This window comes from Rhodococcus sp. 05-2256-B1, from assembly GCF_002258465.1.
Taxonomy (GTDB): domain Bacteria; phylum Actinomycetota; class Actinomycetes; order Mycobacteriales; family Mycobacteriaceae; genus Rhodococcoides; species Rhodococcoides fascians.
Map to the genome: position 1 here is coordinate 512,241 of NZ_NOZA01000011.1, position 47,712 is coordinate 559,952.

Genomic DNA, 47,712 nt, shown 5'->3' on the forward strand with positions numbered 1-47,712 from the left:
GACGTCTTCCAGTCGCCCTCGCCGCCGAAGCCGTAACCGTCGGCCATCAGTCGCTGCACCGCCAATCCTGGCAACTGACGCAGGCCGCCGAGGTCCTCGAAATTGGTGGTGAACGCCTTGAACCCGCCGTCGGTGAGGAACTGCCGCATTCCCGCTTCGACGCGTGCGCCGTAGCGGAGGGAGTCGTGACGATCCCCGTCCTTGTCGAGGCTCGGTGAGAGGTCGTAGAGCGACCGATACTCGTCGACTAGTTCCGAGACGTCCGACTCGCTGACGCTGTCGACAACGTCCACGAGATCATTGACGCCGTAGGTGTTCACGGAGACGCCGAAGCGCAGCTGTGCCTCCACCTTGTCGCCTTCGGTCACTGCGACGTCGCGCATGTTGTCGCCGAAGCGGGCCAGTTTCAGCGAACGCAATTCGGCCCGGCCGAGTGCCGCGCGCGCCCACTGTTCCGCCCGCGTCCGTACCGACGGATTGTCGACGTGGCCCGCGATGGTGGTGCGCAGTACGCCGACCCTGGACTCGATGTGCCCGAACTCGCGATCACCGTGCGCAGCCTGGTTCAGATTCATGAACTCCATGTCGATCGTGGACCAGGGCAACGACATTCCGGCCTGCGTGTGCAGGTGCAGCAGTGGAACATCGAGCGCGTCCAGGCCTGCGATCCACATCTTGGCCGGCGAGAAAGTGTGCATCCAGGTGACGACGCCGATGCAGTCCTCGGCGGCGTTGGCCTCCCGCATGCACCGCAGGATCGCGGACGCGTCGAGCAGCACCGGCTTCCAGACGACGGATACCGGTAGTGCGCCGTCGAGTTTGTCTGCGATCTCCCGTGACTGGACTGCTACCTGCTCGAGCGTCTCGGGACCATAGAGGCCTTGGCTGCCGGTGAGAAACCATACTTCGGACATGGAGATGTACCTTCCGTGGAAAAATGTGGCGCTGATCAGCGCTGGCCGTAGACGTTCTGGTAGCGGTCGTAGAGTGCGTCGACCGACGCGCGGGGGATGGGAAGCGGTTGTCCCAGTTGATATGACAGGTGCACCGATCGGGCCACGTCCTCGCACATGACCGCAGCCTTAACCGCAGATCGGGCCGACGGGCCAACCGCGAAGACACCGTGGTTCTGCATGAGTATTGCCGGAGAGCGGCTGTCTGCGAGGGTGTCGACGATGCCGCGCCCGATCGAGTCGTCGCCGATCACGGCGAACGGACCCACCGGAATGTCGCCGCCGAATTCGTCGGCGCACATCGTGGTCACGACCGGAATGGGTTCTCCTCGTGCGGCCCACGCCACCGCGTAGGGCGAATGAGTGTGCACCACACCGTTGATATGGTCGAGGTGCCGATAGACGTATGCCTGCGCCTCGGTGTCCGAGGACGGCGCGTGGTCTCCTTCGACCACTCGGCCGTGCAGATCGCACACCACCATGTTGCCCGGTGTCAGGTCGTCGTAGGAGACGCCGCTCGGCTTGATGACCATGAGGTCTCGACCGGGAACGCGCGCGGACACGTTGCCCGCCGTCCACACGACCAGTCCGTAGCGCACCAGTTCCGCATGCAGTGCGCACACGTCCTTGCGAATCTCCTCGACGACCTCGCGAACATCGTCGACAACTGTCATTTCGCTTCCAGCTTCCTCGTCAGGGCTGCGCGACGCAGTGATCGCAGCCGGCGCATCGTCGGTACGTCCCGACCGAAGCGATCGTGCAGTTCCAGGTAGATCTCGTACAGCGAGTCGTATGCCTCCGAGCGGGACTCGTCCGGAACGAATGCACCGCGGCGGACCTTGCCCATCGACTTCGACGCCACCGGCACGTCCGGGTAGCAGCCTGCGGCCACTGCCGCGTGGATGGCGGAGCCCAAGGCGGGGCCCTGCGCGGACGCGATGACGGACAACGGCATTCGTAGCACGTCGGCGTAGATCTGCATCAGCAGTGGGTTGCGGGCCAGCCCTCCCGCCACGACGAATTCGTCGACGGGAACGCCGCTGTCGCGGAACGTCTCGACGATGACGCGGGTGCCGAATGCCGTGGCCTCGAGCAGTGCGCGGTACGTGTCCTCGGGCCGCGTCGCAAGCGTCGATCCGATGACCAGACCGGACAGTTCGTGATCGACCAGGATCGACCGATTGCCGCTGTGCCAGTCGAGCGCGACCAGACCGTGCTCGCCCACCTCTTGGGCCGACGCGAGCCGCGTCAGGTATTCGTGCACGGACTCGCCTGCGGCAGTTGCCGCTTCACTGTAGGACGCGGGAACTCCGGTGCGGGTGAACCACCCGAAGATGTCGCCGACCCCGCTCTGGCCCGCCTCGTACCCGTACGACCCCGCGACGATGCCGCCGTCGACGACGCCGCACATACCCGGAACGTCGTTCAACACGGTCGAACTCATGACGTGGCAGGTGGATGTTCCCATGATGGCGACCATGCGGCCCGATTCGACGGCACCCGCAGCCGGGGCCGTGACGTGCGCATCCACGTTTCCGACCGCGACGGCTATGCCCTCGGGCAATCCCGTCCATGCCGCGGCCTCGGCGGTCAACGTGCCTGCACGCGAGCCCAATTCGCCCAGTGGTTGGTCGAGCTTCTCGGCTACGAACCCACCGAACCCGGGCGCGAGCTCGGTGAGGAAATCGACGGAAGGGTACTTGCCGTCCTGATAGATGCCCTTGTATCCCGCGGTGCAGGCATTACGCACGTAGTTTCCGCACAGTTGCCAGACGATCCAGTCGGCCGCCTCGACCCACCGGTCCATGGCCTCGTAGATCTCGGCGTCCTCCTCGTGAATCTGCAGCGCCTTGGCGAATTCCCATTCCGAGGAGATCAAGCCGCCGTAGCGGGGGAGCCAGCTCTCACCGCGACGGGCGGCCAGTTCGTTGATCCGGTCGGCCTGTCCCTGCGCCGCATGGTGTTTCCACAGCTTGACGTATGCGTGTGGGCGATCGACGAACCGCGGGTCTTCGCTGAGCGGCGTGCCGTCCGCGTAGGTCGGCACCATGGTGCATGCGGTGAAGTCGGTCCCGATGCCCACCACCTGCTCCGGCGCGATGCCCGCGGCGGCCATCGCAGCGGGGACGGCGCGGCGTAGGACGTCGCGATAGTCGTCCGGCACCTGCAGAGCCCACGCGTCGGGAAGTCGCACGGTACTGCCGGGCAGGGTCTCCTCGAGTACGGCGTGGCTGTATTCGTGTACGGCAGATGCAATTTCGGCACCATCGGACACACGGACGACTACGGCACGGCCGGAGAGAGTGCCGTAGTCCACTCCTACCGTGTAGCGGTCATTGGACATGCGATTCTCCTTGTTGCGGTGCAACGGTTGTGGACGGTTTCGGTGCAGTGGTGCTGGACGATCGAACGACGAGTTCAGGATCGATGGACGCCTCGGGTGCGGCAGTGTTGTCCAGTGCCGCGCGCAGGACGTCGATTGCGCGTCTGCCGACTTCGGTGAAGTCCTGGCGGACCGTCGTCAGTGGTGGGATCAGGAAAGCAGCCTCGGGGATGTCGTCGAATCCGACGACGGCGAAGTCCTCGGGCACACGGCGGCCGCTCTCGTGGAAGGCGCGCAGCAAGCCGAGGGCCATCTGGTCGTTGGCGCAGAACGCGGCCGTGACGGTGTGGTCCTCGGCGAGGCGGAGCCCGTTCTCGTAGCCGCTGCGTGCGGACCAGTCGCCGCGCAGGACCGGTGTCCACGCCAGCCCGGCCTCGTCGAGCGCATCCTGCCACCCTTGTTCACGGCCGCGAGATTCGGTCCATCCCTGCGGGCCGGACAGATGCACGATGCGTTGGTGACCTGCCTCGATCAGGTGTCGGGTGGCCAACCGAGCGCCGCCGATCTGATCGATGCCCACGGTCCAGGTCGAGGTGGAGGGGTCACCTTCGACTACCACGACGGGAACGACGGACTCCTCGGATCGAGCCGCTGCCACAGCGTCGTCGGTGGCGGCGATCAACACGATGCCCTCGACGCCCTGGTCGTGCAGGTGATGCAGTGCGCCGACGAGTTCGTCGTGTGTCAGCGTTGCGAGACTGACTGCGCTGACGGAGAATCCGGCATCACGTGCCGCGCTCTGCACGGTGCGATGCGTGGTGCTCGGCCCCCAGAACCCGCCTTTGGAGCCGATGATTCCGATCGACGCGGAGCGTTTGGTGACCAGTGCCCTGGCGGCACGATTGGGACGATAGCCCAGTTGGTCGATGGCATTCTGTACCCGGTCGCGGGTTTCGGGGCGTAAGTTGTTCTGGCCGTTGATGACCCGCGAGACCGTCTGATGGGATACCCCGGCCAATCGGGCGACGTCGGTCATGACCGGTGCCTTACCGTCGATCCCTGTGTTGGTCACCTCTTCCTCGCCGTCAGCAGACGTTGGGCGAGAACGAACACCAGGAGCAGCACTCCGATCGTGATCCGCGTCCACCACGAGCTCAGGGTTCCGTCGAAGGCGATGAAAGTCTGTATGGCACCGAGGATCAGGACCCCCACCAGCGAGCCGAGGACGTACCCGCGCCCACCGGTGAGCAACGTTCCGCCGATCACCACCGCAGCGATGGCGTCGAGCTCCATGCCCACGGCGTTGAGGCTGTAGCCCGACAGTGCGTAGAAGGAGAACAGTAGGCCGGCGAGCGCCGCGCAGAATCCGCTGATCGTGTAGACGCCGACTTTCACGGCCGCCACCTTGAGCCCCATCAGCAGCGCGGACGCCTCGTTGCCGCCGATGCCGTAGACCGAACGTCCGAAACGAGTGCAGGCCAACACGTATGCAGCAATCGCCACTGTGGTCAGCGCGATCACCACGCTCCAGGTGATGGTGTAGCCGCCGGGAAGTTCGATGACGGCGAATGCGATCGAGGAGAACGTGTCGTCGGTGATCGGGATCGACTCGACACCGATCATGTAGCACAGGCCCCGGGCGAGGAACATCCCCGCGAGTGTGGCGACGAACGGCTGAATCTGCAGATAGTGGATGAGGGCACCCATGACGGTGCCGAGCGCGGCGCCGCACAGCAACACCACGGCCATGACCAGCAGCGGTGGCCAGCCCAATTGCAGTGTGCGCGCGGCGATCATCGTCGACAGTGCGACGACGGACCCGACGGAGAGATCGATTCCGCCGGTGAGGATGACGAAGGTCATCCCTACCGCGAGGACGATGAGGAACGAGTTGTCGATCAGCAGTGACAGGAACACCTGTGGATCGGCGAAGCCGCTGTAGCGGAATTCGCCGAGTCCGAACAGACCGACGAACAGCGCGAACGTGGCGATGACCGGCAGAAATCGAGACGGTGGGGAGTACCGCTTCACGCGGTCCCAGGTCGAGGGCGCGGTGCTCGGTGCTGCCGCGGTAGTCGTGGGGGGAGCAGTCATGAGGTCGCTCACGGTCGTACCGCCTTGGTGGAGTCGGTGCGGAACCACGTCCGCAGTGATGCGCGGGCTCGTGGTGATTGCAACAGGCAGACCACGATGATGACGACCGCTTTGAACAGGTAGTTGGCCTCGGAGGGGATACCGACATTGGTGATGGTGCGCGTGAGTGTGCCGATGAGCAGGGCACCGACGACGGTGCCGGCGATGGAGAATCGACCACCGGTCAGAGCAGTACCGCCGATGACGACAGCGAGGATGGCGTCGAGCTCGATCCACTGGCCCAGACTGTTCGCGTTCACCGAGTTGGTGTTCGCAGCGATGATCAGACCGGCCATTCCCGAGCACACCGCGGCGAACACGTAGACCGTCCAGACGATCGTCCGCGACTGGACGCCTGCCAATCTGCTTGCCTCCGGGTTGATTCCGACGGCTTCGACGAGCATCCCCAGTGCGGTCCGCCGGGTCAACAGTGCGGTTGCTGCCACGACCACGAGGGCGATGATCAGTGCCAGTGGAAGTTCGAGAAGCGTGCCCGACGCGAGCGTGCTGAAGGCCGGGTTGTTGACTGTCGTGATGTTTCCGTCGGTGATCAACATGGCCAGGCCACGTCCGGCGACCATCAGAATGAGCGTCGCGATGATGGGTTGAATCCCGAAGACCGACACCAGAAGGCCGTTCCACAGACCCAGCAGCAGACATACTCCCAGTGCCCAGACGACAGCCATGATCATCGTCGTGGTGGCACCCTCGTCCGATGCCGCGACGATGCGAGTACACGCAACGGCGGCAGCGATGACTGCCACTGCGCCCACGGAGAGGTCGATGCCGCGGGTTGCCACCACCAGCGTCATGCCGACGGCCACCAGAATGAGTGGCGCGGAGTTGCGTGCGATATCGACGATATTTCCGAACAGGCCACCGTTCTCGATTCGAATGTCGAGGAAATCCGGTGTCACAACGACATTGACGACGATCAGAGCTATCAGAGCCAGCAGCGGCCAGACGACCGGCTGGGCGAGGGCGGCACGTGCGCGAGCGGGCGCGCCGGCCGATGGTTCGAGGGTTTCGGTCATGATGCGACATTCCTGTCGGTGGTCGAAGTGGCGGCCGCGACGGGTTCGTCGGTGCGCACCCCGGCTGCGATGGTGGCGAGCACGTCGCCGACCGACACACCGTCGTTGATACGTTCGTCGATCTTGCGGTGATCTCGCATGACCACGATGCGGTCACTGAGGCGCAGGATCTCTTCGAGCTCGGCGGAGATGAACACCACCGACATTCCGCGCGCGGCCAGATCGGCCACCAGGGTTTGGATCTGCGCTTTGGCACCGATGTCGATTCCGCGTGTCGGTTCGTCCAGAATCAGAAGTTCGGGTTCGGTGATGAGCCAGCGGGCGAGGAGCACCTTCTGTTGGTTGCCGCCGGACAGGTTGCGCATCAACGCGTTCGGATCGGCGGGCCTGATGTCGAGTGCAGCGATGTACTCCTTGACGAGCTTGGTGCGGGTGGCACGGGGGATGGGACGAAGCCATCCACGCTTGGCCTGCAGAGCGAGCAGCATGTTGTCGGCCACCGTCAGATCGGCCACCACACCGTCGGCCTTGCGATCCTCGCTGGTGAGGGCGATGCGCTGATCGGCGGCCTGGCGTGGACTGCGAATGCGGTGCTTGGTCGCATGCACTTCGATCGATCCCGAGTCCGATCGATCGGCTCCACCGAGCAGGCGAGCAAGCTCGGTACGGCCGGACCCGAGCAGACCGGCGATGCCGACGACCTGTCCCGCATGCAGACGCAGATCGGTTGCTTCCAGTGCGCCCTTGCGTCCGATGCCCAACACTTCCACGACGGGCGTCTGTTCGTCGGAAACCATCACCGGCTCGCGGCTGTCGAGTTCGCGCAAGGTGTCCAGTTCCCGACCGATCATCAACTCGACCAACTCGAACTGCGGAGTGTCGGCGACCAGGCGCTCGGAGACGAGCTTTCCGTTGCGCAGGATCGTCATTCGGTCGGAGATCCGGTAGATCTGGTCGAGGAAGTGCGACACGAAGACGATCGAGGTTCCGTCTTCCCTCAGCCGTTCGATGACGGAGTACAGGGTTTCGACCTCGTCCTTGTCCAGGCTCGAGGTCGGCTCGTCCAGGATGAGGACGCGGGCGTCGACATCGACTGCACGGGCGATGGCGACGAGCTGTTGCACGGCGATCGGATGGTCCCCGAGGACCGACGACGGCTCGATGTCGAGGCCCAGCCGGTCGAGAGTCGTTCTGGCACGGCGGTTCATCGCTCGCGTGTCGATACCGCCGATGGCCCCCAACAGTTTTCCGGGTAGGCGTCGGGGCTCGCGGCCCAGGAGCATGTTCTCTGCGACAGTCAGATTCGGAAGTAGGTTCACTTCCTGGTAGACGGTGCTGATACCTGCAGCCTGGGCCGCGCTCGGCGTCGCGAACTCGTGTTCGGTTCCGTCGATCGTGACCGTTCCGCTGTCGATCGAGTAGACCCCGGTCAGTGCCTTGATCAACGTCGACTTACCGGCACCGTTCTCTCCCATCAGCGAATGCACCTCGCCGGGGAAGAGCCGCAACGACACCCCGTCGAGGGCTCGGACGGCACCGAAGGTGATCGAGATGTCTTTCATCTCCACGAGCGGAGTCGGCTCTGTGCTGGAGATCGGCTCCGCGGTGGGAACGGTGTCGGTATGCATGCGCCGACTTTCAGTACTGGCGGTCGGCGAGTACTGCTGCCGCCTGGTCGGGCGTGAAGGTGGTCTCCTCGGTGACGACCCTCTTGGGAACGTCCTCGCCCTTGACGACCTTGTCCGTGAGCTCCATCAGCTGCGGTCCGAGAAGTGGGTTGCACTCGACGATGAAGTCGATCTTCTTGTCCGCCAGTGCTTGCATTCCGTCCTTGACGGCGTCGACGGTGATGATCTTGATGTCTTTTCCGGGTACCAGCCCGGCTGCTTCGATGGCTTGGATTGCGCCCAGGCCCATGTCGTCGTTCTGGGCGAAGACGACGTCGATCTGGCCTCGATTGGAGTTGAGGAACGACTCCATCACCTGCTTGCCGCCGTCACGGGTGAAATCGCCGGTCTGTGACGCGGTGATCGCGATGTTCGACTGGCCGCCGATGGCGTCGCGGAATCCCTCGGCCCGGTCGATGGCGGGAGCAGCTCCGGTGGTTCCCTGCAGCTCGACCACGTTGATCTTGCCGTCGCCGGTGGTGTCCGCAGTGGCGCTGTTCTGCACCAGCCAATCGCCTGCCTTCTTGCCCTCCTCGACGAAATCGGAGCCGAGGAACGTGGCATACAGCGAATCGTCGGTGGTGTCGACGGAGCGGTCGGTGAGGATCACCGGGATGTTCGCGCGCTTGGCTTCCTGGAGGACCGGCTCCCATCCCGTCTCGACGACGGGGCTGAAAGCGATGACGTCGACCTTCTGCTGGATGTAGGTGCGAATCGCCTTGATCTGGTTTTCCTGCTTCTGCTGCGCGTCGGAGAACTTCAACTCCATGCCGGCTGCGCTGGCTGCGTCCTGGATGGAGGTGGTGTTGGCCGTGCGCCATCCGCTCTCGGCACCGACCTGGGAAAAACCCAATACCGTTGCGCCGTCACCGCCGCCGGAGGTGTCGCCGCCGCCTCCACTACTGCACGCACTCAGGACGATCGCACCACTCAGAATGAGCGCGCTCGCCGCAAAAATTGTCTTCGACGCCATGGTGATCTCCTCAATGTCGCCACTCCACTGTGACGTGTGCAACACAGTGTGAGCGTTAACATCGGGCTGCGTCAAGACTTGAAACGTTTAATTTCCAAAATTTTGTGAGCGCTCACTCAAGCGTGAAGTGCAGAAAATCTCCACTCGATCAAGGACCGATACGTCTGGCCCGGTCGCAGTACCGCAGAGGGAAAGTTCGGGTGATTCGGTGAATCGGGGAACAGCTGGGGTTCGAGCGCAATGCCGTCGCCTTGGCGCAGCATCGCGCCGCGCCGAGACACGTCGCTGCCGTCCAGGAAGTTGCCGGTGTACACCTGCACGCCGGGCTGATCGGTCCACAGTTCCAGTGTCGTTCGACTTCGCTCGGAGCTCAGGATCGCCGCACGCCGAAGCCCCGTACCGTCGACGACGAAGTTGTGGTCGACACCGCGGGCGGTCCGCAGCTGCGGATGAGTGGCTCGGGCCAGGTCTCCGACCCGTCCGGGCCTGCGCAGATCCAGCGCGGTGCCGTCGACGGAATCGACGGCACCGGTCGGAATTCCCTCGGCATCGACCGGGGTGTACGTCGAGGCGAACACCTGCAGGGTGTGATCGTCGATACCGTGGCCGTAGAGATCGAAATAAGCGTGCGACGTCAGGTTCACCACCGTCGGCGCGGTGGTCGTCGCCGTCGACTCCAACCGCACGCGATCGGTCGTGACGGAGAACTGGGCCCGCGCACGGACTTCGCCCGGGTAGCCCTGATCGCCGTCGGGGCTGATCAACTCGAACTCGACCGAATCCGGTGATCGGCCGATCACCGTCCAGGGTCGTGAGTCGAAGCCGTCGGTTCCGCCGTGCAGGTGGTTGGTGCCGTCGTTGATCGTCAGTTGCACCGCTTGTCCGTCGATCTCGAACCGGCCGTCCTTGATCCGGTTGGCGTACCGGCCGACGGTGGAGCCGAAATAGGCGGTGGACGAACGAAGCTCGCGCTCGCCCGCCACGCCGACGAGAACGTCGCGGCGCTCGCCGTCTCCTCCGGTCACCGACATTCGTTGCATGGTCGCGCCGTAGGGGAGTACCTCCACCTCCACCCCGGGCGAACTTCCGATGGTGATGGTCTCGTTGTGAGCGTCGTCGGTGGGCACCGGTCGACGATAGCTCCGTGGAGTGAGATCGGCCCCCGGATTGCTTCGTGCGGCGGGCGACACACCGTGTATTCGTAGGTGCGCATACTATGGTGTGATGCAGGCCACTTCACTGCGTATCGACTGGCTCGATGAGATGAAAACAGTTGGTGCGCAGGGGAGCTCGGTCTGTCGATCGCAGCCGGACACCGTCGAACAGGAGAAATCGTGGCAGACAACAGAGCAGTGACGTACGCCGGACCAGGCAAAGTCGAGGTTCAGGACATCGCATTTCCGGGCCTGGAATTGACCGATGGCCCCGGCGTGAATCCGGCCAATGTCGGCCGTAAATGCGAACACGGCGTGATCCTGAAGGTGGTCTCGACCAACATCTGCGGCAGCGACCAGCACATGGTCCGTGGACGCACGACGGCACCCGAGGGTCTGGTGTTGGGGCACGAGATCACCGGCGAGATCGTCGAGGTCGGGCGAGACGTCGAATTTCTGAAGGTCGGCGACATCTGCTCCGTTCCGTTCAACATCGCCTGCGGACGGTGCCGAAACTGTAAGGAGCGCAAGACCGGTATCTGCCTCAACGTCAACCCGGATCGACCTGGCTCTGCGTTCGGTTACGTGGACATGGGCGGATGGGTGGGCGGCCAGGCCGAATACGTCATGGCACCGTACGCGGACTTCAATCTGCTGAAGTTCCCCGACCGGGATCAGGCGATGGAGAAGATCCTGGACTTGACCATGCTCTCCGACATCTTTCCGACCGGATATCACGGCGCGGTCACCGCGGGAGTGAAACCCGGTGCGACGGTGTACATCGCGGGTGCGGGCCCGGTCGGTCTGGCGGCCGCGGTCGGCGCACAATTGCTGGGCGCGTCGGTGGTGATCGTCGGCGACATGAACGCCGACAGGCTGGCGCAGGCACGAACGTTCGGCTGCGAGACCGTCGACGTGGGCAAGGGCGCGCCGCAAGATCAGATCGAACAGATCCTCGGTGTCCCGGAGGTCGACGCTGCGGTGGACGCGGTGGGATTCGAGGCTCGCGGACACGGCGGAGACTCGTCCCACGAAGCACCGGCCACGGTGCTCAATTCGCTGATGGACATCACCACCGCGGGCGGTGGCATCGGAATTCCCGGGCTCTACGTCACCGGCGATCCGGGCGGCGTGGACGAGGCCGCACAACGCGGCGCTCTCTCGCTCAGCCTCGGCACCGGTTGGGCGAAGTCGCTCTCGTTCGCCACCGGGCAGTGCCCGGTGATGAGCTATCACCGGGAACTGATGAATGCCATTCTCAAAGAACGAGTGTCGATTGCGAAGGCGGTGAACGCAACGGTCATCACTCTCGACGACGCACCGCGCGGCTACCGTGAATTCGACAGCGGAGTCGCACAGAAATTCGTCATCGACCCGCACGGCATGATCGCGAGCTGACAGTTTTCGGCCCAGCACTCGTTCGAGCCACCGCCTCGGAACGCGAGGGTGGCTCGAACGACTGCTGCGCCGAGTCCGGCAGCCGTTCGAGCCACCTATGCTTGGATGATGTTCCTACTCTTCGGCTTCGGCAGCAAGCGCAAACACGTCGGCCCTGGCGCAACGCGAAACTGCCCGCGGTGCCACAACACGACCCAGTGGGCGAGAATGAAGCAATACCAGCAATTCACGCTGTTCTTCGTCCCGGTTGCGCGGTGGAAACGCGTCGAATTCGAGGAATGCGGAATCTGTGGGGCCGGGGTGTCGATCTGAACGGGCTCGCGCGCCCGTGACGGTGCGGGCGCGCGAACCATCCGGCAGACCGTCGCTCACGCAGGAGCCAGCACCACCACCGAATTGTGTCCTCCCATTCCCAGTGAGGATTTCATCGTCAGACCTGGCTCGGCCGCGGTGAATCCGTCGAGCAACAGCGGGTGTCCGTCGGAGACCTGTGGGGCCGCAGGAACCAGTCCGCGATCGAATCCCATGACGGCAGAGATGGTTTCGACGGCCGACGCCGCGCCTTGGCAATGCCCGGTGAGCGGCTTCACCGAATACACCTGCGCGTGTGAGCCGAGCACCGTCTCCAGCATCTCCGTTTCCGCGGCATCGCACTGAGCGGTGCCTGGCCCGTGCGCATTGAGGTAGCGCACCTGGCGCGCCGTGGCACCGGCGTCCGTCAGGGCGGCTTCGAAGCAGTCCCGTACCTGCGTCAGGGCCGGGTCGATGGACGTCGCGTGGAACGCGTCGTGAGTCATCGAACCGCCCAGTACCCGCGCGTACGCAGCATCGCTACGGTTGGTGAGTACGAAAGCTGTTGCTGCTTCGCCCATTCCGAACCCACGACTACCTTCCTGGAACGGTCGGCAGCCCTCCTGAGGTTCCACGTCGACCACCCCGACGCCGAGCGCGACGAAATGGTCGATGTTCTCCGGCGTCAGAGACAGGTCGGTGGCGACGAAGACGACGTCGTCGACGAAGCCGGTATCGAGCCACATCTTGGCGGTGAGAAGGCCGGCGTTGCCCGACGCGCACATGGCCGAGACGTTCATCGCCGGGCCGTGAAAGCCGTGCTCCTGCATCAGCAGTGATACCGGGGTCGACGGCATCAGCGTCAGGTAGTCGCGCACCCGCCGCACACCGCCGTCCTCCAGATAGAAGTTGCGCCACTCGTCCACTTCACCCAGGACGACCGCATGCACCAGACCGACCCGCCGACCGGGCCGCCAGCCCCGAGCGAGTGCGTCGTCGATGGCCTCGCGTGCGGCGCCGCGCAGTGCGCGGCCGAAGCGGCTGGTGCCGTCGTCGGTCTGCCCGCCGTCGGGCACTTTCGCAAGCCACACCGGGTTGCGGCCCGGGTGTGACCGGTTGTGGTGCAAGGTGGCGGCAGCCTTACCGCTGGCCAGACCGGTCCACAATGCGGCCGTACCCCAGCCGTAGCCGGACACTGCGCCGATCCCACTGATGTCGATGCCGTGAGATGTCATGATCGATTCCCGTTCCTTCTCGAGTTGTACGAGCCGTTTTCGGCTGGTTCCTCGATTTAGCCCCGCAAACAAGCACTGGGTCCAGTCGGAAAACGGACATAAGCATCGAACCGTGCAGAAGATTCCGGCTCGGCCCACAGAAGTGGTTGAATCGAGTGTCGACAGACCGCCTACGAACGCGAGGACCGCAGATGGCCCCAGGGGAGCGCGACGTCGTCGGCGACCCCGAAGCCGATCCCGAGTCGCCCGGTCTCGCAGATCGTTATCGGGTTCTGATCGAACACTCGCCCGACGCGATCGTCGTCCACCGGCGAGGCAACCTTGTCTACGTCAACCCTGCGGGGCTCCGGTATCTGCGCGCCGACAGTCTCGGTGCGGTGGTGGGCCGTCCGATCACCGACTTCATCGCGGCCGCGTCGATCGGGCCGATGCTCGAGCGCATCGCCGCCCTGGACGTGCACGGAACCGCCAGTTCGGCCTCCGAGGCAGACGTACTCGCCCTCGATGGATCGACTCTGACCATGGAGGCGGTCTCGGTCCGCACGGTGTGGAACGGAGAACCTGCATTTCAGGTCATCCTTCGCGACCTCACCGAACACAAGGCCGCACAGAAGGCGCTGCACTATCAAGCCGCGTTGGTCGAGCACGTCAGCGACGCCATCGTGGGGGTGTCCTCCGACGGGGTCGTGTCCAGTTGGAATCCTGCCGCGGAGTCGGTCTACGGACGACGCGCAGCAGATGTGCTCGGCCTCTCCGTATCGAATGCAGTGGGGGTGCCCTGCGACCCGGTGGCCATTCTCGCGGCCGGCGGCCGGCTGTGGGACTCGCATCTGCGCGCGGACGGGACGGCGTTGGCGATGGTGGTCTCCGCGGCCCAGATGCCCGACGGGTGGGTGTTGGTCTGCGCCGACCAGAGTGCCGTCCGCCGGGCCGAGGAGCATTACACCGCCGTGGTGGAATCGCTGGAGGCAGGTGTCGTCGTACTCGACCACGGCGGTCGCATCACGTCGGCGAACCTCGCGGCGAAGACGATCCTCGACATCCAGGTGGGATCGGCGACGACGGGACAGTCCGCTGTGCTGCCGTTCCGGGTGTACGGCACCGATCAGCAACCCATTCGGCGACTCGAGCACCCCGTGGCCGTCACCGGCAGAACCGGGAAGCCGAGCCAGTCGGTGATCGGAATCGAACGTCGTCGGGACGGACGACATTTCTGGCTTTCTCTGACTGCGACCATGCTCAACTTCGGCGGCCCGTCACCCTCGATCGTGGCAACGTTCGTCGACGTCACCGATGCCTATCGGACGAGCATGAAGCTCGAACACGCGGCAACACACGACGACCTCACCGGGCTTCCCAATCGCCCGCTGATTCTGGCGCGGCTCGACCAGGAGCTGTCCCGGTCGAGTCGGGAGGATGCCATGGCGGTGTTGTTCATCGACCTCGACAACTTCAAGACCATCAACGACCTGCACGGACATACGGTCGGTGATGCCGTACTCGGTATCGTGGCCGCGCGGTTGACGCGGGCTCTGCCCGACGACGCATTCGTCGGACGCATCGGCGGTGACGAATTCGTGGCTGTGGTGCCGTGCTGTGTGGGGTCGGAGGCGGACGACGTCCGGGCGGAACTCGCAACCCCGATCACGACGGCAGATCGAGAACTGACGGTGACCGCCAGTATCGGCTGCGTGACCGTCGGCAGTGGTGATCCTCGCACTGCCCTGGACATTCTCGACGATGCCGACCACGAGATGTATCAGGCCAAGCCGGTGTCGCAATACTCAGCGCAGTCGTAGCGTTCGGTAACGAACAGGCACGACTGTGCACTGTTGTTACTCGTGGGGCTCGTGCGTCGTACATACTTCAGCGGTGATCAGGCCCCTGCGCAAGCACACCCTCGCCATTCCCATGACGCTCGTCGCCGCCGTCGGGCTGTTGTTCGGCGCAGAGGGGTCGGGTAGCGCTGCGCCTGCGGTCACGTACACGATGGTGGCCTTCAGTAACGACAGCGATCGCAACATGGACGTGTACCAGTCCAGCAACGGAACGGACTTCACCACGGTCGAGACCGCCGCGTACACGCCGCCCTCCGGTGTGGTTCGTGACTCCAGCATCTTCCGAGCCGCCGACGGTATGTACTACGTGACATATACGACGGGCGGCGGCGCGGAGATCGGCTTTGCGCGCAGCGCGAATCGGGTGGACTGGGAATTCTTGCAGAACGTTCCGATCCCGTTCTGCTGCCTGCTTCTGCCCGGGACCGGGGCGGGTACCGGCTCGGCGGGGTCCTCGGAACTCCCGTCACTGTCCCCGTTCACCACCAAGGCGTGGGCACCGGAGTGGTTCGTCGAGGGCGACCGCGTCAGCATCATCGTGTCGTTGTCTGCCGGCGGAGGGTTCGTGCCGTATCTCATGACGGCGACCGATCCCGGCCTGACGACGTGGAGCTCGCCGGTTCCGTTGGTGGGAATCATCAACGACCACATCGACACCACGGTGGTGAAGGCCGGGTCGACCTACCACGCCTTCACCAAAGGTGAGAGCAACAAGGTCATCGAACACTGGATCGCGCCCGCTGTGGGTGGTCCCTACGTTCGGGACCTCACCTTCCGCGATTTCGGTCCGTTGAAGGAAGGGCCCGCCGTCGTCGAGTTGCCCGACGGCACCTGGCGGTTGTACTACGACGACTACACGAACCAGAAGTACTTCTACTCCGACAGCGCCGACCTGAACGGCTGGTCCGCACCTCAGGAGCTTCCGGCGCTGTCCGGAATCGTTCGCCACATCGGCATCATGAGAGAAGCTGCCTAGCAACAGCTTCTGCGGTCAGCCCGCCGACAATGCTCGAAGGCCGGCCGCGATGAATTCTCCTGTTGCGTCGGCGGCGTTGCGTGCACCGGCACCGGTATCGGAGCCCGACAGTGCCCGGTGGGTGATGCCCTCGCCGATCACACCGAGCTTGAAGTTGGCCAACGCCATATAGAAGCCCCAGTTGTCCACCTCACGGCCCGATCGAACGGCATACTGCTGCACCAGATCCGCCGCCGATGGGTAGCGGTCGCTCGTCCAGGCTGCGTCGGCACCGAGAACGGCATCGAACACGGGTTGCCGGTACACGCACATCAGCGCGACATCGGTCAACGGATCGCCGAGTGTGGACATCTCCCAGTCCACCACGGCTGCAACAGAACTTACGTCCTCGACATCGAGAATCGTGTTGTCGACCCGGAAATCGCCGTGCACGATGGACGCCGCCGATCCGGTGGGCACCGCAGCTTCGAGGGCCCGGTGAAGTCGGTCGACGTCGGGTAGTTCCCGTGTCTTCACCGTCTGCCACTGACGCGCCCACGTGGCTACCTGTCGAGCAACGAAACCATCTGGGCGACCGAACTTTTCGAGACCCACGGCCGCAGGATCGACGGCATGCAGCTCGGCGAGCACCCGCACCAATTCGGCGGCGTTGTCTGCGACCTGCTCGTCGGTCAGATCGCGCAGATCCTCGCGTGTGCGCACGACGCGCCCGGGAACGAAACGGACCACCGTCATCGGAGCACCGAGTACGTCACCTTCTCGGTCGAAGGCCACGGTCTCGGCCACCGGCACCGCGGTGGACGCCAGCGCGTCGGTCACTGCCCACTCCCTGGCCATGTCGTGCGCCGACGGGGTCAGGCCACTGGTCGGGGGCCGACGAACCACCCACGTCGAGGTGTCGTCGTACACCTTGTACGTCAGGTTGGAGCGACCGCCGCTGATCATCTCGACCGTCAGCTCACCGTCGACATCGATGCCCTCGGCACGCAGGAATCGTTCCAGAGCAACGCGGTTCATGCCCGGTAGGTCGCTCATGACTGCTCCTGTGCGGCGCGCTTCGCTGCCCCGACCGCTCGTTTGGCAATAGCCCAGCGATGCACTTCCGACGGTCCGTCGTAGACCCGGAACGGACGTACTTCGCGCGAAAGCCGTGCCAGTGGCAGGTCGTCCGATACCCCGAGCCCGCCGCACATCTGGATGCTGCGGTCCACGATGCGAAAGATGGCCTCGGCCGCGAACGTCTTGGCGATGGAGGTTTCGTTGCTCGCGTGGCCGCCGCGATCCAGCTCGAAGCAGGCCTTGATCAACAGGGCACGGGATGCGGCGATGTCGATCTCGTTGTCGGCGACCATCTTCTGGATCATGCCGAGATCGCCGAGCTTGCCGCCGAACCCTTCGCGCTGGGCCACCTGGGCGACGGCGATGTCGTGCGCCCGTCTCGAGGCTCCGAGCCACCGCATCACGTGGGTCATACGGGCGGGCCCCAATCGCACCTGGGCGTAGGCGAAGCCCTCGTCGACGGCCCCGAGAACGTTCTCGTCGGGCACGAAGACGTTCTCGAAGTACACCTCGCAGTGCCCGCCGATCATGGCTTTGTCCAGGGTTCCGATGTGACGGCCGACCGTGATGCCCGGTGTGTCGGCCGGGGCGAGGAACATCGTGGCTCCGCCTCGGTCACCCGGCTTTCCGGATGTACGGGCCATGATGATGAAGAACCCTGCGCCGTCGGCTCCGGTGATGAACCACTTGTGTCCGTTGATCTTCCATCCACCGTCGGTCCGTTCGGCCGCAGTGGTGAGGGCCGAGGGATCGGAGCCCGCACCCGGTGCCGGCTCGGTCATCGCGAATGCAGATCGTTGATCGCCGCGGGCGAGAGGGGCGAGGAATTGATCCTTCTGTGCCGGCGATGCGATGTGCGCCAGCATGTGGACGTTGCCCTCGTCGGGTGCACCGAGATTGAGTGCGATGGGGCCGAACAGGGAGTAGCCCGCTTCCTCGAACACCGGTGCGCGGTCGCTCATCGACAGACCGTGCCCACCGTATTCGACGGGTGCGTGCGGTGCGAACACGCCCGCTTCCTTGGCTGCGGACTGCATCTCGACCCGGAGGCCGTCGCCGCCTGCGTCGGCGATATTGCCCAGAAACCGATCCTCGATCGGGAGCACGTATTCGCGAGTGAACGTCCGCGTTCGGTCGATCAGCTTCTCGACGTCTGCGTCGAAGGTGAGGTCGATGGCCATTGTGCACTCCCTGGTCGATACCGACCGAACACTCGCTCGGTCTCTTGAAGACTGGCATACACGCAGGTTTCGGTCAAGGAACTCACGTCCTGTGTGCAGTGCCTCGGCCGGTCGCGGCACCGACCGTTCGGCGTGCGATATCGAGGTACACCTCGACCAGTTCGGCCGGCGTCAGCGGGCCATCGGGTCGGTACCAGGTGGCCACTCCGATGCACATCGTGGTGACGGCCCGGCTAGCATCCGCGGGGTGCGGGGTGTCGAAGACCCCGGACTCGACTCCGTCGGTGACGATGGCGTCGAGCAGTCGTTGCTCTTCGTCGCGCTTGGCGATGTAGGCGGCGCGGTTGGCCGGCTCGAGACTGCGAATCTCGGTGGAGCACACGAACGCGGCATCGCGGCGATGGATATGGAACAGCAGCAAGGACTCCACGACCGCGTCGAATCGGTCCTTCGGCGACGAACCCGCCCCGTCCATGGCCGATCGAGTCCGGTGCAACAGTTCGTCCATCGACGCATTCATGATGCCGACCAGGAGGGCCTGCTTCGACGGAAAGTGGTGATACAGACCGGGAACCGACAAGCCGGCACCCGCGGCGATCTGCCGCACCGACGTGCCGTGGTAGCCCTGCTCGACGAAGATGCGCAAGGCCGACGCCAGCGCTGGGGACAGTGCCGCGCCCTCGTATGTTCGCCAGTCGCCGATCGAGGTCATGCGATCACCGTAGAGGGCGCAGCGAACTGGGCCGGGCGTTCGCACCGGGTTGACACCAAAGTTGTGATCCGCAACACTATCGAGACAGCAGACCGAACGAGTGTTCGGTCGGTCCGCATGGGCCGAAAGTCTGCTCGAGCGGAAGGGCCGTTCATGACCCTCGACAGCGCGACCGGGCCTGCAACTGTCCTCGACGCCTGGCGTAGCCGAGTCGCCGACACCCCGGACCGGCCGGCGCTGGCGTACTTCGACGCCGTGCTCACGGTGCGCGAGGTGGACGAGGCGTCCGATGCACTTGCCGCCGCACTGTTCGATCGAGGAGTGTCACAGGGCGATCGCGTCGGCATCTATCTGCAGAACATTCCGCAGTACGCCTTGACGTTCCTCGCGCTGTGGAAGATCGGGGCGGTCGCGTTGATCCTCAACCCGATGTACCGCAACCGTGAACTTCGCACCTTGATCGACGATGCAGAACCTGTCGCGCTCGTCTGCGACGAACACGATCTCGATTCTGTGGGGGCGACGTTGCGCGGCAGTTCGATTCGACTGCTCGTGAGCACCAGCGGACTGGACCTGCAGACACGCGACGACCCACGAGTCTTTGCGTCGACGTCACGCGTGACACCCCGGCCCGACGACGATCTGATGGGTCTGATCGACCGCTACCGTGGTCGATCTTTCCCCGAATTCGATCCCAGGCCGGACGATCTCGCGCTACTGGCCTACACGTCAGGAACCACGGGTCCGCCGAAAGGCGCGCAGATCTCGCACGCGAACGCCTTCGCGACTGCCCTCGATTTCGGGGAACGGGCCGGTCTCGACGACGGCGACGTCGTGTTTGCCGTCGCGCCGCTGTTTCACATCACCGGCGCAATGCTCGACGCAGCGGTGGCCCTGATCCGCGACTGCATGCTCGTGTTCGCGCATCGTTTCGACGCGGCAGTCACTCTCGACGCTGTCGTCGAGCATCGTGTCACCTACACCATCGGTTCGATCACGGTGTTCAACGCGATCTCCGCAACCGAGGGTGCGACGAGGGCCCACTTCGAGTCGGTGAAGGCGTTGTATTCCGGAGGCGCACCTATTCCGCCCGCCACCGTCGCCGCGTTCGAGTCCCAATTCGGTTGCTACATCCACAACGCATACGGGATGACCGAAACCACGGCGGGAGTCATTGCCGTGCCACCCGGCGTGCGCGCGCCGGTGGACGCGGCCAGCGGTTCACTGTCCGTCGGGTTGCCTCTTCCGCGCGTGACGTTACGAACGCTCGACCCTTCGGGCCGGCCGACACCCCCGGGACTTGCAGGGGAACTGGAGATCTCGGGTCCGCAGGTGGTTTCGGGCTACTGGCGCAATCCGGACGCGTCCGAGTCGACGATGCCAGAGGGACGTCTGCGCACAGGCGACGTGGCAATCATCGACGACCACGGCTGGGTGTATCTCGTCGACCGACTCAAGGATCAGATCAACGTGTCGGGATACAAGGTCTGGCCCAGGGAAGTCGAGGACACCCTCTACGAACATTCAGCGGTGTTCGAGGCCGCTGTGGTGGGCAGGCCGGATGACTATCAAGGGGAATCGGTGGTGGCGTACGTGTCACTCCGGCGCGACGCCACCACGACGCCGGATGAACTGATGGCCTTCGCGCGTGAACGACTGGCCGCGTACAAGCGTCCGAAATCCATCCACATCATCGACGAACTTCCCAAAACCCAGACCGGGAAGATTCGACGTGCAGCACTCAAACCTGTTCCTGTGAAGGATAATTCGATCGAAAGTGGCACTCCATGACTGTCGGATCATCGCACGACACCCGCTCGGCACCGGATATTTCCTCACGGAAGAAATCGTTGTTCGCCAGCACGATAGGCAACGTACTCGAATGGTACGAGTGGAGTGCCTATGCAGTGTTCGCGCCGTTCATCGCGGCGGCCATGTTCAGCCAGGCCGATCCTGTCTCGGCATTGCTGTCCACGCTTGCGGTGTTCGCCGTCGGATTCCTGATGCGGCCTCTCGGCGGCATCGTGTTCGGACGAATCGCGGACAAGAAGGGCCGTAAGTTCGTCCTTGTCACCACGATGCTGATGATGGCAACCGGCAGCTTGCTGATCGGCATCATGCCCACCTACGGTGCGATCGGGGCCTGGGCCTCGGTAGTGCTGTTGCTCGCACGCGTCATGCAGGGTTTCGCGCACGGCGGCGAGTCGGCGACGGCGTATTCCTACGTCGGCGAGATTGCACCACCGAACCGACGTGGCATGTGGGGCAGCGTCGCGTTCGTCGCCATCTTCGGTGGATCGGCTCTGGCATACACAGTGGGTGGCGTCATCACCTCCACCCTGTCGGACTCTGCTGTCGGGCAATGGGGTTGGCGCATCCCCTTCCTCCTCGGCGCGCTCCTCGCGCTGTTCGCTCTCTACCTGCGCAAGAACATGGACGAGAGCGAGGTGTTCGACTCGGAGCAGAACAAGGTCGAACAAGAACCGATCGCGCGTAAGACCGTCGTCAAAGCGATCGTGTTGATGATCGGAATGACGTCGGGAATCACGGCGGCGCACTACACCTGGACCTCCTACGTCTCGACGTTCGCCATCACGCAGCGCGGGATGAACCCGGACACCGCCTACTGGATGCTCGTCGTCGCGCAGTTGATAGCGCTGGTGTCGCTACCGTTCTTCGGTCGCCTTTCGGATTCGATCGGTCGGCGGCCGATGCTGGCGGCATTCGCCGTGCTGATGTTCGTGCTGCAGATCCCGCTGACGATGCTGATCTCGACGCAGTGGTGGTCATTGCTGCTGCCGTCGACGGTGGCCCTGCTCGTCATCGCCGTCCCGGCCTCGATTCTGTCGTCGACGTTGTCGGAGAGCTTTCCCACCCGACTCCGCACGCAGGCAATCGGATTCGCCTACTCGTTCTCGGTTGCGGTGTTCGGCGGAACGGCACCGTATCTCAACCAGCTGTTCCTCGGGTTGGATCTGGGCTGGGTCTTCGGCGTGTACATCATGTTCCTCGCTGCCCTGACCGGAGTCGCCTGCTTCTACATGAAGGAGACCAAGGGCATCCGGCTCGAGGACGTCTGACTCGGACCGGCCGACTCGGTCGAGTCGAACGACACGCCGGTGGTGTTGCGCGGTGCTCTACGTTGAGGTCATGAGAACCGCAGACGCCACTCGTCGACGCCTCCTGCTGCTGCTGACCGTCATCGGCTTCGTCGTCCCCAATGCCTACGTCGTCGGCTACTTTCGCGAGCACGGGGTGAGCGCGGGCAGCGCAGCGAAGTTCTTCTCCGAATGGGTGGCGTCCACGCCGACGCGAGCCTTGACCGCCGATCTCGGTATCACCAGTATCGCTTTCGGGATCTGGTCCAGAGGGGATGCGAAGGATCACGGCGTCAAACATTGGTGGCTGGTTCCCGTCGGTACCGGCTCGGTGGGAATTTGCTTCGCGCTTCCGCTGTACCTGTTGCTGCGTGAGTATTCGCAGTGATGTCGCCGATCGAGAAAGAGGACCGCTTCGATGACAGATGACGCCCTTGCCGACTTCGAGCGAACCGAGTTCACCGCAGACGGGCGCACGGCGCCTGTCTATCGAATCGGCACCGGGCCGGCGGTCATCGTGATGTCCGAAATGCCGGGCATCACGCCGAGAGTGGCGGATTTCGCGCGCACCGTCGCCGGGATCGGATGCACCGCGATCGTGCCGCACCTGTTCGGCGTCGACGGTAAAGATCCTTCGACCGCGCCCCTGGGCGTGCTCGGGACGGTGGCAACGATCTCTCGCGCCATCGTGCCGGCGTGTATCAGTCGAGAATTCACCATCCTGGCCACCGGCAAGTCGTCGCGAGTCGTGGTGTGGCTGCGTGCTCTGGCGGCCGAGGAACACGAGCGGTGCGGCGGACCGGGCGTCGGTGCCATCGGAATGTGCTTCACGGGCGGGTTCGCCCTGGCCATGGCCGCCGACGATCGATTGATCGCACCGGTGCTGTCGCAACCGTCACTTCCGTTCGCGGCATCGAAGTCACGCAGTCGTTCCATCGACATCAGTGCCGGCGACCTTTCGAAGGTGAAAAGCCGTTGTGCTGCGGGAGATCTCACTGTTCTCGGTATGCGGTTCCAGGGCGACACGATGTGTCCCCCTGCACGGTTCGAGTTTCTGAGGGAACAACTCGGCGACGCATTCGTCTCCGTGGAATTGCCCGACTCCTCGTTCAATCCGGAAGCCTTCGGACCGCCGCACTCCGTCGTGACGGAAGGACTCATCGACGAGCCGGGTCAGCCGACGCGGCAGGCACTGGACCAGGTACTCGATCTGTTCCGCAGTAAGTTGCTCGCAACGCCGTGAAGCCCCGCGGCGCGAACACGATGCGAAGCCGAAGGTCGAATTCACGACCACGGAATCGTGGCCTGCAGAACCGCCTCCTTCAGCGCGGCGGTCCGTAACGCCGTCACCGTCTGATATTCGGGATCGGCCACCATCTCGCTGAACGCCTTACGTGACGGGTACTGGACCAGGAGTACTGCATCCCAGGCCTGCCCGTCCTCCGCGGCAAGTGCGGTCGAACCGTCGCCCGCGTACAGCACCGTCGCGCCGTAGCGCGGGAGGAAAGTCTCGTCCAGTGCTTTCGCATATTCTGCGTAGGAGTCGCGACCACCCTCGGCGAACCGAAGCAGGTTGAGCATCACCACCGGACCGCCGGGATCTTCTTCGAGGTAGCGCTTCAGGTCTCTTCCGCGGGGATCGACAGCCATAGTTCGAGTATGCGTGAGCCGTCGATCCTGTGGAGTGCACAGCGCCGTTGTCGGTCGAGTCGATCCGCTGTCGGCCCCCACGAGACGGTGGCTCCGCGCTCAGCGGTAGAACTGGGGGAGCGGGAAACCAGTAACTCGATAAAGGGAAGTGTGTCGTCAATGTCCGATGTTGAGAACGTGACCGTATTCGGAACCGGAGTGCTCGGTTCACAGATCATGATGCAGGCTGCCTACCACGGAAAAACCGTTGTGGGATACGACATTTCCGACGAACTTCTGGCCAAGCTGCCGGACCGCTGGGAATGGATGCGCGGATACTACAAGCGTGACCTGAAGACTTTCGACGAGGCGCGCTTCGACAAGGCCATCGAATCCATCACGACCACCACCAGCGTCGCGGAGGCTGTTTCGGACGCCGACCTGGTGATCGAAGCAGTTCCGGAGGATCTCGACCTGAAGAAGAAGGTCTGGTCGGATATCGGCGCGTCCGCCCCGCCGAAAACTATCTTCGTGACCAACTCGTCGTCGCTACTGCCCAGCAGTTTCGCCGAGGCCACCGGGCGGCCGGAAAAGTTTCTCGCATTGCACTTCGCCAACCTCGTGTGGCGATACAACACCGGTGAAGTGATGGCAACTGCTGCAACAGATCCTGTCTACTTCGATGTCGTCCTGAGCTTTGCTTCGGAGATCGGTCTCGTTCCCGTTCCGGTCCGAAAGGAAATTCCTGGATACGTGCTGAACAGTCTTCTGATCCCGCTGCTGCAGGCGGGAGCCAACCTCTACGTCGGCGGGGTTGCCAATCCGGCGGACATCGACAACGTGTGGCGCATAGCCACCGGGGCACCCGCCGGTCCGTTCCAGATATACGACACTGTCGGCTTCAACGTCGCAGCACATATCGCGCGCGCACACGGTGGCGAGGATCAGGTCAAATTTGCCGACATACTGCAAAAGGGTATCGACGCGGGAAAGACCGGTCTCGGGGACGGTGAAGGCTTTTACACGTACGACTCCGACGGCAAGCGACTCGATGCTGTCGAGTCGTGGAACATCAACTGAATCACTCGATCCCGCCTGTCGGTGATCCTGGGATCGACGACCCGGGCTCGAGTAATCGGTCATGGGCGCATGTGCGCATGACCACCGGCGACGCCGAATTCAGCCGAGCCGGGTCAACCGAGTTGGCGTAGTTGTATCGCGGTGTCCAGCGCCAACCGATGCCACGCCGAACGCGGATCCCGTCCGGTCAGTTCCTGAGCCCGGCGCAGTCGATAGCGCAAAGTCTGCGGGTGCACCTGCAGTCGGGCGGCTGCAGCCGTTGCTGTGCCGGTGGAGATGAAGGCCGAAAGACCCAGCAGGATATGCTCGTTCGCTGCCTCGGTCAGCGGGCCGAGCACGCTACGCACCACCTCGCTCGTGTCGGCGGTCGGGCGCGCTGTCAACAGTGCCAACAGCTGACCGTCGCCCTGATCGAGCAGTGCCCGGCCGTCGAACGCGTGATCCGGTGCGGTCTCGAGCGCTTCCGAGGCGAGTCGCCACGAACTGCTGATATCGGTAACGGTCGATCTCTCCACGAGGCATCCGCGCAGCCGCAGATCCCGACACGCGAGGTCGACCTCGGCGCGATGGATCGACGGCGGCAGCAGCGCGATCGCGCGTTGTTCGCGCCGAGTGCACAAGTGCGTCCGTTGATCCGCCGTTGTGGTGCGGTCCGGAGGGACGAGGCCCATCGCAAGCACCAGAGACTCGACGGTGTCGTCGGACATGGGTCGGCCCGGATCGGTGGACTGCACCACGAGCAGGTTCGGGTGCGTGGGCAGCTTCAGGTCTAGTTCGCGAGTACGGTCCGACACCGTCCCGGGTGAGTTGTGTCTGGCAGCCAGCAAGTCGTCGAGCAACGCGGCGTGCGCCTGCGCACGGTTGGACGTGAGCTGTTCGCGCGCAATGACATACGCACCGATGATCTCCTCGGATATGGCGTCGATCGCGTCGAGCACGCCCAGGCCGAGTTCGGCGATGTCCGGCGGGTCGAGTACTTCCAGATGCTCCGTTGTCACGTGCCGAACGAACACGCTCGACGCGACTCGATACGCGCGCAGCACATCGGCCAGCGGCCGCCCGTCTGCCGCGCGTGCGGAACCTATGGCTCGGAATCTCTTGTGGTCGCGGTCGTCGATCGTCCGATCGCCGTGCGCCCACAGGGCCATCAGCCGCCTCAGTGACCAATACGCGATGGCCTCGACATCGGCCAATTGTGGACCCTGCAGTGACTGGTAGACCGGGATCGCGTCGCGAATCGCGTGTACTGCGGATGCGACGACGGGGCCCAGATCCGATTCGATCTTCGCGACCACGGCGACCCGCGCCGGGTACATCGATCTACCTCGCACTCTTTATCAGCACCTGATAAATCCTATACTCATTCGACTCGATTTCCTTGAGTTCCGACGCCGACGACAGCACAGTCGAGGGAGACACCCGGGTCGAGCAGAAGAGTGGGGCAATGGACGCAGACGTGATCGTGGTGGGGGCCGGCTTGGCCGGACTGGTGGCAACCGCCGAACTGGCCGACGCGGGAAAGCGCGTGCTGCTCCTCGACCAGGAACCCGAGCAGAACCTGGGTGGTCAGGCCTTCTGGTCCCTCGGCGGACTGTTCATGGTCGACACGCCCGAACAGCGTCGAATGGGCATCAAGGATTCTGCGGAGCTGGCGTGGCAGGACTGGCTCGGCACAGCGACGTTCGATCGCGGCATCGACGACCCTGCAGGGGAAGACTACTGGGGTCATCGGTGGGCCAGGGCATACCTCGATTTCGCGGCAGGTGAGAAGCGGTCGTGGCTCCACGCTCAGGGAATGCGATGGGTCCCCATCGTCGGATGGGCCGAGCGCGGCGGCTACCTGGCCGAGGGGCACGGAAATTCGGTTCCGCGATTCCACCTGACGTGGGGCACCGGGCCGGGTGTCGTCGCGCCGTTCGAGCGCCGCGTACGTGAGGCTGCCGACAAAGGACTGGTGCGTTTCGGTTTTCGGCATCGGGTCGACGGATTCGTCGTCGACGGGGGAGCGGTGGTCGGAGTTCGCGGTGCGATGCTCGAAGCCAGTGCAGCGGAGCGAGGGGCAGGAAGTACCCGCGTCGAAGTGGGTGAGTTCGAGCTCCGCGCCGGTGCCGTGCTGGTGACGGCAGGTGGAATCGGGGCAAATCACGATCTGGTGCGCGAGAATTGGCCGGCGCGGCTCGGGACGCCGCCGAAGTCGTTGATCTCCGGAGTGCCGGAACACGTCGACGGCCGAATGCTCGGCATCACCGAAAAGGCCGGCGGCCGCCTGGTCAACAAGGACCGAATGTGGCACTACACCGAAGGCATCAAGAACTGGAATCCGATCTGGAAGAACCACGGCATCAGAATCATTCCGGGCCCGTCGTCGATGTGGTTCGATGCCCGCGGGCAACGGTTTCCGGTTCCGAACTTCCCCGGATTCGATACGCTGGGAACGCTGAAAGCGATCCAGGACATCGGTTTCGAGTACTCGTGGTTCGTATTGACCCAGAAGATCATCGAGAAGGAATTCGCGTTGTCCGGGTCGGAACAGAACCCGGACATCACCGGCAAGAACCTCAAGCTCGTTCTCGGGCGGGTATTGCCCGGTGCCAGCGAACCGGTGGAGGCATTCAAGAAGAACGGCGAGGACTTCGTCGTCGCCGATTCTCTCGAAGAATTGGTCCAGGGCATGAACCGAATCACCGGCGAGGACTTGATCGACGGTGTCGACCTCAGGCGTCAGATCGAGTCGCGAGACCGTGAGGTGGACAATCCTTTCACCAAGGATCTGCAGATCTCTGCCATTCACAATTCCCGGCGCTCGCGCGGTGAACGCATCGCGCGGACCGCTGCACTTCACAAGATTCTCGATCCCAAGTCGGGTCCGCTGATCGCGGTGCGGTTGAACATCATCACTCGAAAGACGTTGGGCGGCATTCAAACCGATCTCGACGGTCGCGTTCTCGACTCGATGGGCACTGCCGTCGAGGGGCTGTGGGCTGCCGGTGAGATCGCCGGATTCGGCGGCGGCGGTGTGCACGGCTACCGGTCCTTGGAAGGAACCTTCCTCGGTGGATGCATCTTCGGCGGACGACAGGCAGGGCGAGCCCTGGCGGCGCAGGCGTGAGAGTGCCGCGTTCGCTCGGTAGACCCCCACTGCCCGATGCGGCCGAGATCGCCACCACAGCATCGGCGAATCCCCGATCCCCGGTGTCGGTCTCGTTTCTCGGGGTGAGCACAGTGCTGTTCGACGACGGCGAGTCGGCGATCCTGACCGACGGTTTCTTCTCGCGTCCGTCCCTGCCGAAAACCCTTCTGCTGCCGCTACGTTCGGACGGCCCGAGAATCGACAGTGCGTTGCGTAGGGCGGGCATCGGGACGCTCGACGCGGTGGTGTGCGCGCATTCTCATTTCGATCATGCCCTCGACTCCGCAGCGGTGGCACTGCGCACCGGCGCTGCCCTGGTCGGTGGTGCTTCGACGGCACAGATCGGGCGGGGCGCGCGGATGCCCGAGGGTCGCATCACCGTCGTCGCCGACGGTTCCGCGGTCGAACTGGGTCATTTCACTGTCACGTTCGTCGAGTCGGTTCACTCGTATCCGGACCGAGCTCACGGGACGATCGACCGGCCACTGCGGCAGCCTGCTCGGGTGCGAGCGTTCCGGTGCGGTGAGGCGTGGTCGATGGCAGTCGAGCACCGTCCGAGCGGCAGGCGGGCTCTCGTCCACAGCAGCGCCGGGTTCCGAGCGGGCATGCTCGACGGCCTTTCCGCCGAGGTGGTGTACCTGTCCATCGGTCAGCTGGGGCGCCGAACACGCGAGTACATCGGCGAGTATTGGCGGGAGACGGTGTTGTCGGTGGGGGCTCGGCGCGTCGTGCTGACGCATTGGGACGACTTCTTCCGGCCCCTCGACAGGCCGTTGCGGCCGCTGCCCTACGCCTTCGACGACATGCGCACCTCGCTCGACGTATTGACCGCCTGTGCACGCAGAGATGGGGTCGACCTGCAGTTGCCGACGCTGTGGCGGCGTGCGGACCCCTGGGCAGACATGGTCTGAGGCACCGAACGGGAGCGACCGAAATGCGCGGCGGTCGTCGAGCAAGATAGGGCAGGGTATCCTCTCCTCTTGTTCGTCCTCCCGCTCAGTACGTCGAGAAAGTTCGGTCACCCCGTGAAAAAAGGTACGAGGCGCGTCGCTGCCCTCTCGTCGCTGGTTCTTGCTGCAGGTCTGATCACCGCATGTGGCGAGTCCGAGGAGGTGTCGCAGACCGCGGCCACGGGCGGCGACGGCAAGACCGTCTACCCGCTCGTACTCGACAATTGTGGCCAGTCGGTGACCGTCGACGCTCCGCCGCAGCGAGTGGTGTCTCTCGATCAGGATTCCACCGAGATCCTGCTGTCGCTCGGTCTGCAGGATCGCATGGTCGGGACAGCGTCGTGGACGGATCCGATCCGCGAGAATCTCGCCGAGGCGAACGCATCCGTTCCGCGGTTGGCAGACAACGCGCCGACCTACGAGGTGGTGCTCGACACCGACCCGGATTTCGTCACCGCGTCGTTCGGCCGCCATTACAAGCAGGGCGGTGTCGCAGACCGTAGCCGCTTCGCCGAATCGAACATCGAGACGTATCTCGCACCCACCGACTGTGACAACGGCCTGAGCGTCAACGGTGGCAATCCCCGGACGACCCCGTTGACCATGGACGCGCTGTATCAGACCATTCGCGAAACGGCCGAGGTGTTCGACGTCCAGGAACGCGGTGAGAGCTTGATCAGCGAACTGCAAGGCCGTCTGGACGCGGCCACATCGGGCAACGACAAGACCGGTGAGAGCATCGCGTTCTGGTTCGCAGACACCAAGAGCCCGTACTTCGCCGGCCGCTCCGGAGCGCCTGCCCTCCTCGCCGATCAGGTCGGTGCCACCAACGTCTACTCCGATCTGCAGGACGACTGGGAAGCGGTCGGGTGGGAAACAGTGGTGGACCGCGATCCGTCCGTACTGGTGCTCGGAGACCTACTCCGCAATCGCTTCCCCGGGGACAAGCTGGAGGACAAGATTGCGTTCCTCGAATCGGACCCGGTCACCAGCACGATGGACGCGGTGAAGAACAAGCGGTACATCTCGCTGCACGGCGCCGAGATGAACCCCTCGATTCGGCTGGTCGACGCCGTCGAGAAGCTGACCGCAGGCCTGAACCAGATCGGGCCTCGGTCCTGAGCGCCACCACGGCCGAGCCGAGCGTCTCGGCGAAACGACAGATCGGCCTGCCCGCCGTCATGATCGGCGGGGTTCTCCTTCTGGTCGTCTCCGTGGCGATCGCGATGACGCTCGGGCCGGCCCAGATCTCGCTGGTCAACGTGCGTGACGTCGTGCTCAACCACCTGGGACTGGCGGACATCCCCGTCCGGGTGTCCAAGAACGCGATCGTGTGGGAAGAACGGCTCCCACGCAGCCTCGTGGCAGCTGCATGCGGCAGCGGCCTCGGGATCTGCGGGGTCATCATGCAGTCGCTGCTCCGCAATCCGCTCGCCGACCCGTTCGTGCTCGGCATCAGTTCCGGCGCGTCCACAGGCGCGGTGCTGGTCGGGATCCTCGGAGTCGGTGGGGCCGCGCTCGGACTGTCCGGTGGCGCGTTCATCGGGGCACTGGTGGCATTCGGACTGGTGCTGCTGCTCGCTCAACTCTCCGGCGGCAACAACGACCGCGTGATTCTGGCCGGAGTGGCGTCGACCCAGTTGTTCTCGGCATTGACGTCGTTGGTGATCTTCGCGTTCGCCGATTCCGACGAGACCCGCGGCGTCATGTTCTGGCTGCTGGGCTCGCTCGAGGGTGTTCGCTGGGACGACGTGATTCTGTGCGCCGCAGTCGTCGCGGTCGGGACAGCCGTCTGCTTCTACTACGCATTCGTGCTCGACGCGTTCTCGTTCGGCAACGAGGTGGCGTCCTCACTGGGCATCCCGGTACGCAAGGCTCGCATCGCACTCCTGGTCGTGACCGCCCTCATCACGGCCACCTTGGTAAGTGTGGCAGGGGCGATCGGATTCCTCGGGCTCGTGTTGCCGCATGCAGCGCGGTTCCTCGTCGGCTCGAGGCACGGTCGCCTCGTTCCGGTCACGGCATTGATCGGGGCGGTCTTCATGGTCTGGGTGGACGCGGTGTCGCGCGTCGCGTTCGCGCCGACGCCGCTGCCGGTCGGCGTGGGTACCGCACTGGTGGGCGTCCCGGCATTCATCGCCATCCTGTCCAGACGGAAGAAGGCGTCATGACACTCTCGGCAACCGATGTCACGTGGCGTCGCGGCGGTGCGCTGGTCGTCGACGGGGTGTCCCTCGAGCCCGGCCCGGGCGATACCGTCGGGCTGCTCGGGCCCAACGGATCCGGCAAGTCCTCGCTGCTGCATCTGATGAACGGTGCCGTCAGGCCGACGTCGGGCGTGGTGACCCTCGACGGAACCGAGCTGTCCGCGATGCGGCGCAAGGACGTCGCGAAGATCGTGGCCGTGGTGAGTCAGCACGCCGACACCGACTTCGACATCACCGTCGCCGACGTCGTACGGCTCGGCCGCATTCCCCATCGAGGAGCGTTCGGCGGAGACGCAGCTGCAGATGCGGCGGCCGTGGATTCTGCACTGCGGCATACGGGTCTGGCAGGAAAGGCTCATTGTCTGTGGCATCAGCTGTCCGGCGGAGAACGGCAGCGCGCGCAGATCGCGCGCGCCCTGGCTCAGGAGCCGCGGGAACTGCTGCTCGACGAACCGACCAACCATCTCGACATCCATCATCAGCTCGAATTGCTGGCGCTGGTCGCACGGTTACCCATCACGAGCGTCATCGCACTGCACGATCTGAACCTGGCGGCGATGTTCTGCACGCAACTCGTGGTGTTGTCCGAGGGCCGGGTGGTGGCAGCAGGCGCACCCGCCGACGTACTCACCGAGGAGTTGATCGCGCGGGTGTACCGCGTGCGTGCCCATGTGACCCTCGATGGACCGAACAACAGTCCGTCGATCCGATTCGAGCCCGGCCTCGGGGCGCACGTGTAACTCGACCTGCCGATCGAGTCGACTGGTTTCACCATCGACCATCACCGTCAACATCGCCGAAACATTTCTCGCGCACGATGGTCGCGCCGAAACATGGTGCGATGCGACGGAGATGTCGCCGAGCACGACGGAAACTCGATCGAACGGTGAGCGCATGACAGAACGACCGACCGCAACGGACCGGGAAGCCGAACCCGGTGTACACCGAAAGCCTTGGTATGCATCGCTTTTCGTGCAGTTACTGATCGGCATAGTCGGAGGCATTGCGATCGGGTGGCTCTGGCCGGGCCTGGGTGCAGACCTCAAACCACTGGCCGACGGCTTCATCAAGCTCATCAAGATGCTGATTGCCCCGATCATCTTCTGCACCGTCGTCATCGGCATCGCCCATGTGGGCGACCTCAAGTCCGTCGGCCGCATCGGCGTCAAGGCCCTGGTCTACTTCGAGCTGATCACGACGTTCGCGCTCGTGTTCGGCCTGGTGGTCGGCAACATCGTCAAGCCGGGCTCCGGGTTCTCCATCGACCCGCAGACCTTGGCCACCGGTGCCGAGGCCGTCGACCAGAAGACCGGCAGCGGCGAGTTGCCGCACACCGTGGACTTCTTGCTGAACATCATTCCGACCTCCGTGGTGTCGGCATTCGCGGAGAACGCGCTACTGCAGGTGCTGTTCTTCGCCGTGCTGTTCGGCTTGGCCTTGGCGAAGTTCGGTGAGAAGGGCCCGCCGATCGTGCTCGAACTCGTCGATCACATCAGCCACATCTTCTTCACGATCATCGGTTGGATCATGCGCCTGGCACCCATCGGTGCCTTCGGGGCGATGGCATACATCGTCGGCCAGTACGGCATTTCGTCGCTCGGTAGCTACGGGAAACTGATCGCGTGCTGCTACCTGGCTGCCGTGTTGTTCATTCTCGTTCTCGCGGCCGTCGCGCGGTACTTCGCCGGAGTCAACCTCTGGAAGTTCTTGCGGTACATCAAGGACGAGTTGTTCCTCGCCCTCGGAACGGCGTCGACGGAGGTGGTACTGCCGCGCATCATGGTCAAGCTGACCGAGGCAGGGTGCTCCCGCACGACCACCGGTCTGGTGGTTCCGACGGGATATTCGTTCAACCTCGACGGAGCAACCCTCTATCTGTCGATCTGCATTCTCTTTCTCGCGCAGGCTCTCGGCGTCGACCTGACACTCGGAGAGCAGATCGCTGCGGTGTTGATCCTGATGCTGACCTCCAAAGGCATGGCCGGAGTACCGGGTTCGTCGTTCCTCGCATTGTCGGCGACCGTTGCGGCCATCGGGCACGGGTCCATCCCGGTTGCGGCCGTGGCGTTGCTGCTCGGTGCCGACCGGATCATGGACTCCATGCGAGTATCGGTGAACCTTCTCGGCAACTGCGTCGCGACATTCGTCGTGGCGAACTGGGAGGGCCAACTCGACAAAGAGCGAATGCGCAGAGTGCTCGACGGTGAGGAAGTACCGCTGTTGGAGGCGATCGAGGAGTCGAAGGACTACGAACCGGTCGGATCCGAGCCGGAATCGGTATCGATCGGGGGAACCTCGAATGCGAGCAACGCCACGTCGTCCTGAAGTCCGTCACCGAACGAGGCCAACAATTCGGTCAGATCGTCGACGATCTTCGCCGCGGAGGTCCGGCCTCGTTCGGCGGCGAATGCGTGCAGACTGCCGTCGTCGTCGAAACGAGTTCGGCCCGGGCCGACGATCGCCTCGGTCAGCCCGTCGGTGTAGAACGCCAACACGTCACCGGGCTGCATCGTCACCGTCGCCGAGGCGAAGTGCGGTTCGGTGAGGGCTCCGACCAACTGCCCCCCGGTGGTGTCCACGAATTCGACGACGCCGTCGTGCGCGATACGAAGAGCCGGCGGGTGGCCACCGCTGGCGAGGTGCACCACGGCACCGTCGGGTCCCGGCGCGACGGTACCGAAGACCACGGTGCAGAAACGCGGATCGTCGCCGTGAAACTCGTGGTGGAGCACCGTGTTGAGGTTCTCGAGTACGGCGATCGGATCCCGATCGAAGACCGCTGCGGCCCGCAGCGTGTATCGAGTCAGGGACGTGACGGCAGCCGCGCCCGCTCCTTTTCCGCTCACGTCGCCGAGGAAGAAACCCCACGTCGCGTTGTCGAGGGGAAACACGTCGTAGAAGTCGCCGCCCACTTCGTCGATGGACGCGGGGTGGTAGTGGGCCGCCACCTGCATGCCCGTCGGCGCGGACAGGATCGGCGGCAACAGTGTGCGTTGCAGAGTCGACGCCAGAATCTGTACCTGAGTCTTCTCGGCTTCCGCCAACTTGCGGGCTTCCTCCGACGCGCCCAATGCATCCTGAGATCGGTCGAGAGCTGCTTCGGCGTCGTCCTGAGCTGCCTCGGCATATATCCGCGCATCCATCAGGTGCTGCTCGCGGACTCGGCGCTCGGTCTCGTTGTGCAGCGTCATGGTCACCGTCGTCGCACCGGACACCGCTCGCAAACTGTTGGCGAGCATCGACACCGCCGTCTGCGAGCCCGATGCGGGTGCGCCGGTGAGTTGCGCCGTCACTCCGATGGGCGAGTCGGAGTCGGACGACGTGGCTGCCGCGAGCAGTTCGCGCAAAACCGGTGCGAACTCGGGGCTGAAAAGATCCGTGACTGCGGTGCCGACCAGATCGTCCCGACTCAGTGCCGTGATGCGAGCGGCCGCCGCGTTGGCGTAAAGGATGTCGCCGGACGCAACGTCGATCGAAAAAACCCCGCACGGTGCGGAGTCGAGTAGTTCGGCAGCCGAGGCGGTCATGGCTTCTCCTACCAAGATTACGAGGGGCGGCCGGTTGATTCGGCCGTGACTGGGTTCCGCCACACTGCGGTGACCACGGTGCCCAGACCTGGACGGTGGTCGACGGTGAGGTCGTCGGACACTGCCTCGGCGAGCTGAAGCCCGTGGCTTCGTGTGGTCGTCGGTGCCGGCGGACGCCACGTGCCGGTGTCCGAGACGGTGACGGTCAGCGTCTCGCGTTCGTACGCTGCGGTGATCGTCATCGTCCCCGGTTCGGGCGCGGAGCTGTAGGCGTGTTCGACGACGTTGGCCAGGGCTTCGTAGGCCCCGAGAGCGATGTCGTCCACGAGGGTCCGATGCACGCCCAGGTCGAGCGCCCAACCCTGAAGTCGGCGCCGAGCGGCGCTGGCAGCGGCAGCCTCAGCGGTCGCAGTGTGACTCCATCGACTGGCGGGCTGCGAGTGGGACGTCATCGGCCACCCTCACTGTCGACCGCGCTCGACTGCACATGCGCCACAGCCTCGGGAACGGTGGTGAACGTGGCCATCACCCGGTCGATTCCGCTGAGCTGAACCGGGCGAACGACCACCCCGTCGACGGCGACCAGTGCCATTCGCGACGATTCGGGCAGCCGGTCGGACACCCGGACCAACACGGTGATGGCGCTCGACGACAGAAAGCTCACATCGGTCATGTCGACTACCAGTCCGCGTTCCGCGGCGTCGGCCGCAGGGAACGCAGCGGCGGACAAGTGGGGGATGGTATCCAGGTCGAGTTCGCCTCTGACTGTGATGACGGTTGTCGCGTCGTGCACATCCGAAACGATCTCGAACTGTCCTCCGGTCGGGTCGTCAGACATACGGCCGAGGTTACCTGTCATCGTGTCCGATTCACGATCCAGGCGCGTCGACGAACAGGTCGCCTGCACCCAGTACGTCGAGGACCATGCGCACCGAACGGGCCGGTGCGTGGATGACGATCTTGCCCGGGTGGGTGTATGTCGCGTCGACGATGGCATTCGCGACTCCCGAGTAGACGAACGACACCTCGGACAAGTCGATCGTGACCACGGAGGAAACGGCGGCCAGGCGATCGAGGCCGTGGACGAACTCGGCCCGGGTCGACATGTCGAGTTCACCGAAGGCGCACAGGATGTTGTTCCCGTCGGAACGGACGATGGTGTCGAGTCGGAACTCGGCTTCGTCGTCGCGAACGGCGTTGTCCATGGTGGCAATGCTCATCGACATGTCGAGACCTCTTCCGGAGAAGTGCGCGGCCGGCTGGTGTCTCCGCCTGCTCGCTGGTTTGTTGTGTAGTCAACGATGCCAGTGCGAGATGTCGGACGGTGATGCCGACGATCTCGAGTCGGTAACGAAAGATCTCGTTTCGGTAACGCCGTCATCGGGTCAGGAATTCGATCAGTGCACTGGTGACTTTCTTTCGCGCCCATCCGCTCGCCCCGCGCTGGCCGAGTGCGGCCCGAGCGGCGTTGGCCCCGGCCGCACCGTGGACTCCGCCCCCGGGGTGGGCGGACGCGGACCCGAGAAACAATCCTTCCACCGGGGTCTCCGCGCGCCCCAATCCTGGCGTGGGACGAAAGATCAACTGCTGCTGCAGTTGTGCGGTACCGCCGTTGACGGCACCGCCGTGCAGGTTGGCATCGGCGCCGTGCAGATCACTCGGTCTCTGCACCACCCGTCCCACCACCGAATCGGCGAATCCCGGGGCATGCTGTTCCAACACCTGATCGACGCGGTCGGCGACGGTCTCGGCGGCCGAGTCGTCGACGACGCCGCGCGGCAGATGTGTGTAGGCCCAAGCGCTTTCGGTGCCCTCGGGCGATCTGGACCGGTCCGCTGTGGTCATCTGGCCGAACAACATGAACGGGCTCTGCGGGAGAACCCCGGTCGTGAGATCGGCCGCCCAATGGACCAGGCCGTTGTCGTCCGCACCGAGGTGGACGGTGCCTGCGTCGGCCAAAGATGCTGAGCGCCAAGGTATTCGACGGTCGAGAGCGTAGTTGAGCTTGACCACCGGGGTGTCCCACTCGAACGTACGTAAGTCGTCGTGCACGCGACGCGGGACCGCATCGAAGGGCAGCAACGACCCGTACAGCGCGGGGGCCGACACGTCGGCAACGATCGCTCGACGAGCGCGGAACGTCTCGCCACCTGTCGTGTGCACGGCGCGTGCACGACCGCCCCGCACGTCGATGGACTCGACGGGTCGACTGCACGTCAGCACAGCACCCGAGGCCTGGGCCCGGCGAATCAACGCGTCGGTCAATGCCGACGATCCACCTACGGGCGCCGGATACCCGACGTCCTGCGCGAGCATCGTCAGCAGATATCCCATCATTCCGCTCACCGGCGCGTCGGTGGGTACGTCGCCGTGCATCGCATTGCCCAGGAGCAGGCACCGCGCGGCCTCGCTGTGGAACAGCTCGTGGGCCATCACCCGTGCAGGCAACGCGGCGAACCGGACGAAGCGCAGTGTCTCGGAGACGCCGAGAGTGCGCGCCAATCGTGCTGCCGGCAGTACCGGTGGAAACGGCCCGAAGAGCGAACCGAGCAGGGGAGTGCGAATACGTTCCCACTGCTCGAACAGGCGCAGCCACGTGTCACCGTCGCGTACGTCGTGCTCACGCAACAGAGCAGCGGTCGCCTCGACGTCGTGATGGACGACCGGAGCGTCGGTGTCCTCCGGGGATCGCGCGTGGCCGTAGACCGTCGGCGAGTGAGACCACGTCAGTCCGTGACGCTCGAGCTCGAGTGCTGTCATGGCGGGCGAGGACACAGCCAGCGGATAGAACGCGCTGAACAGGTCGCTGGTGAATCCAGGAACCAGTTCGGCACTGCGGACGGCGCCGCCGGGTAGTTCGGCCGCCTCGAGAATCACGACGTCCCACCCCGCGTCGGCCATCGCCGCGGCGGCGACCAATCCGTTGTGACCGCTACCTATGACGACTGCGTCGACCTCTGTGGTGGTCATCGGGTGATGCTCCTGGGCTCGGTCGCGGTCTTGTTGCTCACAACCCTACCGACGTAGTACAGCGCGATTCCGACTGCGAGCAGCAGCCCGGCGCGGAGCCACGTGGCCGCGGACTGCTGAGTGAGCAGCACGGCGCACGTGATCAACGCCAGGACGGGAAGCGCCGTCGGCGTTCGGAAGTGGTCGGTGTCGGGTCGGTCTCGACGCAGCACGAGCACAGCAATGTTGGTACTGATGAAGACGAACAACAGAAGCAGCACCACCGTTTCGGCGAGTGCGGCCACGGAGCCGGTGGTGCACAACACCATTGCGACCACAGTGGTCGCGACAATGGCCGCCCACGGAGTCTGGCGGCCGGGCAGCACCTTGGCCAGGGCGACCGGAAGCAATCCGTCGCGGGCCATGCCGAAGGTCAATCTCGACGCCATGATCATCGTCAGCAAGGCACCGTTGGCGACGGCCACGAGGGCGACCAGACTGAAGACCCACGGTGGGATTCCGGCGTCGGCGGCGTCGACGACCTCGAGCAGCGGACCGGTGGACTGGGCCAGCGTATCCGCCGGAACGACCGTCGAGACTGCCAGACCGACCAGCACATAGACCACTCCGGCCGTCGTGACGGCTCCGAGCAGAGCCCGGGGATACACCCGCCGCACATCCTCGACCTCCTCGGCGATGTTGGCCGAAGTCTCGAACCCCACGAACGAGTAGAAGGCGAGCAGAGCCGCCCCCAGCACTGCCAGCGTCGGCGTGGTGTCGTCGGTGAATTCGAGCACCCGTGACGGCGCGCCGTCGCCGCGGCCCAGAACGAGCCCGGCCAGGGCGATGATCACGACGAGACCGGACACCTCGATCACCGTCATACCGAGGTTGGCCCGAAGAGATTCGGTGATCCCGCGGGCATTGAGAAGTCCGACGGGAAGTAGGAAGACGACCGCCGCAGGCACGGCGGGCACATCGAGGAACACTGCGAGATAGTCGCCCGAGAAGGCCAGCGCCAGACCTCCCGCGCTCGTCACGCCAGCCGCGAGCATCGAGAATCCGACGAGGAACGACACTATCGGTCGCCCGAAGGCTCGCTGCGCGAACACCGCCGCCCCGCCTGCTCGCGGGTACTTGGTCACCAATTCGGCGTACGACGCCGCAGTGAGCAAGGCCATCAGGAGAGCGAGCAGCATCGGCAGCCAGATCGCTCCGCCGACCTCACCCGCGATTTCCCCGACGAGAGCGTAGATCCCGGCACCCAGCACGTCACCGAGAATGAAGACGAACAACAACTTGCCCGAGATCGCCCGGCGCAGTGGCGTCGACGACCCGTCGGACTCGGAGCCGTTCGGGTGGACGCTCGGACTGTGGTCGGACGCCATCAGTTCCGGTTTCCGCTTCGGGAGCTGGTGCTGGAGACAGATCGATCCGAACGACGCAGCGGGGATGTCATGGCAATCGCATGCCCGGTGTGTTCGGTCTTCAACCGTGTTCTCTCGATCGGTTGCAGCACAGACGTTTCGGCGAGCCGGCCGCGCCGGACGCGGCAGGTTCTACGGGTTCGATGCGCGTTCCGCCAACAGTGCGAGACGCCTCAGTGCCTCGGAATTTCGGGGGTGAGACAGCGCATGCTGAACCCGGTTGGGCACGAGCTCGAACGGCGGTGTGCTCGCGTGCTCGATCATTTCGATCGTGCAGCCGGTTGCGGTCGGGTGCAGCCGGACGGTGATGGAGGCGCGTCCGAACGGCATGGCCCGGGCTTGCAGCTGTAATTCGCGGTTCTCGTGAACGGCGACCGAGCGCGTGACGTCGCTGAGCACGAGCGGCCAGGCCCCGACCGAATGGTGGATGACACTGCCGGGAGCAGGCCACGCCGCGTCGACCGCTCTGATTCGGGATGCACCGACCACCCACATTGCGTAGGACCAGCCATCGGCAAGAACGTTCCACACGTCCTCGCATCGAGCTGTGGTGTCGCGTTTCGTCGTCACGCTCGGACCTCCGTCGTCATCTCGGTACGCCGCTACGCCGAACGAAAAGCGTTGGTATGCCGCCGTTCTCGGGGCACACGTACGGCGGTTGCGCAGTGGGGGACCGGCCTGGACTCGACTCGGATATCGGTGACGCTACCTGCCACTGAGCCGGGGCACAACGCGGCAGCGAGCCCGGCGCACGCGGCTTCTCGACCACCCGGCGCGGTGTGGGGCGTCGGTTGCCATAATGGGGCGATGTCGACAATCGCTTACGTGATCGCAGGTTCGGAAGCCACCGGCGGGGCCGGTATGCAAGCAGATCTCAAGACGTTCGAGCGGTTGGGGGTCTACGGGGTCGGCACCATCACGTGCATCGTGTCCTTCGATCCGAAGGCCGAATGGGGCCACCGCTTCGTGCCGATCGACAGTTCGGTGATCGCAGATCAAATCGAAGTGGCCACCGCCGCTCACGATCTCGATGTCGTCAAGATCGGCATGCTGGGCACCCCCGCCACCGTCGCCACGGTCGCGGAATCACTGCGCCTGCAGCCGTGGCGTCATGTAGTGGTCGATCCCGTGCTGATCTGCAAGGGGCAGGAACCCGGTGCGGCTCTCGACACCGACAATGCGCTCCGTCGCGACATTCTTCCGCTGGCCACCGTCATCACACCCAACCTGTTCGAGGCGACGACGTTGTCCGGAATGGACTCCATCGACACCGTCGAGGATCTCGGTGAGGCAGCCAGGAGGATCGCCGACCTCGGCCCCCAGTACGTCGTGGTCAAGGGTGGTGCCGGCCTACCCGGAGACGAAGCCGTCGACGTCGTGTTCGACGGACAGGACCTCACCGTCCTGCGCGCCCCGAAGATCGGCGACGAGAGGGTGTCCGGCGCAGGATGCGTGTTCGCAGCTGCCATCACCGCCGAGCTGTCCAAGGGATCCGGCGTGCTCGACGCAGTGGCCACGGCAAAGGACTTCGCGCATGCCGGCATCGTCGGCCGGTTGTCGAGCCACGCTCCGTTCGCTGCCGTCGCCTGGCAGAACTGAGCCCGCCGGCCCGGATATCGATGACGGGTCTGCCTCGAGTGCTGCGAGGCTTCATGTTTGGACGGGTTCGCCGCGGGGACACTGACGTAATCGACGTGTTCCTGGAGGCCCGGAATGCGTCGCCGGTGAAGCGAGCAGCAGTCGAGGAGACACCATGGCCCAACATGACCCCGCCGGCTCCGGTGCCGAAGCGAACGACGACGACCGCACGATGCGCGGGCACGCAGGGGAAGCGATCGTCGACGCGCGCAACTGGCCCGGCTACATCTGTATCGGTCTCGCGCTGGTCAGCCTCGGTCTGACCTTGACTGCGGCCGGCTACGGTTTCGAGGGTTGGGCGTGGACGGGCGCGGTCCTCGCGCCCGTTCTGCTCGTCGCAGGCACGGTTCTGGTGTTGCTCGAGCGTCGCCGGGTCAAGGCACAGGAAGGCAAGAGCCTCACCGACCCTGCGGGGCATTGATCGAGCCCGATCTCGGCAGGGGTGGCACGTCGTCGATCGGCGTCGGCGTGGAACTGGACGAGCTGGCACTCTCGATCGGCGCTGCGCCGTCGATTCGTTCCGTGCGAGTGACCGGGGCAAGCGACGACTCGCGAACGGTTCGTCCCGGTGACCTGTACGTGGCGTTGCCCGGCCGCCGAGCTCACGGCCTCGACTTCGAGCTCGAGGCCAAGGCCCGAGGGGCAGTGGCGGCGTTGTCGGACCGGGCCTCGACGGTTCTGCCGACACTCGTCGTGCCGAACCCGCGCCGCCGGGTCGGGGAGGTGTGCGCTCGAATTCATCGGTTCGCGCACCGAGACCTCGATCTGTACGGGGTCACCGGGACCAACGGCAAGACGAGCACCACCCTGCTGCTCGGAGCCGGGCTCGCTGCGGCGGGCGACTCCGTGGCGACCATGACCGGAATCGGTTTGGCGGGCCCGCGCGGCGCGGAAGAATCGGCCAGAACCACACCCGAGGCCGCCACCGTGCATCGGACTCTGCGCCGTTTCCGGGACGAGGGTGCCACGGCGGTTGCCCTCGAGGTGTCCTCTCACGCCGTCACCGAGCACCGCGTCGACGGCCTCCGTTTCGCGGTAATGGGGTTCCTCAATCTCACGCCGGATCACCTGGATTACCACGGAGACATGGACAGTTACTTCGCCGCGAAGGCCGAACTGTTCTCGGCGCACCGATCGACACGCGCTGTGGTCAACGTCGGCGATCCGCACGGCAAAATCCTGGCGGGACGCCTCGATATTCCCTGTTGGACGTGGTCCACGGCCGATCGCGGTGCCGATGTTCGCGGCGAGAACATCGAGTGCACCGACGTCGGAACGTCCCTGACAGCGCGAACCCCGATGGGCGATGTCGAGATCCGCCTACCTCTGCTGGGTCCGCACCAGGCCGAGAACGCTCTGGCCGCACTGACCATGGCATTGGCGGCCGGCCGCGACATCGCAGCAGTCGCGGCAGGACTCGAACGCCTCGACGCCGTTCCCGGCCGCCTCGAACGTGTCGACGTCGGACAGCCTTTCCTGGCCGTCGTGGACTACATGCACAACACGGCAGGTCAGCGGGCGCTGCTGCCGTTCGTCCGCAGCGTGGTCGCGGGTCGACTGATCGTCGTCGTCGGGGCAACGGGCGAACGTGACCCGGGTAAGCGGTTTCCACTCGGGCGAACGGCAGCCACGTTGGCCGATGTGGTGATCGTCAGCGACGAGAGTCCGCTGTCGGAGGACCCCGGCACCATCCGAGCCGCAGTGGAAGAGGGCGCTCGGGCTGCACGCTCAGCGGTGGTGGTAGTCGAAGCCGACCGCCGGCGTGCCGTGGAGCGTGCTGTGGCCATTGCTCAGCCCGGGGATGCCGTGGTCGTGGCGGGCCGGGGCTGCGATGCCGAACAAGTGTACGGCGACCACATCCTGCGATTCGACGACCGTGAGGTGTTGCGCGACGTCCTCGCCGCCCACGTCGCGCGGAGTTGAACGCGTTACCGCTACTGCGCTGCGGACGTACGTTTCCGAGCGGATTTGTCTGCTCGACGCTGCGCGAACCTGCCGGCGGACTTCAGGGCCTTGGATACGACATTGGCTCTGCCCGTTCGCTTTTCGAGGCTCACGCCGGCAAATGCCAGGAGCCGGGCAGCAATGGGCAAGCCGATCGCGACGACAAGGTAGCGGTAAAGATACTTGCGGGCCAGCAGCGGGATCATGCGGGAAGTCCTGTCGTGGGGGAGGTTGTCAGCGGACGGCCCGTCGAACCTTGACTGCTGCTGTTGCCGTCAGCGCGATGATCGCTCCGACGACGGCTGCACCGAGCATTGCGACGCCCTGCCCGAGATCGAAGTTCCAGCCGAGGAAGTTGATCGTGCTGTGAACGGTGTTCTGCAGCACGAAGATGACCAGTGCCGCAACGAGCACGACCGTGACGAGGAGGGCCAACTTCGAGGCGAATCCGCCGCGGCGCTTGGTGGTTGTGGTGTCCGATGTTGCAATCATGAGGGTTCCGTTCCGAGAAGTGGGGGTGAGCAGAAACCAAGTGCCGCCGATCGCGGTGACCGGCGGCACTCGATGCGGGGCTGCTGGTTACTTGAAGGTGTCCTTGATGTTCTCGCCGACCTTCTTGACGCCGGCCGAACCCTGATCCTTCTTGCCCTCGGCTTCGAGGTCCTTGTTGTTGGTTGCGTCGCCGACAACTTCCTTCGCCTTGCCGATGGCGTCTTCTGCTGCGTTCTTGGCCTTGTCGATGAAGCTCATGGTGTGCACCTTTCGGGTGGCTGTGATTGTTGGTAACGGATACTTAGTCGGTTTTCGAGGCCGAAAGCAAACGTCACGGGAAAGTGATCTGCATCACTCGAGCGACCGCGGCGTTCAGGTGAGGGAGACCAGCTCGGTGATGTCGTCGTGCGGAAGCTCGCCGTCGACCACGGCTGTGACGACGGAACTGTTCAGCGTGATGGCACCCTTGTGGTTGTCCAGGAATGCGGTATCGGCGGCATCGCGGCCTACCGAAATGCGAACCAGAGTGGACCGCGGTGCCAGGCACGTGGCGTCGACGACACGCCACTGGCCGCCGACGAACGCCTCGGCGACGGCATGGAAATCCATCGGATCGCATCCGGGCGCGTACACGGCCACGAGGCGGGCAGGAACATTGACAGCGCGGAGCATCGCGACGACCAGATGCGAGTAGTCGCGGCACACTCCCTGGCCTGCGAGCAGCGTGTCGACGGCTCCGTCGATCGGATCACTGCTTCCTGGAACGTAATTCAGGCGTGCGCCCACCCAGGCGGAGATCTTGGCCAGCAGTTCCTCGGAATCGGCGTAGTCGCCGAATTCTGTTGCGGCGAAACCGTAGAACTTGTCTGCTTCGGCGTAGCGGCTGGGCCGAAGGTAGAGCGACATGTCGTAGTCGGTGACGGGGGCCGGGGTGGTGTTGCCCAGGATGGTGGCGTCGTACGAGACCTGTAAGTTGCCGACGTCGGCGGGCATGACGTGAATGCGGTTGCCGTGCGGTCCGCTGACCTCCTTCGCCTCGACGGGATTACCGTCGAGAACGAAGGAGAGCGATTCGGTGACCGTCGTACCGGGGTGCGGTGCGATGGCGATCTGGAATTCGAGCGTGGTGGCGGCGGTGATGTCTACATCGAGGCGCGCGGATACGTCGCGTTTGAGCATGAGGACTCCTGGCAGGTGGGGGCGGGTGAACCTGCTGCCAGTACCCGTATCCGCCGAAACCAATCGCCCCTGGTCACCGAGTGATCAACGCCACCCCAGTGCGGGGGCCACGTCGCGCAGCAGCGTCTCCAGAACGTGTGCGCAGTACTCCACACCCAACTGGTTCGGGACGGTGAGCAGCAGAGTATCCGCGGCGGCGATCGCCTCGTCCGCTGCCAGTTCTTCGATCAGCCGATCGGGCTCACCCGCGTAGGTCTTGCCGAAACGAGCCTTGCCGCCGTCGAGGTAGCCGACTTGGTCGTCGCCGCTGCCCTCTCGGCCGAAGTAGGCGCGGTCGAGATCGTTGACGATCGGAAAGATGCTGCGGCTCACGGATGTTCGAGGAGCGAAGTCGTGGCCCGCGTCGCTCCACGTCTTGTGGAAGCGTTCGATCTGTTCGGCTTGCAACTGATGGAAAGGCACCCCGGTGTCTTCGCTGAGAAGTGTGGAGCTCATCAGATTCATACCCTGGCGCGCCGTCCACTCGGCCGTCTCGCGGGTGCCTGCGCCCCACCAGATGCGTTGGCGCAGACCCGGTGCGTGAGGTTCGAGGCGCAGCAGGCCAGGCGGGTTGGGGAACATCGGCCGCGGGTTCGGCTGAGCGAAGCCCTTGCCTTCCAGCAGGTCGAGGTAGATACGGGTGTGCTCGCGAGCCATGTCTGCGTGGTCGGAGCCCTCCGCGGGGGAGTATCCGAAGTGGCGGTACCCCTCGATGACCTGTTCGGGCGATCCCCGGCTCACGCCGAGTTGCAACCGCCCGCCCGAGATGAGGTCGGCAGAGCCGGAATCCTCGGCCATGTAGAAGGGATTCTCGTACCGCATGTCGATGACGCCGGTACCGATTTCGATGGTGCTCGTCCTGGCTCCGACGGCGGCGAGCAGCGGAAACGGCGACGACAGCTGATTGGCGAAGTGATGGACGCGGTAGTACGCGCCATCGGCTCCGAGTTCCTCGGCCGCGACCGCGAGGTCGATCGACTGCAACAGCACATCCGATGCCGATCGGGTCTGCGACTGCGGGGACGGTGACCAGTGTCCGAAGGACAGAAATCCGATCTTCTTCATCGTGCGCTCTTTCGTTGAAGGATCAACTATGTTCGTACGACTCAGCGCTCAGCCGGGTCGATTCATTCCCCGGTGCCGGCACTACGCCCCGATACCCGCCGTCAACAACTTCGCCAGTTCGAGGTAGGCGTCGCCGTCACTCAGGCCGGTCAGGCGGAACACCTCGCGCGTCTGGATGCGCACCATGACCGAGGATGCGACGTCACCGACGAATGCCGCATGGACGTCGCGTACCTCGCCACTCGCTACACCCTCGCTGATCAGCTCCTGGACCCGTCGTGCCGCGATTGCGGTGTTGCGTTCGTACACCGAACGGGCCGATTCGAGCGACGCGAGATCGGTCATGAATTGCTCGGACGCAGATTCCAGAGCGGCACCGACTGCGGTGAGATACGTGGTGATGCGGTTGCGGGTTCCGTCGACCTCGGCTACCGCATTCTCGACCTGGGTGGTCATGGACTTGAAGTAGTGCACGGTTGCGCCGCCCACCAACTGATCCTTGCTCGACGCCAACGTGTACAAGGTGGATTTGGAGCAGCGGAGGCGAGCCGCGATGGTGTCGAGCGTCAGGTGAGCGAACCCCTCGGCCAGGAACAGGCTGACGAGTTGGTCGAACAATTCCGAACGGCGAGCCGTGGCATGCGAGGTCACGGGTGCGTTCACATCCAGGATGGTACTGCATCGCCTTGTGCAGTACTGTGCATCAGTACTGCGGATCATTCTTCAGTACTGATGCCGAACATCCCGGAGGTTCTAGTGCCCGTCGCTCGTCTGTTGCCCACCGCCGAAGCGCGCGACCTTCTCGCGCTGACCCGCGATGTGGCAGACAAGGTGCTCGACCCGATCGTCGACGAACACGAGCGCAACGAGACCTATCCGACGGGAGTGTTCGCCACTCTCGGCGAAGCCGGACTGTTGAGCCTGCCGTACGCGGAGGAATGGGGCGGTGGAGGTCAGCCGTACGAGGTGTACCTCCAAGTACTCGAGGAATTGGCATCACGATGGGCGGCCGTTGCAGTCGCGGTGAGCGTGCACGGTTTGGCCTGCTATCCCGTGATGGCGTTCGGTACCGATCAGCAGAAGGCCGACCAGCTTCCCGACATGCTCGGCGGGTCGCAGATCGGTGCCTATTCGCTGTCCGAGGCGCAGGCCGGTTCCGACGCAGCGGCCCTGAGTTGCAAGGCGAGCGCGGCCGACGGTGGGTACACGGTCAACGGGTCCAAGGCATGGATCACCCACGGCGGTGTTGCTGATTTCTACAACCTGTTCGCCCGCACCGGCGAAGGCTCCAAAGGGATCTCGTGTTTCCTCGTTCCCGACGGGACCGAAGGCCTCAGTTTCGGCAAGCCCGAGGAGAAGATGGGGTTGCATGCGATCCCGACCACGTCGGCGCACTACGACAACGTGCACGTTCCCACCGAATGGCGCATCGGAGCGGAAGGTCAAGGACTGCAGATCGCCTTCAGCGCGCTGGACGCCGGAAGGCTCGGAATCGCCGCTGTCGCAGTCGGAATCGCGCAAGCTGCGCTCGACGATGCCGTGAAGTACGCGCAGGAACGCACTGCGTTCGGCAAGAAGATCATCGACCATCAGGGTCTGGGGTTCGTGCTGGCGGACATGGCCGCCGCAGTCGACTCCGCACGCGCGACCTATCTCGACGCGGCTCGTCGTCGGGACGCCGGACTTCCATACTCCCGCAACGCTTCTGTGGCCAAGCTGATCGCTACCGATGCGGCCATGAAGGTGACGACCGACGCCGTGCAGGTGTTCGGCGGGTACGGCTACACCAGACACTTCCGCGTCGAGCGCTACATGCGCGACGCCAAGATCACGCAGATCTTCGAGGGCACCAACCAGATTCAGCGTCTCGTCATCGCCCGATCACTCGCGACCAACTGACCATCCGCACCTTGCTTTCCACACACACGTAGGGGACATCTGCATGACGACAACCGAACCCGATATCCATACCACTGCGGGTAAATTGGCCGATCTTCGTAAACGTCTGGGGGCTGCGGAGATGCCGTCGGGTGAGGCGGCGGTGGAGCGGGTCCACGCGAAGGGCAAGTTGACCGCGCGGGAGCGGATCACGGCCCTGCTCGACGAGGGCTCGTTCGTCGAACTAGACGCGTTGGCGCGGCACCGATCACAGAATTTCGGTTTGGGTGACAATCGCCCCTTCGGTGACGGTGTTGTCACCGGCTACGGCACCGTCGACGGCCGCGATGTGTGCGTGTTCTCCCAGGACGCGACCGTCTTCGGCGGCTCGTTGGGGGAGATCTACGGCGAGAAGATCGTCAAGGTGATGGACCTGGCGATCAAGACCGGAAGGCCGTTGGTGGGCATCAACGAAGGCGCCGGGGCCCGCATCCAGGAAGGGGTGGTCTCCCTCGGGTTGTACGGGGAGATCTTCCACCGCAACGTCCGCGCC

The 47,712-nt window shown here is 64.5% G+C and carries 48 protein-coding genes (1 of these 48 cut by a window edge); 20 read left to right on the top strand and 28 right to left on the bottom strand.

Going from position 1 to position 47,712, the window contains the following annotated elements:
• From araA to CH285_RS04475, 9 genes are all read right to left on the bottom strand, one after another.
• A protein-coding gene (gene araA, locus CH285_RS04435) for an L-arabinose isomerase (protein ID WP_176456999.1) crosses the window boundary here: on the bottom strand, nt 1-914 show its 5' portion. It extends 571 nt beyond the left edge of the window; 914 of the gene's 1,485 nt are visible here — the first part of the coding sequence; it begins with the start codon at nt 912-914; the stop codon falls past the left edge of the window.
• A gap of 35 nt (nt 915-949) precedes the next feature.
• Nucleotides 950-1,627: an L-ribulose-5-phosphate 4-epimerase gene (locus CH285_RS04440; RefSeq protein WP_032401214.1), complete on the bottom strand. Its 678-nt coding sequence runs from the start codon at nt 1,625-1,627 to the stop codon at nt 950-952.
• The gene (gene araB, locus CH285_RS04445) at nt 1,624-3,297 is read right to left on the bottom strand and encodes a ribulokinase (RefSeq protein WP_027496162.1); all 1,674 of its coding nucleotides are present in this window, start codon (nt 3,295-3,297) and stop codon (nt 1,624-1,626) included. Before araB ends, CH285_RS04440 begins: the two co-directional genes overlap by 4 nt.
• Complete coding sequence (locus CH285_RS04450) at nt 3,287-4,348, bottom strand: LacI family DNA-binding transcriptional regulator (protein WP_238325166.1); 1,062 nt, start codon at nt 4,346-4,348, stop codon at nt 3,287-3,289. Before CH285_RS04450 ends, araB begins: the two co-directional genes overlap by 11 nt.
• The gene (gene yjfF / locus CH285_RS04455; RefSeq protein ID WP_255032488.1) at nt 4,345-5,382 is read right to left on the bottom strand and encodes a galactofuranose ABC transporter, permease protein YjfF; all 1,038 of its coding nucleotides are present in this window, start codon (nt 5,380-5,382) and stop codon (nt 4,345-4,347) included. Before yjfF ends, CH285_RS04450 begins: the two co-directional genes overlap by 4 nt.
• Nucleotides 5,379-6,443, bottom strand: coding sequence for an ABC transporter permease (locus tag CH285_RS04460; protein ID WP_094644577.1), 1,065 nt, complete (start codon nt 6,441-6,443; stop codon nt 5,379-5,381). Before CH285_RS04460 ends, yjfF begins: the two co-directional genes overlap by 4 nt.
• Nucleotides 6,440-8,071 (bottom strand): sugar ABC transporter ATP-binding protein, encoded by a 1,632-nt coding sequence (locus CH285_RS04465; RefSeq protein ID WP_094644578.1) that lies wholly within the window; start codon nt 8,069-8,071, stop codon nt 6,440-6,442. The genes CH285_RS04460 and CH285_RS04465 overlap by 4 nt, the downstream gene beginning before the upstream one ends.
• A gap of 10 nt (nt 8,072-8,081) precedes the next feature.
• Nucleotides 8,082-9,083 carry an ABC transporter substrate-binding protein gene (locus tag CH285_RS04470; RefSeq protein WP_032383996.1) on the bottom strand — a complete coding sequence of 334 codons (1,002 nt, stop codon included), beginning with the start codon at nt 9,081-9,083 and terminating at the stop codon, nt 8,082-8,084.
• Between the two features lie 116 nt (nt 9,084-9,199).
• Nucleotides 9,200-10,210: an aldose epimerase family protein gene (locus tag CH285_RS04475; protein ID WP_052055105.1), complete on the bottom strand. Its 1,011-nt coding sequence runs from the start codon at nt 10,208-10,210 to the stop codon at nt 9,200-9,202.
• Between the two features lie 207 nt (nt 10,211-10,417).
• On the opposite strand from CH285_RS04475, the gene fdhA reads away from it, so the two are divergent.
• On the top strand, nt 10,418-11,635 hold the full coding sequence (fdhA, locus tag CH285_RS04480) for a formaldehyde dehydrogenase, glutathione-independent (RefSeq protein WP_027496167.1): 1,218 nt from the start codon (nt 10,418-10,420) through the stop codon (nt 11,633-11,635).
• A gap of 108 nt (nt 11,636-11,743) precedes the next feature.
• Nucleotides 11,744-11,947 (top strand): zinc-ribbon domain-containing protein, encoded by a 204-nt coding sequence (locus CH285_RS04485; protein WP_027496168.1) that lies wholly within the window; start codon nt 11,744-11,746, stop codon nt 11,945-11,947.
• A gap of 56 nt (nt 11,948-12,003) precedes the next feature.
• Here the strand turns inward: CH285_RS04485 and CH285_RS04490 are convergent, their stop codons facing one another.
• Nucleotides 12,004-13,161, bottom strand: coding sequence for a beta-ketoacyl synthase N-terminal-like domain-containing protein (locus CH285_RS04490; protein ID WP_094644579.1), 1,158 nt, complete (start codon nt 13,159-13,161; stop codon nt 12,004-12,006).
• 191 nt (nt 13,162-13,352) lie between these two features.
• Between CH285_RS04490 and CH285_RS04495 the strand changes: the two genes are divergently transcribed.
• Together CH285_RS04495 and CH285_RS04500 are read left to right on the top strand one after the other, a co-directional pair.
• On the top strand, nt 13,353-14,960 hold the full coding sequence (locus CH285_RS04495; RefSeq protein ID WP_094644580.1) for a diguanylate cyclase domain-containing protein: 1,608 nt from the start codon (nt 13,353-13,355) through the stop codon (nt 14,958-14,960).
• 112 nt (nt 14,961-15,072) lie between these two features.
• Nucleotides 15,073-15,975 (top strand): arabinofuranosidase, encoded by a 903-nt coding sequence (locus CH285_RS04500; protein WP_094644630.1) that lies wholly within the window; start codon nt 15,073-15,075, stop codon nt 15,973-15,975.
• A 15-nt stretch (nt 15,976-15,990) separates the two neighbouring features.
• Here the strand turns inward: CH285_RS04500 and CH285_RS04505 are convergent, their stop codons facing one another.
• From CH285_RS04505 to CH285_RS04515, 3 genes are all read right to left on the bottom strand, one after another.
• Entirely contained in the window at nt 15,991-17,010 is a 1,020-nt protein-coding gene (locus tag CH285_RS04505) for a phosphotransferase family protein (RefSeq protein ID WP_094644581.1), read from the bottom strand.
• Nucleotides 17,007-18,215 carry an acyl-CoA dehydrogenase family protein gene (locus CH285_RS04510; protein ID WP_094644582.1) on the bottom strand — a complete coding sequence of 403 codons (1,209 nt, stop codon included), beginning with the start codon at nt 18,213-18,215 and terminating at the stop codon, nt 17,007-17,009. Before CH285_RS04510 ends, CH285_RS04505 begins: the two co-directional genes overlap by 4 nt.
• Before the next feature lie 82 nt (nt 18,216-18,297).
• Nucleotides 18,298-18,927 carry a TetR/AcrR family transcriptional regulator gene (locus CH285_RS04515; protein ID WP_032368888.1) on the bottom strand — a complete coding sequence of 210 codons (630 nt, stop codon included), beginning with the start codon at nt 18,925-18,927 and terminating at the stop codon, nt 18,298-18,300.
• A 153-nt stretch (nt 18,928-19,080) separates the two neighbouring features.
• Here CH285_RS04515 and CH285_RS04520 point away from each other — a divergent pair, with 153 nt between their 5' ends.
• The 4 genes from CH285_RS04520 (at nt 19,081) to CH285_RS04535 (ending at nt 23,268) form a co-directional block, all read left to right on the top strand.
• Nucleotides 19,081-20,718, top strand: a complete 1,638-nt coding sequence (locus CH285_RS04520) for a class I adenylate-forming enzyme family protein (RefSeq protein WP_094644631.1) — start codon at nt 19,081-19,083, stop codon at nt 20,716-20,718.
• Nucleotides 20,715-22,007 carry an MFS transporter gene (locus tag CH285_RS04525; RefSeq protein WP_094644583.1) on the top strand — a complete coding sequence of 431 codons (1,293 nt, stop codon included), beginning with the start codon at nt 20,715-20,717 and terminating at the stop codon, nt 22,005-22,007. Before CH285_RS04520 ends, CH285_RS04525 begins: the two co-directional genes overlap by 4 nt.
• A 70-nt stretch (nt 22,008-22,077) precedes the next feature.
• A complete protein-coding gene (locus CH285_RS04530) occupies nt 22,078-22,413 on the top strand; it encodes a DUF2834 domain-containing protein (protein ID WP_135046238.1) in 336 nt (111 codons plus the stop codon).
• A 30-nt stretch (nt 22,414-22,443) separates the two neighbouring features.
• Nucleotides 22,444-23,268, top strand: a complete 825-nt coding sequence (locus CH285_RS04535; protein WP_032364700.1) for a dienelactone hydrolase family protein — start codon at nt 22,444-22,446, stop codon at nt 23,266-23,268.
• Nucleotides 23,269-23,309: 41 nt separating this feature from the next.
• On the opposite strand, the gene CH285_RS04540 is transcribed toward CH285_RS04535, so the two are convergent.
• Nucleotides 23,310-23,675 carry a DUF1330 domain-containing protein gene (locus CH285_RS04540; RefSeq protein WP_027496177.1) on the bottom strand — a complete coding sequence of 122 codons (366 nt, stop codon included), beginning with the start codon at nt 23,673-23,675 and terminating at the stop codon, nt 23,310-23,312.
• Nucleotides 23,676-23,834: 159 nt separating this feature from the next.
• Between CH285_RS04540 and CH285_RS04545 the strand changes: the two genes are divergently transcribed.
• Complete coding sequence (locus CH285_RS04545; RefSeq protein WP_080966328.1) at nt 23,835-24,734, top strand: 3-hydroxyacyl-CoA dehydrogenase; 900 nt, start codon at nt 23,835-23,837, stop codon at nt 24,732-24,734.
• Between the two features lie 113 nt (nt 24,735-24,847).
• Here the strand turns inward: CH285_RS04545 and CH285_RS04550 are convergent, their stop codons facing one another.
• Nucleotides 24,848-26,050 (bottom strand): helix-turn-helix domain-containing protein, encoded by a 1,203-nt coding sequence (locus tag CH285_RS04550; RefSeq protein WP_141214983.1) that lies wholly within the window; start codon nt 26,048-26,050, stop codon nt 24,848-24,850.
• Nucleotides 26,051-26,178: 128 nt separating this feature from the next.
• Between CH285_RS04550 and CH285_RS04555 the strand changes: the two genes are divergently transcribed.
• The 6 genes from CH285_RS04555 (at nt 26,179) to dctA (ending at nt 33,346) form a co-directional block, all read left to right on the top strand.
• Entirely contained in the window at nt 26,179-27,843 is a 1,665-nt protein-coding gene (locus CH285_RS04555) for an FAD-binding dehydrogenase (RefSeq protein WP_094644632.1), read from the top strand.
• 2 nt (nt 27,844-27,845) lie between these two features.
• The gene (locus tag CH285_RS04560) at nt 27,846-28,775 is read left to right on the top strand and encodes an MBL fold metallo-hydrolase (RefSeq protein ID WP_236254067.1); all 930 of its coding nucleotides are present in this window, start codon (nt 27,846-27,848) and stop codon (nt 28,773-28,775) included.
• Between the two features lie 114 nt (nt 28,776-28,889).
• Nucleotides 28,890-29,936, top strand: coding sequence for an ABC transporter substrate-binding protein (locus CH285_RS04565; protein ID WP_027496182.1), 1,047 nt, complete (start codon nt 28,890-28,892; stop codon nt 29,934-29,936).
• A 59-nt stretch (nt 29,937-29,995) separates the two neighbouring features.
• Nucleotides 29,996-30,985, top strand: coding sequence for a FecCD family ABC transporter permease (locus tag CH285_RS04570; RefSeq protein ID WP_080729059.1), 990 nt, complete (start codon nt 29,996-29,998; stop codon nt 30,983-30,985).
• Nucleotides 30,982-31,761 (top strand): ABC transporter ATP-binding protein, encoded by a 780-nt coding sequence (locus CH285_RS04575; RefSeq protein WP_027496184.1) that lies wholly within the window; start codon nt 30,982-30,984, stop codon nt 31,759-31,761. The genes CH285_RS04570 and CH285_RS04575 overlap by 4 nt, the downstream gene beginning before the upstream one ends.
• 154 nt (nt 31,762-31,915) lie before the next feature.
• Nucleotides 31,916-33,346: a C4-dicarboxylate transporter DctA gene (dctA, locus tag CH285_RS04580; RefSeq protein WP_094644586.1), complete on the top strand. Its 1,431-nt coding sequence runs from the start codon at nt 31,916-31,918 to the stop codon at nt 33,344-33,346.
• Here dctA and CH285_RS04585 read toward each other — a convergent pair.
• From CH285_RS04585 to CH285_RS04615, 7 genes are all read right to left on the bottom strand, one after another.
• The gene (locus tag CH285_RS04585; protein ID WP_072692246.1) at nt 33,268-34,548 is read right to left on the bottom strand and encodes a PP2C family protein-serine/threonine phosphatase; all 1,281 of its coding nucleotides are present in this window, start codon (nt 34,546-34,548) and stop codon (nt 33,268-33,270) included. The two genes, dctA and CH285_RS04585, sit on opposite strands and share 79 nt — an antisense overlap.
• 17 nt (nt 34,549-34,565) lie before the next feature.
• Nucleotides 34,566-35,000, bottom strand: coding sequence for an ATP-binding protein (locus tag CH285_RS04590; protein WP_032368860.1), 435 nt, complete (start codon nt 34,998-35,000; stop codon nt 34,566-34,568).
• Nucleotides 34,997-35,386, bottom strand: coding sequence for an STAS domain-containing protein (locus CH285_RS04595; protein ID WP_027496186.1), 390 nt, complete (start codon nt 35,384-35,386; stop codon nt 34,997-34,999). The genes CH285_RS04590 and CH285_RS04595 overlap by 4 nt, the downstream gene beginning before the upstream one ends.
• Before the next feature lie 31 nt (nt 35,387-35,417).
• Nucleotides 35,418-35,768, bottom strand: a complete 351-nt coding sequence (locus CH285_RS04600; RefSeq protein WP_141214982.1) for an STAS domain-containing protein — start codon at nt 35,766-35,768, stop codon at nt 35,418-35,420.
• A gap of 157 nt (nt 35,769-35,925) precedes the next feature.
• The gene (locus CH285_RS04605) at nt 35,926-37,518 is read right to left on the bottom strand and encodes a phytoene desaturase family protein (protein ID WP_032388799.1); all 1,593 of its coding nucleotides are present in this window, start codon (nt 37,516-37,518) and stop codon (nt 35,926-35,928) included.
• Nucleotides 37,515-38,885 (bottom strand): APC family permease, encoded by a 1,371-nt coding sequence (locus tag CH285_RS04610; protein WP_094644588.1) that lies wholly within the window; start codon nt 38,883-38,885, stop codon nt 37,515-37,517. The genes CH285_RS04605 and CH285_RS04610 overlap by 4 nt, the downstream gene beginning before the upstream one ends.
• 171 nt (nt 38,886-39,056) lie before the next feature.
• Nucleotides 39,057-39,494 (bottom strand): SRPBCC family protein, encoded by a 438-nt coding sequence (locus CH285_RS04615; RefSeq protein ID WP_094644589.1) that lies wholly within the window; start codon nt 39,492-39,494, stop codon nt 39,057-39,059.
• Between the two features lie 237 nt (nt 39,495-39,731).
• On the opposite strand from CH285_RS04615, the gene thiD reads away from it, so the two are divergent.
• From thiD to CH285_RS04630, 3 genes are all read left to right on the top strand, one after another.
• The gene (gene thiD / locus CH285_RS04620) at nt 39,732-40,523 is read left to right on the top strand and encodes a bifunctional hydroxymethylpyrimidine kinase/phosphomethylpyrimidine kinase (RefSeq protein WP_094644590.1); all 792 of its coding nucleotides are present in this window, start codon (nt 39,732-39,734) and stop codon (nt 40,521-40,523) included.
• A 154-nt stretch (nt 40,524-40,677) separates the two neighbouring features.
• A complete protein-coding gene (locus tag CH285_RS04625; RefSeq protein WP_027496190.1) occupies nt 40,678-40,983 on the top strand; it encodes a membrane protein in 306 nt (101 codons plus the stop codon).
• Nucleotides 40,980-42,485: a Mur ligase family protein gene (locus CH285_RS04630; protein ID WP_094644591.1), complete on the top strand. Its 1,506-nt coding sequence runs from the start codon at nt 40,980-40,982 to the stop codon at nt 42,483-42,485. The genes CH285_RS04625 and CH285_RS04630 overlap by 4 nt, the downstream gene beginning before the upstream one ends.
• Before the next feature lie 11 nt (nt 42,486-42,496).
• Here CH285_RS04630 and CH285_RS04635 read toward each other — a convergent pair whose 3' ends face one another.
• The 6 genes from CH285_RS04635 to CH285_RS04660 all read right to left on the bottom strand — a co-directional run bounded on the left by CH285_RS04635 (nt 42,497) and on the right by CH285_RS04660 (nt 45,944).
• Nucleotides 42,497-42,712, bottom strand: a complete 216-nt coding sequence (locus tag CH285_RS04635; RefSeq protein WP_027496191.1) for a hypothetical protein — start codon at nt 42,710-42,712, stop codon at nt 42,497-42,499.
• Between the two features lie 28 nt (nt 42,713-42,740).
• A complete protein-coding gene (locus CH285_RS04640; protein WP_174557318.1) occupies nt 42,741-42,998 on the bottom strand; it encodes a lipopolysaccharide assembly protein LapA domain-containing protein in 258 nt (85 codons plus the stop codon).
• A gap of 87 nt (nt 42,999-43,085) precedes the next feature.
• Complete coding sequence (locus CH285_RS04645; RefSeq protein ID WP_027495724.1) at nt 43,086-43,256, bottom strand: CsbD family protein; 171 nt, start codon at nt 43,254-43,256, stop codon at nt 43,086-43,088.
• A 114-nt stretch (nt 43,257-43,370) separates the two neighbouring features.
• The gene (locus CH285_RS04650) at nt 43,371-44,177 is read right to left on the bottom strand and encodes a transglutaminase-like domain-containing protein (RefSeq protein ID WP_027496193.1); all 807 of its coding nucleotides are present in this window, start codon (nt 44,175-44,177) and stop codon (nt 43,371-43,373) included.
• Between the two features lie 84 nt (nt 44,178-44,261).
• Entirely contained in the window at nt 44,262-45,281 is a 1,020-nt protein-coding gene (locus CH285_RS04655) for an LLM class flavin-dependent oxidoreductase (RefSeq protein ID WP_027496194.1), read from the bottom strand.
• Nucleotides 45,282-45,362: 81 nt separating this feature from the next.
• Nucleotides 45,363-45,944 carry a TetR/AcrR family transcriptional regulator gene (locus tag CH285_RS04660; protein WP_230074079.1) on the bottom strand — a complete coding sequence of 194 codons (582 nt, stop codon included), beginning with the start codon at nt 45,942-45,944 and terminating at the stop codon, nt 45,363-45,365.
• 93 nt (nt 45,945-46,037) lie between these two features.
• On the opposite strand from CH285_RS04660, the gene CH285_RS04665 reads away from it, so the two are divergent.
• Nucleotides 46,038-47,180: an acyl-CoA dehydrogenase family protein gene (locus CH285_RS04665; protein WP_094644592.1), complete on the top strand. Its 1,143-nt coding sequence runs from the start codon at nt 46,038-46,040 to the stop codon at nt 47,178-47,180.
• Nucleotides 47,181-47,223: 43 nt separating this feature from the next.
• Nucleotides 47,224-47,712 (top strand): carboxyl transferase domain-containing protein (locus tag CH285_RS04670; protein ID WP_306436721.1); only part of this gene is annotated, 489 nt, incomplete at its 3' end.

What these genes read in the sequence shown, in the direction of transcription:
- CH285_RS04440 (WP_032401214.1), bottom strand. Translation starts at nt 1,627, where the DNA reads ATGACAGTTGTCGACGATGTTCGCGAGGTCGTCGAGGAGATTCGCAAG.
- araB (WP_027496162.1), bottom strand. Translation starts at nt 3,297, where the DNA reads ATGTCCAATGACCGCTACACGGTAGGAGTGGACTACGGCACTCTCTCC.
- CH285_RS04460 (WP_094644577.1), bottom strand. Translation starts at nt 6,443, where the DNA reads ATGACCGAAACCCTCGAACCATCGGCCGGCGCGCCCGCTCGCGCACGT.
- CH285_RS04465 (WP_094644578.1), bottom strand. Translation starts at nt 8,071, where the DNA reads ATGCATACCGACACCGTTCCCACCGCGGAGCCGATCTCCAGCACAGAG.
- CH285_RS04470 (WP_032383996.1), bottom strand. Translation starts at nt 9,083, where the DNA reads ATGGCGTCGAAGACAATTTTTGCGGCGAGCGCGCTCATTCTGAGTGGT.
- CH285_RS04485 (WP_027496168.1), top strand. Translation starts at nt 11,744, where the DNA reads ATGTTCCTACTCTTCGGCTTCGGCAGCAAGCGCAAACACGTCGGCCCT.
- CH285_RS04490 (WP_094644579.1), bottom strand. Translation starts at nt 13,161, where the DNA reads ATGACATCTCACGGCATCGACATCAGTGGGATCGGCGCAGTGTCCGGC.
- CH285_RS04495 (WP_094644580.1), top strand. Translation starts at nt 13,353, where the DNA reads ATGGCCCCAGGGGAGCGCGACGTCGTCGGCGACCCCGAAGCCGATCCC.
- CH285_RS04500 (WP_094644630.1), top strand. Translation starts at nt 15,073, where the DNA reads ATGACGCTCGTCGCCGCCGTCGGGCTGTTGTTCGGCGCAGAGGGGTCG.
- CH285_RS04505 (WP_094644581.1), bottom strand. Translation starts at nt 17,010, where the DNA reads ATGAGCGACCTACCGGGCATGAACCGCGTTGCTCTGGAACGATTCCTG.
- CH285_RS04510 (WP_094644582.1), bottom strand. Translation starts at nt 18,215, where the DNA reads ATGGCCATCGACCTCACCTTCGACGCAGACGTCGAGAAGCTGATCGAC.
- CH285_RS04515 (WP_032368888.1), bottom strand. Translation starts at nt 18,927, where the DNA reads ATGACCTCGATCGGCGACTGGCGAACATACGAGGGCGCGGCACTGTCC.
- CH285_RS04520 (WP_094644631.1), top strand. Translation starts at nt 19,081, where the DNA reads ATGACCCTCGACAGCGCGACCGGGCCTGCAACTGTCCTCGACGCCTGG.
- CH285_RS04525 (WP_094644583.1), top strand. Translation starts at nt 20,715, where the DNA reads ATGACTGTCGGATCATCGCACGACACCCGCTCGGCACCGGATATTTCC.
- CH285_RS04530 (WP_135046238.1), top strand. Translation starts at nt 22,078, where the DNA reads ATGAGAACCGCAGACGCCACTCGTCGACGCCTCCTGCTGCTGCTGACC.
- CH285_RS04535 (WP_032364700.1), top strand. Translation starts at nt 22,444, where the DNA reads ATGACAGATGACGCCCTTGCCGACTTCGAGCGAACCGAGTTCACCGCA.
- CH285_RS04540 (WP_027496177.1), bottom strand. Translation starts at nt 23,675, where the DNA reads ATGGCTGTCGATCCCCGCGGAAGAGACCTGAAGCGCTACCTCGAAGAA.
- CH285_RS04545 (WP_080966328.1), top strand. Translation starts at nt 23,835, where the DNA reads ATGTCCGATGTTGAGAACGTGACCGTATTCGGAACCGGAGTGCTCGGT.
- CH285_RS04550 (WP_141214983.1), bottom strand. Translation starts at nt 26,050, where the DNA reads ATGTACCCGGCGCGGGTCGCCGTGGTCGCGAAGATCGAATCGGATCTG.
- CH285_RS04555 (WP_094644632.1), top strand. Translation starts at nt 26,179, where the DNA reads ATGGACGCAGACGTGATCGTGGTGGGGGCCGGCTTGGCCGGACTGGTG.
- CH285_RS04570 (WP_080729059.1), top strand. Translation starts at nt 29,996, where the DNA reads ATGATCGGCGGGGTTCTCCTTCTGGTCGTCTCCGTGGCGATCGCGATG.
- CH285_RS04575 (WP_027496184.1), top strand. Translation starts at nt 30,982, where the DNA reads ATGACACTCTCGGCAACCGATGTCACGTGGCGTCGCGGCGGTGCGCTG.
- dctA (WP_094644586.1), top strand. Translation starts at nt 31,916, where the DNA reads ATGACAGAACGACCGACCGCAACGGACCGGGAAGCCGAACCCGGTGTA.
- CH285_RS04585 (WP_072692246.1), bottom strand. Translation starts at nt 34,548, where the DNA reads ATGACCGCCTCGGCTGCCGAACTACTCGACTCCGCACCGTGCGGGGTT.
- CH285_RS04590 (WP_032368860.1), bottom strand. Translation starts at nt 35,000, where the DNA reads ATGACGTCCCACTCGCAGCCCGCCAGTCGATGGAGTCACACTGCGACC.
- CH285_RS04595 (WP_027496186.1), bottom strand. Translation starts at nt 35,386, where the DNA reads ATGTCTGACGACCCGACCGGAGGACAGTTCGAGATCGTTTCGGATGTG.
- CH285_RS04600 (WP_141214982.1), bottom strand. Translation starts at nt 35,768, where the DNA reads ATGAGCATTGCCACCATGGACAACGCCGTTCGCGACGACGAAGCCGAG.
- CH285_RS04605 (WP_032388799.1), bottom strand. Translation starts at nt 37,518, where the DNA reads ATGACCACCACAGAGGTCGACGCAGTCGTCATAGGTAGCGGTCACAAC.
- CH285_RS04610 (WP_094644588.1), bottom strand. Translation starts at nt 38,885, where the DNA reads ATGGCGTCCGACCACAGTCCGAGCGTCCACCCGAACGGCTCCGAGTCC.
- thiD (WP_094644590.1), top strand. Translation starts at nt 39,732, where the DNA reads ATGTCGACAATCGCTTACGTGATCGCAGGTTCGGAAGCCACCGGCGGG.
- CH285_RS04625 (WP_027496190.1), top strand. Translation starts at nt 40,678, where the DNA reads ATGGCCCAACATGACCCCGCCGGCTCCGGTGCCGAAGCGAACGACGAC.
- CH285_RS04635 (WP_027496191.1), bottom strand. Translation starts at nt 42,712, where the DNA reads ATGATCCCGCTGCTGGCCCGCAAGTATCTTTACCGCTACCTTGTCGTC.
- CH285_RS04640 (WP_174557318.1), bottom strand. Translation starts at nt 42,998, where the DNA reads ATGATTGCAACATCGGACACCACAACCACCAAGCGCCGCGGCGGATTC.
- CH285_RS04645 (WP_027495724.1), bottom strand. Translation starts at nt 43,256, where the DNA reads ATGAGCTTCATCGACAAGGCCAAGAACGCAGCAGAAGACGCCATCGGC.
- CH285_RS04650 (WP_027496193.1), bottom strand. Translation starts at nt 44,177, where the DNA reads ATGCTCAAACGCGACGTATCCGCGCGCCTCGATGTAGACATCACCGCC.
- CH285_RS04655 (WP_027496194.1), bottom strand. Translation starts at nt 45,281, where the DNA reads ATGAAGAAGATCGGATTTCTGTCCTTCGGACACTGGTCACCGTCCCCG.